This is a genomic window from Streptomyces sp. OR43 (assembly GCF_008042275.1).
In the GTDB taxonomy this organism is placed as follows: domain Bacteria; phylum Actinomycetota; class Actinomycetes; order Streptomycetales; family Streptomycetaceae; genus Streptomyces.
The window spans coordinates 236717-293413 of record NZ_RDBK01000001.1 but is presented as its reverse complement, the minus strand read 5'-3'; the positions used below and the strand labels follow the sequence as shown (position 1 = coordinate 293413).

The 56697-nt window shown below is 71.9% G+C and carries 50 protein-coding genes and 1 pseudogene (1 of these 51 running past the window's edge); 18 read left to right on the top strand and 33 right to left on the bottom strand.

From position 1 onward, the window contains the following. Both EAO72_RS01375 and EAO72_RS01370 read left to right on the top strand, forming a co-directional pair. On the top strand, window position 1 holds a 1-nt sliver of the coding sequence (locus EAO72_RS01375; protein WP_148015326.1) for a hypothetical protein. 308 nt of this gene lie to the left of the window's left edge; a 1-nt sliver of its 309-nt coding sequence is all that appears in the window; the start codon falls outside the window, past its left edge; its stop codon straddles the left edge of the window (only 1 of its three bases is visible, at window position 1). A gap of 96 nt (window positions 2–97) precedes the next feature. Further along, window positions 98–1153, top strand: a complete 1056-nt coding sequence (locus EAO72_RS01370; RefSeq protein WP_261991264.1) for a hypothetical protein — start codon at window positions 98–100, stop codon at window positions 1151–1153. A gap of 76 nt (window positions 1154–1229) precedes the next feature. On the opposite strand, the gene EAO72_RS01365 is transcribed toward EAO72_RS01370, so the two are convergent. The 3 genes from EAO72_RS01365 to EAO72_RS01355 all read right to left on the bottom strand — a co-directional run bounded on the left by EAO72_RS01365 (window position 1230) and on the right by EAO72_RS01355 (window position 3119). Then, window positions 1230–1772, bottom strand: coding sequence for an MOSC domain-containing protein (locus tag EAO72_RS01365; protein ID WP_148015325.1), 543 nt, complete (start codon window positions 1770–1772; stop codon window positions 1230–1232). A gap of 15 nt (window positions 1773–1787) precedes the next feature. Beyond that, entirely contained in the window at window positions 1788–1970 is a 183-nt protein-coding gene (locus tag EAO72_RS01360; RefSeq protein WP_136325839.1) for a hypothetical protein, read from the bottom strand. Between the two features lie 96 nt (window positions 1971–2066). After that, window positions 2067–3119: a fatty acid desaturase family protein gene (locus tag EAO72_RS01355; RefSeq protein ID WP_148015324.1), complete on the bottom strand. Its 1053-nt coding sequence runs from the start codon at window positions 3117–3119 to the stop codon at window positions 2067–2069. Between the two features lie 255 nt (window positions 3120–3374). Between EAO72_RS01355 and EAO72_RS01350 the strand changes: the two genes are divergently transcribed. The 4 genes from EAO72_RS01350 (at window position 3375) to EAO72_RS01335 (ending at window position 10033) form a co-directional block, all read left to right on the top strand. Beyond that, window positions 3375–6281 (top strand): DEAD/DEAH box helicase, encoded by a 2907-nt coding sequence (locus EAO72_RS01350; protein ID WP_148015323.1) that lies wholly within the window; start codon window positions 3375–3377, stop codon window positions 6279–6281. Beyond that, entirely contained in the window at window positions 6278–7639 is a 1362-nt protein-coding gene (locus EAO72_RS01345; protein ID WP_148015322.1) for an SWIM zinc finger family protein, read from the top strand. The genes EAO72_RS01350 and EAO72_RS01345 overlap by 4 nt, the downstream gene beginning before the upstream one ends. Window positions 7640–7793: 154 nt before the next feature. Continuing rightward, entirely contained in the window at window positions 7794–9146 is a 1353-nt protein-coding gene (locus EAO72_RS01340) for an esterase-like activity of phytase family protein (protein WP_148015321.1), read from the top strand. 296 nt (window positions 9147–9442) lie between these two features. Next, complete coding sequence (locus EAO72_RS01335; RefSeq protein WP_148015320.1) at window positions 9443–10033, top strand: N-acetylmuramoyl-L-alanine amidase; 591 nt, start codon at window positions 9443–9445, stop codon at window positions 10031–10033. Between the two features lie 21 nt (window positions 10034–10054). Here the strand turns inward: EAO72_RS01335 and EAO72_RS01330 are convergent, their stop codons facing one another. Next, the gene (locus EAO72_RS01330; protein ID WP_148015319.1) at window positions 10055–10609 is read right to left on the bottom strand and encodes a helix-turn-helix domain-containing protein; all 555 of its coding nucleotides are present in this window, start codon (window positions 10607–10609) and stop codon (window positions 10055–10057) included. A gap of 113 nt (window positions 10610–10722) precedes the next feature. Between EAO72_RS01330 and EAO72_RS01325 the strand changes: the two genes are divergently transcribed. Together EAO72_RS01325 and EAO72_RS01320 are read left to right on the top strand one after the other, a co-directional pair. Continuing rightward, window positions 10723–11952: a benzoate/H(+) symporter BenE family transporter gene (locus tag EAO72_RS01325; protein WP_148015318.1), complete on the top strand. Its 1230-nt coding sequence runs from the start codon at window positions 10723–10725 to the stop codon at window positions 11950–11952. Between the two features lie 84 nt (window positions 11953–12036). Then, window positions 12037–13830 carry an ABC transporter ATP-binding protein gene (locus tag EAO72_RS01320; protein ID WP_148015317.1) on the top strand — a complete coding sequence of 598 codons (1794 nt, stop codon included), beginning with the start codon at window positions 12037–12039 and terminating at the stop codon, window positions 13828–13830. A gap of 30 nt (window positions 13831–13860) precedes the next feature. Here EAO72_RS01320 and manD read toward each other — a convergent pair whose 3' ends face one another. The 7 genes from manD to EAO72_RS41745 form a co-directional block, all read right to left on the bottom strand. Then, window positions 13861–15075, bottom strand: a complete 1215-nt coding sequence (gene manD, locus EAO72_RS01315) for a D-mannonate dehydratase ManD (RefSeq protein WP_148015316.1) — start codon at window positions 15073–15075, stop codon at window positions 13861–13863. Then, a complete protein-coding gene (locus tag EAO72_RS01310) occupies window positions 15072–15815 on the bottom strand; it encodes a DUF2625 family protein (RefSeq protein ID WP_148015315.1) in 744 nt (247 codons plus the stop codon). Before EAO72_RS01310 ends, manD begins: the two co-directional genes overlap by 4 nt. Window positions 15816–16055: 240 nt before the next feature. Then, a complete protein-coding gene (locus EAO72_RS01305) occupies window positions 16056–18452 on the bottom strand; it encodes a glycoside hydrolase family 9 protein (RefSeq protein WP_261991263.1) in 2397 nt (798 codons plus the stop codon). A gap of 143 nt (window positions 18453–18595) precedes the next feature. Continuing rightward, window positions 18596–18832, bottom strand: coding sequence for a hypothetical protein (locus tag EAO72_RS01300; RefSeq protein WP_148015314.1), 237 nt, complete (start codon window positions 18830–18832; stop codon window positions 18596–18598). A 7-nt stretch (window positions 18833–18839) separates the two neighbouring features. Further along, entirely contained in the window at window positions 18840–19517 is a 678-nt protein-coding gene (locus EAO72_RS01295) for a TNT domain-containing protein (RefSeq protein WP_148015313.1), read from the bottom strand. Between the two features lie 225 nt (window positions 19518–19742). Then, entirely contained in the window at window positions 19743–21605 is a 1863-nt protein-coding gene (locus tag EAO72_RS01290; protein WP_261991262.1) for an ATP-binding SpoIIE family protein phosphatase, read from the bottom strand. A gap of 169 nt (window positions 21606–21774) precedes the next feature. Further along, window positions 21775–21936 (bottom strand): hypothetical protein, encoded by a 162-nt coding sequence (locus EAO72_RS41745; protein ID WP_187284885.1) that lies wholly within the window; start codon window positions 21934–21936, stop codon window positions 21775–21777. Between the two features lie 297 nt (window positions 21937–22233). Between EAO72_RS41745 and EAO72_RS01285 the strand changes: the two genes are divergently transcribed. Continuing rightward, the gene (locus EAO72_RS01285; protein ID WP_148015312.1) at window positions 22234–24141 is read left to right on the top strand and encodes an ABC transporter ATP-binding protein; all 1908 of its coding nucleotides are present in this window, start codon (window positions 22234–22236) and stop codon (window positions 24139–24141) included. Window positions 24142–24240: 99 nt separating this feature from the next. Here EAO72_RS01285 and EAO72_RS01280 read toward each other — a convergent pair whose 3' ends face one another. Together EAO72_RS01280 and EAO72_RS01275 are read right to left on the bottom strand one after the other, a co-directional pair. Next, the gene (locus tag EAO72_RS01280) at window positions 24241–25101 is read right to left on the bottom strand and encodes a PepSY domain-containing protein (protein ID WP_148015311.1); all 861 of its coding nucleotides are present in this window, start codon (window positions 25099–25101) and stop codon (window positions 24241–24243) included. Window positions 25102–25179: 78 nt separating this feature from the next. After that, window positions 25180–26577, bottom strand: coding sequence for an APC family permease (locus EAO72_RS01275; protein ID WP_148015310.1), 1398 nt, complete (start codon window positions 26575–26577; stop codon window positions 25180–25182). Window positions 26578–26946: 369 nt separating this feature from the next. On the opposite strand from EAO72_RS01275, the gene EAO72_RS01270 reads away from it, so the two are divergent. Beyond that, window positions 26947–27264 (top strand): hypothetical protein, encoded by a 318-nt coding sequence (locus EAO72_RS01270; RefSeq protein ID WP_148015309.1) that lies wholly within the window; start codon window positions 26947–26949, stop codon window positions 27262–27264. A gap of 26 nt (window positions 27265–27290) precedes the next feature. Here the strand turns inward: EAO72_RS01270 and EAO72_RS01265 are convergent, their stop codons facing one another. The 8 genes from EAO72_RS01265 to EAO72_RS01230 form a co-directional block, all read right to left on the bottom strand. Further along, a complete protein-coding gene (locus tag EAO72_RS01265) occupies window positions 27291–28880 on the bottom strand; it encodes a hypothetical protein (protein ID WP_148015308.1) in 1590 nt (529 codons plus the stop codon). A gap of 137 nt (window positions 28881–29017) precedes the next feature. Next, the gene (locus tag EAO72_RS01260) at window positions 29018–29569 is read right to left on the bottom strand and encodes a hypothetical protein (protein WP_315986279.1); all 552 of its coding nucleotides are present in this window, start codon (window positions 29567–29569) and stop codon (window positions 29018–29020) included. A gap of 514 nt (window positions 29570–30083) precedes the next feature. Then, entirely contained in the window at window positions 30084–30278 is a 195-nt protein-coding gene (locus EAO72_RS01255; protein WP_148015306.1) for a hypothetical protein, read from the bottom strand. A gap of 130 nt (window positions 30279–30408) precedes the next feature. Further along, entirely contained in the window at window positions 30409–31296 is an 888-nt protein-coding gene (locus EAO72_RS01250) for a phosphatidylinositol-specific phospholipase C/glycerophosphodiester phosphodiesterase family protein (RefSeq protein ID WP_148015305.1), read from the bottom strand. A 394-nt stretch (window positions 31297–31690) separates the two neighbouring features. Then, window positions 31691–32818, bottom strand: a complete 1128-nt coding sequence (locus tag EAO72_RS01245) for an acyl-CoA dehydrogenase family protein (RefSeq protein ID WP_148015304.1) — start codon at window positions 32816–32818, stop codon at window positions 31691–31693. Further along, window positions 32815–34002, bottom strand: a complete 1188-nt coding sequence (locus EAO72_RS01240; protein WP_148015303.1) for an acyl-CoA dehydrogenase family protein — start codon at window positions 34000–34002, stop codon at window positions 32815–32817. Before EAO72_RS01240 ends, EAO72_RS01245 begins: the two co-directional genes overlap by 4 nt. Further along, window positions 33999–34967, bottom strand: a complete 969-nt coding sequence (locus tag EAO72_RS01235) for an NADPH:quinone oxidoreductase family protein (RefSeq protein WP_148015302.1) — start codon at window positions 34965–34967, stop codon at window positions 33999–34001. Before EAO72_RS01235 ends, EAO72_RS01240 begins: the two co-directional genes overlap by 4 nt. A gap of 176 nt (window positions 34968–35143) precedes the next feature. Continuing rightward, the gene (locus EAO72_RS01230) at window positions 35144–37813 is read right to left on the bottom strand and encodes a beta-N-acetylglucosaminidase domain-containing protein (protein ID WP_148015301.1); all 2670 of its coding nucleotides are present in this window, start codon (window positions 37811–37813) and stop codon (window positions 35144–35146) included. 211 nt (window positions 37814–38024) lie between these two features. Between EAO72_RS01230 and EAO72_RS01225 the strand changes: the two genes are divergently transcribed. Next, window positions 38025–38954 carry an SDR family oxidoreductase gene (locus EAO72_RS01225; protein WP_148015300.1) on the top strand — a complete coding sequence of 310 codons (930 nt, stop codon included), beginning with the start codon at window positions 38025–38027 and terminating at the stop codon, window positions 38952–38954. A 13-nt stretch (window positions 38955–38967) separates the two neighbouring features. On the opposite strand, the gene EAO72_RS01220 is transcribed toward EAO72_RS01225, so the two are convergent. Together EAO72_RS01220 and EAO72_RS01215 are read right to left on the bottom strand one after the other, a co-directional pair. Further along, on the bottom strand, window positions 38968–39825 hold the full coding sequence (locus tag EAO72_RS01220) for an enoyl-CoA hydratase/isomerase family protein (protein ID WP_261991261.1): 858 nt from the start codon (window positions 39823–39825) through the stop codon (window positions 38968–38970). Window positions 39826–39892: 67 nt separating this feature from the next. Further along, window positions 39893–40624, bottom strand: coding sequence for a PIG-L deacetylase family protein (locus EAO72_RS01215; protein WP_148015299.1), 732 nt, complete (start codon window positions 40622–40624; stop codon window positions 39893–39895). 148 nt (window positions 40625–40772) lie between these two features. Here EAO72_RS01215 and EAO72_RS01210 point away from each other — a divergent pair. After that, a pseudogene (locus tag EAO72_RS01210) lies at window positions 40773–40940 on the top strand (MBL fold metallo-hydrolase); the annotation flags it as partial. Between the two features lie 306 nt (window positions 40941–41246). Here the strand turns inward: EAO72_RS01210 and EAO72_RS01200 are convergent. Beyond that, a complete protein-coding gene (locus tag EAO72_RS01200; RefSeq protein ID WP_148015298.1) occupies window positions 41247–41525 on the bottom strand; it encodes a metal-sensitive transcriptional regulator in 279 nt (92 codons plus the stop codon). A 100-nt stretch (window positions 41526–41625) separates the two neighbouring features. On the opposite strand from EAO72_RS01200, the gene EAO72_RS01195 reads away from it, so the two are divergent. Continuing rightward, the gene (locus EAO72_RS01195; RefSeq protein ID WP_148015297.1) at window positions 41626–42198 is read left to right on the top strand and encodes a rhodanese-like domain-containing protein; all 573 of its coding nucleotides are present in this window, start codon (window positions 41626–41628) and stop codon (window positions 42196–42198) included. A 70-nt stretch (window positions 42199–42268) separates the two neighbouring features. On the opposite strand, the gene EAO72_RS01190 is transcribed toward EAO72_RS01195, so the two are convergent. Further along, window positions 42269–43564, bottom strand: a complete 1296-nt coding sequence (locus EAO72_RS01190; RefSeq protein ID WP_148015296.1) for an alpha/beta fold hydrolase — start codon at window positions 43562–43564, stop codon at window positions 42269–42271. Between the two features lie 104 nt (window positions 43565–43668). On the opposite strand from EAO72_RS01190, the gene EAO72_RS01185 reads away from it, so the two are divergent. Next, window positions 43669–44832, top strand: coding sequence for an ABC transporter ATP-binding protein (locus tag EAO72_RS01185; protein ID WP_148015295.1), 1164 nt, complete (start codon window positions 43669–43671; stop codon window positions 44830–44832). Between the two features lie 159 nt (window positions 44833–44991). Here the strand turns inward: EAO72_RS01185 and EAO72_RS01180 are convergent, their stop codons facing one another. After that, window positions 44992–46140 (bottom strand): serine hydrolase domain-containing protein, encoded by a 1149-nt coding sequence (locus EAO72_RS01180; RefSeq protein ID WP_148015294.1) that lies wholly within the window; start codon window positions 46138–46140, stop codon window positions 44992–44994. A gap of 244 nt (window positions 46141–46384) precedes the next feature. On the opposite strand from EAO72_RS01180, the gene EAO72_RS01175 reads away from it, so the two are divergent. Together EAO72_RS01175 and EAO72_RS01170 are read left to right on the top strand one after the other, a co-directional pair. Next, entirely contained in the window at window positions 46385–47536 is a 1152-nt protein-coding gene (locus EAO72_RS01175) for a Gfo/Idh/MocA family protein (RefSeq protein ID WP_148015517.1), read from the top strand. Window positions 47537–47586: 50 nt separating this feature from the next. Then, on the top strand, window positions 47587–48462 hold the full coding sequence (locus EAO72_RS01170) for a DUF6807 domain-containing protein (protein ID WP_148015516.1): 876 nt from the start codon (window positions 47587–47589) through the stop codon (window positions 48460–48462). A 24-nt stretch (window positions 48463–48486) separates the two neighbouring features. Here EAO72_RS01170 and EAO72_RS01165 read toward each other — a convergent pair whose 3' ends face one another. Genes EAO72_RS01165 through EAO72_RS01155 form a run of 3 tightly spaced genes read right to left on the bottom strand, consistent with a single transcriptional unit; the run spans window position 48487 to window position 50791 of the window. Continuing rightward, window positions 48487–49443, bottom strand: a complete 957-nt coding sequence (locus tag EAO72_RS01165; protein ID WP_148015293.1) for an ABC transporter substrate-binding protein — start codon at window positions 49441–49443, stop codon at window positions 48487–48489. Continuing rightward, complete coding sequence (locus tag EAO72_RS01160; protein WP_148015292.1) at window positions 49440–50117, bottom strand: ABC transporter permease; 678 nt, start codon at window positions 50115–50117, stop codon at window positions 49440–49442. Before EAO72_RS01160 ends, EAO72_RS01165 begins: the two co-directional genes overlap by 4 nt. Beyond that, the gene (locus EAO72_RS01155; RefSeq protein ID WP_148015291.1) at window positions 50114–50791 is read right to left on the bottom strand and encodes an ABC transporter permease; all 678 of its coding nucleotides are present in this window, start codon (window positions 50789–50791) and stop codon (window positions 50114–50116) included. Before EAO72_RS01155 ends, EAO72_RS01160 begins: the two co-directional genes overlap by 4 nt. Window positions 50792–51038: 247 nt before the next feature. On the opposite strand from EAO72_RS01155, the gene EAO72_RS01150 reads away from it, so the two are divergent. Together EAO72_RS01150 and EAO72_RS01145 are read left to right on the top strand one after the other, a co-directional pair. Continuing rightward, a complete protein-coding gene (locus EAO72_RS01150; protein WP_148015290.1) occupies window positions 51039–51431 on the top strand; it encodes a nuclear transport factor 2 family protein in 393 nt (130 codons plus the stop codon). Window positions 51432–51522: 91 nt separating this feature from the next. Further along, on the top strand, window positions 51523–52197 hold the full coding sequence (locus tag EAO72_RS01145; RefSeq protein ID WP_148015289.1) for a formylglycine-generating enzyme family protein: 675 nt from the start codon (window positions 51523–51525) through the stop codon (window positions 52195–52197). Between the two features lie 24 nt (window positions 52198–52221). On the opposite strand, the gene EAO72_RS01140 is transcribed toward EAO72_RS01145, so the two are convergent. From EAO72_RS01140 to EAO72_RS01125, 4 genes are all read right to left on the bottom strand, one after another. Beyond that, on the bottom strand, window positions 52222–53787 hold the full coding sequence (locus EAO72_RS01140) for an ABC transporter ATP-binding protein (RefSeq protein WP_148015288.1): 1566 nt from the start codon (window positions 53785–53787) through the stop codon (window positions 52222–52224). Continuing rightward, complete coding sequence (locus tag EAO72_RS01135) at window positions 53784–54650, bottom strand: ABC transporter permease (RefSeq protein WP_148015287.1); 867 nt, start codon at window positions 54648–54650, stop codon at window positions 53784–53786. Before EAO72_RS01135 ends, EAO72_RS01140 begins: the two co-directional genes overlap by 4 nt. Beyond that, window positions 54650–55591: an ABC transporter permease gene (locus EAO72_RS01130; RefSeq protein WP_148015515.1), complete on the bottom strand. Its 942-nt coding sequence runs from the start codon at window positions 55589–55591 to the stop codon at window positions 54650–54652. The genes EAO72_RS01135 and EAO72_RS01130 overlap by 1 nt, the downstream gene beginning before the upstream one ends. Before the next feature lie 8 nt (window positions 55592–55599). Then, the coding region (locus EAO72_RS01125; RefSeq protein WP_148015514.1) for an ABC transporter substrate-binding protein at window positions 55600–56697 on the bottom strand (1098 nt) is incomplete at its 5' end.

Here is a 56697-nt window from a genome sequence, read left to right as displayed (position 1 = left end):
AGGGAGACCGTCCGGTTCGTCGTCGGAACCCGCGTCCTGCCTTGTCAGGACCTCGACGAGCGGGTTACCCACTGGTTAAGGTGCGCCGACGACAACCATGACGGAAGAGGAGGGTGCAGTGGCCGGGACGGACAACACAGTCGCCGACGACGATGCTCTGTACGTGCTGACCGCGGTCCTGCTGACCCCTGCGCAGTTCCCGAGCGTTCTCGGCGACGACTACCCGGCAGCCTGCACGGCCCTGCGCCTGGAACCCTGTGCCGAGGGCTACGGACTGGTCCTCGGCCAGGACGGCGACGGGGCGCGGTGGACCGTGGTCGTCGACGACGTGTCCCTGGTGGCCGTGGCCATAGCGTCCTGGGACTGCGGCATGGAGTACGACCTGTCGCCTGACGACCGCTCGGTGGTCTGCGCGCTCCCCGGCTGGCCGCTCGCCGTGGCGGTCGCCGCTCCGGGAGTGAGCGCTCCGCACGATCCGGAACCGGACCCGGAGGCGGACGGGGAGGACTTCGCACCGTTGTGCCCGCCCGACACCGACATGTGGGGGCCCGCCCAGCGTCGGCTGGGCGCGGACGCGATAGCGCTCCAGTGGGCGGTCTGGCGGGAGCAGATAGACGACGAGACGGCCTTCGCACCGGCAGGTGACAAGGGCGGGGCCGACTCGCGCGCAGAGGACTCGGACGGCAAACCGGACCGGCCACGGGCAGACGGCTCGGACGGGGAGCCGGACGGGCCGCAGACGGACGGCCCGGACGGCAAAACGGCCGGCCCGGACGACGACGGGCCACAGGCGGACGGCCGCCCGGAAGTGGACGTCCCTCGGGCCGGAGCAGAGGCCGCTGCCGGGACCGTACCGCCTGCGGACGACGCCGCCCTTTCCGGCACACATCCCGGTGTACGGCGTGCCCTGGCCGAAGCACACGCCTATGTCGACGCGCCGCCGCCGCCCGGCCGCGTGCGCTCCTCCTTCGCCCCGGGCGACGCGCGGATGATCAGGGCCGACGGTCCCGGCTGGTCCATGGTCGCCAGGACCGACGACATCGCCTTCCTGCTGCTCGACGAGCTGCCGGGGGAGATCCTGACCGTGGGGCGCGGGACGGAGCTCCCCGGACTGCTCCGGGCCCTGGACGCCATGGCCGTGCGGCCGTCCTGACTCCACGGCGGCGAGACGGCATACGTGGGCCCCGGGATCCTTCGGTCCCGGGGCCCACGTATGCGCGCGTCGGGTGTCAGACCCGTTCCAGCGGCCGGTGGGGCTCGGCCGGCAACTCGACCCGGACCTGGTCGCCGGGCCTGACGGTGCCGCCCGTGGTGACCACACTCATGACGCCGGCCTTGCGGACGATGTTGCCCGCCTCGTCGCGGCCGACGACCTGCTTGAGCAGTCCGTCCTGGAAGTTGTCGATCTGGAGGCACGGGTTGCGCAGCCCCGTGACCTCGACGACTGCCTCGTCGCCGAGGTGCAGCAGGGTGCCGACGGGAAGCGCCAGCAGATCGATGCCACGGGTGGTGACGTTCTCCCCGAGGTCACCGGGGGCGACCTCGTAACCCGCCTCGCGCAGCTCGTCGAACAGTTCTTCGTGTATGAGGTGGACCTGGCGCAGGTTGGGCTGGGTGGGGTCCTGAGCGACCCGCGAACGGTGTTTGACCGTCACCCCGGCATGTACGTCGCCTTCCACTCCGAGCCCGGCCAGCAGCGTGACGCTTTCCCGGTTCGGCTTGGTGAAGGTGTACGACTCATTGCTGCTCACCACGGTGACTGTCCCGCTCACTGCGCAGATCCCCTCTCAGCGGCCTATTTCCTTACGCGTGATCCTACGGAGCCTGCGCCGCTGGCTCGGGTCCAAGGCCAGATAGGCGATGGCGGGAACCCCGATGAGCACCAGCAGTGACAGCCAGAACCCGATGAACGGCATCAGGACGACTGCGACGACGACTCCCCCGATGGCGATCTTTGCGCTGTTCGACATCGTCCACGCCTCCTTCGCGGCCCGTGGCCGCTCCTGCTGTGAGAACGCCTGTGGGTCCTCATCGGTTCCTGGTGGGGGCGGTCTCCTCCGCGCCGGTCACCGCAGAGGAGCGCCTACCTCGTGCATGTGCTCCAGCGCCTGCCGGTAGGACTCGATGAGGCCGGTCTCGGCGTACGGCATGCCGAGCGCCTCGCAGTGGGCCTTGACCAGGGGCTGGGCGAGCCGCAGATGCGGGCGCGGCATGCTCGGGAAGAGGTGGTGCTCGATCTGGTAGTTGAGACCGCCGAGGAACCAGTCGGTGAGGACGGCGCCCCGGACGTTGCGCGAAGTGAGGACCTGCCGCTGCAGGTGTCCCCAGCGGTCCCCGTCGGGATCGGGCATCTCCATGCCCTTGTGGTTCGGGGCGAAGGCCATCCCGAGGTGGAGTCCGAAGAGCGCGTGATGCACGAGCGCGAAGACGACGGCCTTCCCCGGGGACATGACGGTGAGGAGCAGCGTGGCGTAGAGGCCGAGGTGGGCCACCAGCAGCGCGGCCGACAGGGCGCGCTCCCGGACGGGCTGCTGCCGCAGGTACTGGAAGCCGGAGATCTTCAGGGCGATGCCTTCGAGGAGCAGCATCGGGAAGAACAGCCGGGCCTGGTTGCGGGTGAGCCAGCGGGCGAAGCCCTCGCGCTGGGCTGCCTGCTTCTGGGTCCAGACGAGGGCGCCTACGCCGACGTCCGGGTCCTTGTCGACGTGGTTCGGGTTGGCGTGGTGACGTACGTGCTTGTCGTTCCACCACGCTTCGTTCATCCCGAGCAGGAGGTTGGCGTGGAAGAGGCCGATGGTCCGGCTCACCCGCCGGTCGCCGGTTATCTGGGCATGGCCGGCGTCGTGTCCGACGAAGGCGGTGCGGGACCAGATGACGGCCAGGGGAAGGGCGAGGAGCAGGGTCCACCAGCTGTCGCCGAGGAGGACCACCGCGGTCAGCAGCGCGCCCAGTGCGACGAGATTGGCGGCGATGCCTGCCGTGTACCAGCCGGTACGCCGTTCGAGGAGCCCTTGCCCCTTGACGGCCCGCAGCAGTGGCGCGAAGTCACTTCCTGTACTTCCGGCACTTCTGTCACTGTCGCGAGTCGGTTCCGCGACAGCGGTTGCGGCCTGAGGCATGATGTCTCCGGTCTTATAGGTGCGCTGACCTGATGAAACGTACGGGTCGCAGATGTATAGCAGCCATGGAGCCACCACCCGGAGTTTCCTGGTGCCAACCCCCTCATTCCGACGGGGGGCTGGCAACACCTGCCGGATATGACGGTTTTACGCACGTGACTTGGATCTCGCGCCGCGGACTCCCGCCAGCCGCCGCGATGGAGTACCCTCGGCGACCTCGGCCCACTAGTCAAATTTGAGGACTCTGACATCGCTGTGCACCGCCTCCCCGCAGCAACGCTCTCCGAGATCTCCGCACTCGCCGGCTGTTGCGTGGTCTTCCTGCCCGCGGATCCTGCCCGGACCGGCCGGGTCGCCTTCTGGTACCCGGACGGCAACAGCCCGCCCGACGCCCCCGGAACCGTCGAGGAGATCACCGTCGCCGGTGCCGATGTCCAGCCGTCCGCGGTGCCCGCGCGCATCCTCCCGGTACGGGAAGCGCTGCCCGTACTCACCCGCGCCCGGACCGCGGCACACGCCTCCGCGGCAGCCTCGTTCTGGGGGGCGGCGGGGCTGCTGGCCCTGCAGTTCGCCGCCCGGGGGCTGTTGCTGCCGGGACTGAGCGCCACGGATCACGACGCCTGGCGGGCCGGGCCGCTCACCGCGGACGACCGGACGCGCATCCGTACCCTGGCCGCATCCATGCCTGCGACCGCCCACGCGGTGCCTGTCGACGCGCTGGCCCAGCCGCTGCTGCTGCCCGAACCGGAGTGGCTGGTGCGGGAGTTCCTCGACGCGGTCGCGGACGGCCTGCCGCGCACACCGGGTGCCACGTTCGCCGCGGGCGGTCCCGCGTTCGCCGCGGACGCGCCGCAGCACCTGCCCGGCCGGCGGGCCTGGGTCACCGACGTCGCGGCGGGGCACGACGCGGGTGTCCGGCTCTCGCTGCGGGTGGAGGTCCAGGGGCTCGACCGGAGCGGCGAGGAAGCTCAGGAGCCGCTCTCCGGCCCTTCGTTCCGCGTCGTTCCGCAGATCCACGGCGTGAGCGATCCGATGCTCGTCGCCGACGCCGCCGAGATCTGGGCCGGCTCGGGGCCCGCAGCCGCGCCGTTCGGGCCGCGGGCCCGGATGGACACCCTGCTGATGCTGCGCCGGGCCGCCCGCGCCTGGCCGCCCCTGACGCCCCTGCTGTCGGCTGCCGTGCCGGACGCGGTGGAGCCGGCCGACGACGAGATCGCCGATCTCCTGGGTCCCGCCTCACGGGCCCTCGCCGCCACCGGAGTTCAGGTCCACTGGCCCCGGGAACTGGCCCGCACGCTGACGGCGCGCGCGGTGATCGGTCCCCCGGACGATGCGGGCGGCGAGGCGGGGCCGGACGGGAGCCGGGGAACGGCGGGCCATGCGTCGGACATGCCCGCCCTCCTGGCCACCGACTCCCTGCTGACGTTCAACTGGTGGTTCGCCCTGGGTGACCAGAAGCTCAGCCGTGCCGAGCTCGACCGGCTCGCCGAGGCAGGGCGGCCCCTGGTGCGGCTGCGCGACCAGTGGGTGCTGATCGACCCGGAGCAGGCGCGCCGCGCCCGGGAGACGCAGGACCGCAAGGTCACCCCCATCGACGCGCTCGGCGCCGTACTGACGGGTTCCACCGAGGTCGACGGTCACCGGGTCGACGTGCGGGCGACGGGCTGGCTGGAGCGGCTGCGGCAGCGGGTCGCCGACCCGGAGTCCCGGCGGTCCGACGAGCCGGCGGTCGGTCAGCCGGCCGCGCTCACCGCGACGTTGCGGGACTACCAGCTCCGCGGCCTGAACTGGCTGCACACGATGACGTCCCTCGGGCTCGGTGGCTGTCTCGCCGACGACATGGGGCTCGGCAAGACCATCACACTGATCGCCCTCCATCTGCACCGCCAGACCCTCGACGGGGCCGCCGGACCCACGCTGGTGGTCTGCCCGACCTCGCTCATGGGCAACTGGCAGCGGGAGGTCGAGAAGTTCGCCCCGGGCACCCCGGTCCGCCGCTTCCACGGGCCGTCACGCGACCTGGAGGGCCTGGCGGACGGCGAGTTCGTCCTGACCACGTACGGCACGATGCGGCTGGACGCCTCCCGGCTCGCGGCCGTGCGATGGGGCATGGCCGTCGCCGACGAGGCGCAGCACGTGAAGAACCCGTACTCGGCGACGGCCCGGCAGCTGCGCACGATCGGCGCGCAGGCGCGGGTCGCGCTCACCGGCACTCCCGTGGAGAACAACCTCTCCGAGCTGTGGGCCATCCTCGACTGGACCACACCGGGCCTGCTCGGCAGGCTCGGTACCTTCCGCACCCGGTACGCGCGCGCCGTTGAGGGCGGGAGCGACCCTGCGGCGGCCGAGCGCCTCGGCGCTCTGGTCAGGCCGTTCCTGCTGCGCCGGCGCAAGTCTGATCCGGGCATCGCCCCTGAGCTCCCGCCGAAGACGGAGACGGACCGTGCGGTGTCGCTGACGGCCGAACAGGCGGGTCTGTACGAGGCGGTGGTGCGGGAGACGCTGGCCGCGATCTCCGAAGCCGACGGGATGGCCCGGCGCGGCCTGGTGGTGAAACTGCTCACCGCGCTCAAGCAGATCTGCAACCATCCCGCGCAGTACCTCAAGGAGGAGGAGCCACAGGTCGCGGACCGGTCGGGCAAGGTGGAGCTGCTCGACGAACTGCTGGACACCATCCTCGCGGAGGGCGCGGGTGTCCTCGTCTTCACGCAGTACGTGCAGATGGCCCGGCTCCTGGAGCGTCATCTGGCGGCGCGCGGGATCGCCACCCAGTTCCTGCACGGCGGGACGCCGGTGGCCCAGCGCGAGGCGATGGTCAGCCGCTTCCAGTCGGGCGGGGCGCCGGTGTTCCTGCTGTCGCTCAAGGCGGCGGGGACCGGGCTCAATCTCACCCGCGCGGGCCATGTGGTCCACTTCGACCGCTGGTGGAACCCGGCGGTGGAGGCGCAGGCCACGGACCGCGCCTACCGCATCGGGCAGACCCAGCCGGTGCAGGTCCACCGGCTGATCGCCGAGGGCACGATCGAGGACCGGATCGCCGAGATGCTGGCCCGCAAACAAGGGCTCGCGGACGCGGTGCTCGGTTCGGGCGAGAGTGCCCTGACGGAGCTCAGCGACGCGGAACTGGCTGATCTGGTGGAGCTGCGAGGGGGCGCACGATGAGCGAAGGTTACGAGGCGGACGCGTTCGGCGACCGGGACGACGGGGACGGGCCGGACGAGGCGGCGCCCGGACAGGAGCGCACGTTCGCCGCGCTGCCTCCCGCACAGGGCCGCGGCTTCGCCGAGTCGTGGTGGGGCCGGGCGTGGCTGAAGGCCCTGGAGGACACCGCGCTGGACGGCCAACAGCTGAAGAAGGGCCGCCGGTTCGCGCGTGAGGGCCGGGTCGGCGCGGTGTCCGTGCGGCCGGGCCGGATCACCGCCATGGTCCGTGACCGGGACGAGAGCGGCTACCGGAGCGACGTACTGCTCCAGGAACTGACGGAAGGGCAGTGGGACCGTTTTCTGGACATGGCCGTCGACCGGGCCGGGCACATCGCCGCCCTGCTCGACCGGGAGATGCCGCCGCATCTGGTCGAGGACGCCGCGGCGGCCGGTGTGGACCTCCTGCCGGGAATCGGCGACCTGGACCCGGAGTGCACCTGCGAGGCCTGGGACCACTGCCCGCACACGGCCGCGCTCTGCTACCAGGTCGCACGGCTGCTGGACCAGGATCCGTTCGTCCTGCTGCTGATGCGGGGCCGCGGTGAACGGCGGCTGCTGGACGAGCTCCAGGTCCGGATCGCCGCCAGAGCGGCGGGTCACACGCCGTCGGCCACCGCTGACGAGCCCGCCGGGGAGACCGAGGACCGGGCCGTGCGCGGGGTCCCGGCGGCGGAGGCGTACGCGGCGGCGGGCATCCTTCCGCCGCTGCCCCCGGCCCCCGCGCTTCCCGCTGAGCCGGGGCAGGCTCCCTCGCTGGACACGGAGACCGACCCCGAACCGGGTGTGGACCCGACGGCGCTGGAGATGCTGGCCACGGACGCCGCGGCGCGGGCGCACCGGATGCTGACGGAGGCGCTGACGCCCGGTCATGGGCAGCAGCCGGTCCCGGCGGGGCTGACGCCCCAGCAGGACGCGGTGAGACTCGCCGCGGAGGCGCGGCCGGAGCCGTGGATCGTGAACCGGCTGGCGGCCGGCTCGGGCCGGCAGCGCGCCGGACTGCCGGCCGCGGTGCGTGCCTGGGAGTACGGTGGCGCGGCCGCGCTCGCCGTGCTCGACGAGGAATGGGCTCCGGACGCCACCGCGCTCGCCCGGGCCAGGGCGCGGCTCGCCGGAGCCTGGGAGGAGGACGAGGCTCCCCGGCTGCGGTCCGAGCGCAACCGCTGGACCTCGGCGGACGGCACGGTCCAGCTGCGTTACGGGCGGGACGGGCGCTGGTATCCGTACCGCAAGGAGAGCGGCCGCTGGACTCCGGCGGGGCCCTGCGACGAGGATCCCGCAGCGGCCTGGGCGGACGCGACGGCCCCCGCCGACGGCTGACAACGGCTCACCGGACGGCGGGCGGGGGCGGTTCGGTGAGGCCGCCCCTGCCCGCCGCCCGGTTCCGCCCGGGAGTTCAACTCGATGTCACCGTTCGTTGAGGCGCACGGCGGAACGTGACGGCCGTCAGATCCTTTGCTCCTCAGGAGGCCCCATGTCCGCGCGTGTCGTCCGTCGATCCCTTGCGGCCGGGCTGCCGCTCGCCCTGCTCGGCACGGTGGGTGTCGCAGGCACCGCAACCGGCGCGCAGGACCGGAACCACCACCGCCCCGAGGCCACCGCGCGGGTCACCGCGAGCGCGGTGCTCGGGGACGTTCCGCTGGCCGGTTTCAGCAACGGCCTGCTGCCCGGGTCCGTAGGGGACGATCGCGGCGTGATGCTCGGCGGCATCGGCAGCGACATCTACCCGGCCGGCCGCGAGGGCGAGTTCTGGACCGTCACGGACCGCGGCCCGAACGGGCAGATCAAGGTCGACGGCACCAAGCGGCGGACCTTCCCCGTCCCCGGGTTCGACCCGGCGATCGTCAAGGTGCGGGTGAGCGGCAAGCGGGTCGAGGTGCTGCGCTCCCTCCCGCTGACCACGCGTTCCGGCGCCCCCGTCACCGGTCTGGCGAACCGGGCGGACCGGGACGAGGCCCCGTACTCCTATGACGCGAAGACGCGTCTTCCGTACAACCCGAACGGTCTGGACACGGAAGGCATCGTCCGCGGCGCGGACGGCTCGTTCTGGCTGGCCGACGAGTACGGTCCGTCGCTGGTGCACGTCTCCGGGAGCGGCCGGGTGCTCGCCCGTTACGTCCCCGAGGGTCTGGACCTCGAGGGCGCGGACTACCCCGTCGTGGAGGCGCTGCCCGGCGTCCTGCTGCACCGGAAGATCAACCGGGGATTCGAGGGCCTGGCACTGCTGCCGAACGGGGATCTGGTGCTCGCCGTCCAGAGCCCGCTCTCACTGCCCGACGCGGACGCGGGCGAGGCCTCGCGCAATGTGCGGCTGCTGCGCTTCTCCACGAGGAAGCGCGCGGTGACGGCCGAGTACGCGTACCGCTTCGACGCGGTGGGTGTCGTGGACCCGGGTGAGGACGACACGTCCGAACTGAAGGTCTCCTCGGTCGTCGCGATCGGGGGCAACGACCTCCTGGTCGAGGAGCGCACCGACCGGGCGGCGCGTCTGCACCGCGTCACGCTCCCCCGCGGCGCCGGCATCCTGGGCTCGCGCTGGGACGAGCCGTCCGCGTCGCCCTCGTACGAGGAACTGGCGGACCCGGCGGCCTCGGGTGTCCCGGTCCTGCGCAAGAGCCTCGTCGTCGACCTGGGGAAGGTGGCCGGAGTGCCCGGGAAGATCGAAGGCGTGGCGGTGACGGGGCGTGACACGCTCGCCCTCATCAACGACAACGACTTCGGCATGACCGACGGGGCGGGGGCCTTCGACGCGGACGGCCGGCTGGTCGACTCCGGGATCGAGACGTCCGTGACCCTGCTGAAGCTGCCTCGGCCGCTCACCCGCTGACCCGCCACGGCTCTCCCGGGCCGCCCGGCCCTCTCCTGCCGGGCGGCCCAACTCCGTTCCTCCGGCACGGATTTGGGTCCCTGCCGTCTTCCGCCACCCGCGCCGCGCCCGTACGGTGGGGCGCGCACGTTACTCGGCCGTACATCGGACAGCGGCTACCGGGCAGCGGACAGGAGGGAGTCACGGGATGTCGGGGGAATCGGGTACCGGACTCCTCACGCGGCGCCGTCGGCCACGTCCGTCCGACCGGCCTCTCCCCCTGCGTGCGTCATCCCGCCCCCACACCAGGAGTGCACATGGACCGCAGAAGGATCCTTCAGGGCGCGGCGGCGACGGCCGCGGCGGCGCTGCTTCCCGCTTCCGCCCGCGCCACCGCGGCGACGGCCGGTGACACGGACTACCCGGCCGCCCACTGGGTTCCGGCCTCGGCGTCCAACTACACGGTGTCGACGCGGCCTTCGGCGTACCCGGTGCAGTACGTGATCATCCATGTCACCCAGGAGACGTTCTCGGACGCCGTGGCGATCTTCCGGAATCCGGCGAAACAGGTGTCCGCGCACTATGTGGTGCGCTCGGCGGACGGCTACATCGACCAGTGCGTGCGGGAGAAGGACATCGCCTGGCACGCGGGGAACTGGGACTACAACACCCGCAGCATCGGCATCGAGCACGAGGGGTACGTGGACCAGCCCGCCTACTTCACCGACGCCCTGTACGAGAAGTCGGCACTGCTGACCGCCTCGGTGTGCGACCGCTACGGCATCCCCAAGGACCGCGCGCACATCCTCGGCCATGTGCAGGTTCCGGGCACGGACCATACGGACCCGGGCCCCCACTGGGACTGGGTCCGCTACATCCGCCTGGTCAACCTCCTGGGCGCGTCGTGACCCGCTGACCGCGCGGCGGTCCTACGGCCCCTCCGCCACCGGACTACGGACGAAGAGGACCCCCTCCACGTCGCCGTCGGGTGCGCCGTAGACATGGGGCGCGTCGGCCCGCCAGTGCGCGGAGGCGCCGGGGCCGGCCGTCCTGGTGTCGTCCGGCGGGCCGACGACGGCGGTTCCGGTGAGGACCATCAGGCTCTCGTGCGTGCCTGGGACGTGCGCCTCGGACTCCTGGACGGCGCCCGCGCGGATGCTGACGCGGAACACGTCGGTGACGGCGTCCTCGTCCTCGTACCGTTCCAGCAGGACGGCGGTGACGGCGCTTCCGGAGACGCGCGCGGGCGTCTGCGGGGCCGGGCCGTCCGCCGGGAGCGGGTCGCTCAGTACGGCGCTGAGCGGCAGCCCCAGAGCGGTGGCGAGTGCGTACAGCGTCTCCAGGGTGGGATTGCGTGTCCCGCTCTCCAGCTCCGAGAGCGTGCCCTTGCCGACGCGGGAACGCCGGGAGAGTTCCGACAGGGAGAGGTCCCGTGCACGTCGCAGCGCGCGCAGCCTGCGACCCACGTCCTCGTTCAGCCCCATCGCCGTGCACCCGCTCCGCTGTCCTGGTTGACGGGTGTCGGCCCGCCTCTCTAGTGTTCCACATACAGAACGTTCCGTATACAGAACGCACCGGCGCAGGAAGTGGCTCCCTCATGTTCGCGATCACCCGCATACGCTCGATCGCGCCGCCGTCGGCCGTGGTCGCCGGACTGATCGCCGTGATGGTCGGCGTGACCAGTTCGGCGGCGCTCGTCTTCACGGCCGCCCGGGCGGCGGGGGCGGACGCGCGCGAGATCTCCTCCTGGATGCTCGCGCTCGGCGTCGGCCTGGCCTGCACCTGCGTCGGGCTGTCACTGCGCTACCGGGCCCCCGTCGTGACCGCGTGGTCGACGCCGGGAGCCGCGCTGCTCACGACCGGTCTGAGTGGAGTGTCGATGGCCCAGGCGGTCGGCGCGTTCGTCTTCTCGGGACTCCTCATCCTCGTGAGCGGGATGACGGGCTGGTTCAGCCGGCTCATGGGCCGGATCCCGGTTCCCCTGGCGGCCGCACTGCTCGCCGGGGTGCTGCTGCGGTTCGGTACGGGGCTGTTCAGCACGATGCACGGCGGCTTCGCGGTCGCGTTCCCGATGTTCGTGCTCTATCTGCTCGGCCGGCGGCTGCTGCCCCGGTACGCGGTACTGCTGGCGCTCGCCGCGGGCGTGGTGGCCACCGTGTTCACCGGAGGCTGGCAGCTGGGCCACGTCCGCCTCGCCCTGGCCTCGCCGGTGTTCACCGCGCCGGAGTTCGACTGGAAGGTCCTGGTCAGCGTCGGCGCACCGCTGTTCGTCGTCACGATGGCCTCGCAGAACCTGCCCGGCGTCGCCGTGATCCGCGGCGCCGGCTACGACGTGCCGGTCTCGCCCCTGATGACGTGGACCGGCGCGGCCAACGCGGTCCTGGCACCCTTCGGTGCCTTCGGCCTCAACCTGGCCGCGATCACGGCGGCCATCTGCACGGGCGAGGAGGCGCATCCCGACCGGGACAAGCGCTACCTGGCCGCCGTGTGGGCGGGCGTCTTCTACCTCTGCGTCGGGCTGCTCGGCGCGACCGTCGCCTCGCTCCTCACCGCGATGCCGCAGGAACTCGTCCTGGCGATCGCCGGGATCGGCCTGCTCGCCACCATCGAGGCCTCGCTGTCGGCGGCACTGGCCGACAAGGCGTCCAGGGAAGCGGCCGTGGTGACCTTCCTCGCCACCGCTTCCGGCGTGTCCCTGCTGGGCATCGGCTCCGCGTTCTGGGGCCTGCTGGCCGGGCTGGTCACCGGCGCGATCGCCTCGGTGGGCCGCCCGCGCCGCAAGGCACCCGAGCCCGAACCGCTGCCCGACGAAGTCCGCGTCCACTGAGGCCTGTCGGAACCGGCACCCGCCCCTGTCCTGTCCGTGGAACGGAGTTGCCCCGGACGGCGGGAGCGGGGTGGGATGGACACCATGCAGAAAGCGGTTTCCCAACCTTCCGCCGAACCCCTGGCGCCTCTTGACCACCTCGACCACCGCTACCGCGGCGAGCACCCGTTCCGCACGCTCAGCTACCTCTTCCGGCCCGACCGCGGGCGGCTCGCGCTCGCGGTCGTCATCTTCGTCGTGAAGCACAGCCCCATCTGGCTGCTCCCCCTGATCACCGCCACGGTCCTGGACGTCGTCGTCCAGCACGGCCCGGAATCCCGGCTCTGGAGGGCCACGGGCATCCTGTTGTTCATCCTCGTGATCAACTACCCGCTCCACCAGTGGTACGTACGCTGCCTCGGCGGCAGCATCCGGCGGATGGGCACGACCCTGCGCTCGGCGCTGTGCCGTCGTATGCAGCAGCTGTCCATCGGCTATCACTCACGGGTCAGTTCGAGCGTCCTGCAGGCCAAGGTGGTCCGCGACGTGGAGTCGGTGGAGCAGATGATGCAGCAGAGCGCCGACATGGGGCTCGGCGCCGTCGTGACGCTCGTCGGCGGTCTGGTCGTCATCGGCGTGCGGGTGCCCGCGTTCCTGCCGGTCTTCCTGATCGTGGTGCCCGCGGCCGGATTCCTCGTGATGAAACTGCGCGCCCGGCTGCGCAGCCACAACGAGTCCTTCCGGCGCGAGGTCGAACAGCTCTCCTCCCGCGTCGGCGAGATGACGACCCTGATCCCCATCACCCGCGCCCACGGACTGGAGCGCACGGCGCTCGGCCGGGTCGACGGCTCGCTGCGCCAGGTCTTCGCGGCCGGTCTGCGCCTGGACGTGATCAACGGCCGCTTCGGTTCCCTGGCCTGGGTCATCCTCAACACGCTGGGCGTGCTGTGTCTGACCGGGTCCGCGCTGGTCGCTTACCACGGCTGGATGCCCATCACCCCCGGCGACGTCGTGATGCTGAGCGCGTTCTTCACCGTCCTGACCGGCTCGGTGACCACGCTCCTGGGGCTGGCCCCCATCCTCACCAAGGGGCTGGAATCGGTGCGTTCGGCCGGAGAGGTGCTCCAGGCGCCCGACCTCGAACACAACGCGGGCAAGGCGCAGGTGGACCGCGTCACCGGCCGGATCGACTTCGAGGACGTCGGCTTCGCCTACGAGGACGCGGCACCCGCCGTCAACGGTTTCACCCTCTCCGCACGGCCGGGCGAGACCATCGCGCTGGTCGGTGCTTCGGGCGCGGGCAAATCGACCGTCCTGAACCTGCTCATCGGCTTCATCCGGCCCACGTCCGGCCGCATCATGCTCGACGGCACCGACATGGCGGGACTCGATCTGCGCAGCTACCGGCGCTTCCTGTCCGTGGTCCCGCAGGAGTCGATCCTCTTCGAGGGCAGCATCCGCGAGAACGTCACGTACGGCATGGGTGACACGGACGAGGCCACCCTCATACGCGCGCTGACGGACGCCAACGCGCTGGAGTTCGTCAACGAGTTGCCGCTCGGCCTCGACACGGTCGTCGGGGAGCGCGGGGCACGGCTGTCGGGCGGTCAGAAGCAGCGCCTCGCCATCGCCCGGGCGCTGATCCGCGACCCGCGGGTGCTGGTGCTCGACGAGGCCACGTCCGCACTGGACAACCGCTCCGAGGCCCTCGTGCAGGAAGCCCTCTCGCGGCTCGTGCACGGCCGTACGGTCTTCGTCGTCGCCCACCGGCTCTCCACGATCCAAGGCGCCGACCGCATCGTGGCGATGGAGGGCGGCAGGATCGCGGAGGTGGGCACGCACGACGAACTCATCGCCCGGGAAGGGGTGTACGCGGGCCTTCAGCCCGCCTACCCGTAGCGGCCCAGGCGGCCGGCGGCGCTCCGCGGCTCACCAGTCGTGGACGCTGCCGTCCCGGAGCCGGTTGACCGGAAGATAGGCCCGCTCGTACGGATGAGCGGCCGCCGCCTCCTCGTCCAGTTCCACACCGATGCCCGGCGCCTCGCCCGGGTGCAGGTACCCGTCGGTGAAGGTGTACGCGTGCCGGAACACCTCCTGGGTCAGCGGGTTGTGGCCCGCGTACTCCTGGATGCCGAAGTTGTGGACGGCGAGGTCGAGGTGGACGGCCGCGGCCATCCCGACCGGCGAGATGTCCTCCGGTCCGTGGACGGCGCTCTTCACCTGGTACTGGGCGGCGAAGTCGAAGAGCTTGCGCAGCGGTGTGACGCCGCCGAAGTGGGTGACGGCGGACCGGGCGTAGTCGATCAGCTGCTCGGTGATCAGGGACTGGTAGTCGTACACGGTGTTGAACACCTCGCCGATGGCGAGGGGTGTGGTGGTGTGGCGGCGGACCAGACGCAGCGCCTCCTGGTTCTCGGCGGGGGTGCAGTCCTCCAGCCAGAACGGCCGGTACGGCTCCAGGTCCTTGCCGAGCCGCGCCGCCTGGACCGGGGTGAGGCGGTGATGGGCATCGTGGAGCAACGGCAGCGCGGCCCCGAACTCCGCGCGGACCGCCTCGAAGACGGCCGGCGTGTGGCGCAGGTACGCGTCCGTGTCCCAGTCCTCCACCAGGGGGCGGGCCTGCTGATGGGCGACCGTCTCGCCGTCGTCGTCCCGGTGGTACACGCCGTACACGGCCTTGAGCCCGGGAATGCCCGTCTGGATGCGGACGGCGGGGTAGCCCTCGGCGAGCCTGGCCCGTACCGAGTCGAGGAGCTCCGGGATGTCGCGCCCGTTGGCATGTCCGTAGGTGCCGATGCGGTCCCTGCTCGCGCCGCCCAGCAACTGGTAGAGCGGCAGACCGGCGGCCTTCGCCTTGATGTCCCACAGCGCCACGTCCACGGCGGCGATCGCGGCCATGGTCACCGGCCCGCGCCGCCAGTACGCGCCGCGGTACAGGTACTGCCAGGTGTCCTCGATCCTGTGCGGGTCGAGGCCGGTGAGCAGGGGCGCCACATGGTCGCGGAGGTAGCCGACGACGGCCAGCTCACGCCCGTTGAGCGTGGCGTCGCCGAGGCCGGTGAGGCCCTCGTCGGTCGTCAGCTTCAGGGTGACGAAGTTGCGTCCCGGACCGGTGACGACGACGTTCGCGTCGACGATCTTCATGCGTGCCCCTCCGAGGGAAGCGAACCGAGAAATCCGGGGTCGCCCAGCCCCAGCCGCCCGCAGAACTCACCGCTCAGGCCGAGCAATTCGGTCAGGGGAACGGGCGTCCTCGTGGTCGCGGCCGGATCGTCCTGCGCTTCCTTCGACCACAGGAAGGGGTAGACGGCGATTCCCTGGGACAACTCGAGCGATTGTGCCTCGCTCTGCCAGCCGGGCCACCGGAGCCCGTCGTAGAACTGCTCCAGCCGCCCCGACAGCAGCCAGGTCAGCCACGTTCCGTAGCCCATCTCCATCGCCTCCCATTCCAGGGAGTCCGGCGCGAAGTAGAGCATCTGCCCGGGCGCACCCGGACGGCCGCAGGCTGCGGGATCATGGCCGTTGAGAGCGAACACCCCGCCCAGGACATCGTGGCCGACGACCAGGGCGTCGCTCGGGCGCCACGCGGCGTCGAACGCGGCCGGGAAGCGATTGACGCGGGCCAGACCGGGGAGACCCGCAGCGCCGCCCGGTGCGCCTCCGAGGACACGCACCCATCCATGGTCCACGAGGAGGCCGCCGGAGTGCAGTACGAGGGCTCCGAGCGCGGATCGCGCGCCGACCTGCAACTGAAGCAGACAGGCGCGGCCCTGCCCGGAATCGCCGGGCAGCACCTCCACCGGCACCGGACTTCCGGCGAACGCGTCCTGGAGGACCGGCCACGCAGGATCGTCCACGTCAGTCAATTCGCTCAGCTGTCGCATGCACGCATCGTTCCATCACCCCGTGCCGGGGCCACCAGCAGGGGGATCACGGGTGAGGCGCGCGCCGTCTCCGCGACCGGTCATGGAGCCGGTGTGCGCGAGACCGGCCGGTCCGAGGGCCGCGTTCCCCAGGGGGACGCGGACGAGGAGAAGAGGCGGGCGTGGGTTCCCAGGTGTGCCGGCCTGCGGGGTGCGGTGCTGTCCCGGCCGCGCCGGGACAGCACCGCACCGCCTCGTGGCTCAGCCGCACTCCGTCCCGTTGAGGGTGAAGGAGGACGGCGCCTGTGCCGGAGCACCGGTGGCCTGGAATCCGAAGGAGGCGGTGCCGCCCGCCGGAATCCGGGCGTTGTGGGTCGCGTTCTTCACCGTGACGCGGGAGCCGGTCTGGGTGGCGGTCGCGTTCCAGGCGTTCGTGACCGTCTCAGCCCCGCCGAAGGCGAAGCCCAGCTGCCAGCCGTCGACCGGGCCCGTCCCGGTGTTCCGGACGGAGACGTCGGCCGTGAATCCGCTGCCCCAGGACTGGCTGACCCGGTAGGTGACCGCGCAGGAGCCTGCCGGGCCGGGCGTATCCGTCGGGTCGGGCGTCGGGGTCGGAGTCGGATCCGGGGTSGTGGTGGGGTCCGGGGTCGGTTCCGGATCTGTCCCGTCCGGCGCGCTCCCCCACTGCGGCGCCGCGCCTTCCAGCAGCACGATGTGCGGCGCGTCCACCGGAGTGGTGCCGGGGGTCGTGGCCGATGAGGGGTAGGACCAGTCGTTCGCCGGATCCCAGGCCCCGGCCGAGGTGACCCGGAACTGCACCTCCTTGCGGTACGCGGACTGACCGGCTGGGGCGATGTCCGTACCGGAGCAGTCCACGGTCACGTAGTAGACGTCGCCCGCCTCGTGCGTGGGACCGGTCACCTCACCGCACTGGTTGTAGTTGGTGGTGAAGCTGATCTGTCCCGGCGTGACTCCGGGCTCCAGAGTGAAGTAGTAACGCATGGACGCGTCGGTGAGGGCGCGCGCCGGCCAGGCGGACCGGTTGACCAGATACGCCTTGATCTCGGTGAAGTTGCTCCCCGCCGCGTTGACCGAGGCCTGGACGGACATCTCCGGCCCGTCCGGTGTCTCCTGCCGCGGAAATCCGCTGAGCGGGGCGCCGCCGTACTCGCCGTAGAGCCGGGCCAGCGCCCCGGTGAAGGCCGCGTTGTAGTCGGTGGCCACCTCGTTGTTCACGTAGTTGGAGCGGTCGTCGGTGTAGGTGTCATCCGCCGCGCTGGGGCCGCCGACCAGTGCTCCGTACAGCGTGTGCCGGCTCTCCACGGGGTTGTTCATCTGGTCGGTCCACGAACCGTGGGCGGTGCGGTGGTGCGGTTTGGTCGGCGGGTTGGTGCCGAACCCGACCACGTAGCTCGACTTGCGCGGGTTGTCGCCGAGCGCGTAGTCGATCTGGCGGACGGCGAAGTCGTGGTAGCGGGCCTTGCGCGTGGTGTCGGTCAGCCAGTCGGAGTAACTCAGCGCGACGAAGGCGGTGTTCGCCGCATACCGCAGCGACCCCCAGCTGTCCAGCACGGCCTGGCCGCCGGGCGAGTAGGCCACCCGCTGCCCGTTGACGCCGACCGTCCACCAGTCGAGCCAGCGGTTCGCGTCGTCGACGTACTTCTGCTTCCCCGTCAGCTGCGCGAGCAGCACGTACGCGCCGTAGGAGCTGTCGTCCCAGGAGAGCGTCCAGCGGTAGGAGCGGGTGCTGCTCTGCGGCTCGGTCGAGAGGTTGTCGTAGTACGACTCGGCCTTGGCCAGGTACGAGGCGTCACCGGTGGCCTTGTACAGCCAGATCGCACCCCAGACCAGCTCGTCGTTGTACCCGCTCCAGGAGTTGTAGTACGCCTGCGCGTCGGTGATGCAGTCGCTGTACTTCCCGCGGTAGGTGTCCGCGAAGGCGTACAGCTGCTTCGCGTGGGTGATCAGCTTCGTGGCGTACGCCGGGTCACTGCCGGCGAACACCATGGACGAGGAGGCCAGGGCAGCGGCTGTCTGACCGGCCAGATCGGTACCGGGGCAGGAGGCGTCGATCTTGTAGGCGGGCCGCTTCATCGGCATCACCTCGGCCGGCCCCCACCATTTGTGGTCGTCCCCGCCGTTGCCCACCTGCCCGTAGAGGACGTTCGGGGACGGATGAGCCTTGAGGAAGTAGTCGTTGACGAAGCGGAGGTTGTTCTTCAGGTACGGAAGCTGGCCCGAGGCCGCGTAGGCGTCCTCCTGCTCCGCGCCGCCCCACGCAAGCATGGTGGTGGAGAAGGCCATCGGCAGGCCGAACTTGACGTGATCGCCTGCGTCGTACCAGCCGCCCGTCAGATCAAGACCGGCGTCCTTGCCGTCGTCGAGAGCGGAGTCACCGCGCCAGCCGACCCGGTTGGTGTCGGGCAGCGTGCCCGACTGCTGCGCCTCGTAGAACAGCACCGACTTCTGCAGCGCCTCGCCGTAGTCGAAGGCCGGTGCGGCCGCCGCGTCGCCCGGCAGGGAGAACGGAAGCAGCAGGCCGGCGCCGAGCGCGAGGGCCAGAGCGATGGCGCCGGGGCGGCCGGGCCGGTGGGCGGACGGGCCGCTGCCGGCCCCTCGGAGTCGTCTTCGCAGGTCGGCGAAAGTGAGCGAGCGCAACGGAACAATCCCTTCCGTACGTCGGTGGGGGCGCCGGCACCGCAATCACATGGGAGCGCTCCCATAGGCGTTGCTCATGAAGCCAGCCGCCGAGGGAACCTGTCAACACTTCTGACAGGAACACCTCAGCGAACTGGGCCGGCCTACGGAAGGAGCAACCTGAGCAGATGCGCGCACGCCTGCGCCTCACCGGGATGACGGGCGATCACCTCGTACGCGCCCCGTTCGTACGCACCGGTCTCCCACCCCCCGTCGGACGCCTGCCTCAGGAACAGGAAGTCGGTGGGGGTGGGGACCGGTTCGTGGACTCCTTCGATGCGGTAGTAGCCGTCGGCCACACCCGCGGCACGCAACGCGTCCCTCAACTCCCGGCGGTCCACGAACGCGTTACGCGCCGGCGGAGGTCAGGAAGCCGTGCTCCAGCAGCCACTTGACGTTCAGCCGCTGCCCCTCGCCCGGGTCGAGGAAGACGGCGTCCAGCTTGATCTGCTGCCCGCCGCCGGGCTGTTCGAACCACGGCGCGATGCTGCCCTGCCACACCCAGAACGGCTTGGCCACCTTGTACACGCGGTAGTCGCAGGCGACGGCCGCGTCCCGGGTGTTGAGGTTCTGCGGAGGCAGCGCGCGCTCCGCGTACGCGTCACCGGCCGGGGCCAGGTAGGCGCCGTACTCGGATCCGAAACGGTCCAGACGCTGGCCGGAGCGGAGCTTCACCGGCTCCTTGTCGATCTCGCCGTTGACCTCACCGAAGCCGTCGTTGGGCGGATACTTCCAGCTGCCCGTGTCGGCGGGCCCTTCCCAGTACTTCTTCAGGAAGGCCTGCGGGGAGAGGTCTCCCGTGCGCTGGTAGCCCTTGAGGAGCGGGCCGACCGGGGCGAGCTTCTTGTTCGGCAGCCACTTCGGGCCGAGGCGCGCGTCGTCACGGAACTCGCCGGTGCAGGGCTCGTGCCGGGCCGCGGCGCCGGCCGTCGGCCCCTCCGGCTTCGCGGCCGCGCCGGCCGCGGGTGCCGTGATCAGTCCGGCAGTGATGCCGAGAGCGGCAAGTACGGTGCGCATGCGGTGCATTCAGGGTCCCCTCGATGCTGACGATCAAAGCAGAGGTGACACAGGGTATCCGCATGATCACCCAGTGGCTTCACGGCGTGCCGTGCCGTTCCCCGGCGGGTGGGCGTTCTCTGCGTGCGACGGGCCGTTCTCTGTGTGCGGGTGGGCGTTCTCTGCGTGCGACGGGGAGCTCCCCGTGTGCGGCGGGGCGTTCTCCGTGTGCGGCGAAAACGCGGCGCCTCGGCGTCAGTCCGTGGTGGTGTCTCCGGCGTCCGCGGGCGGCGCTTCGGTGAGCGCGAACCAGGCGGTCTTTCCCTCGGGTTCGGGGCGCACGCCCCACTGGTCGGCCAGGATGTCGAGCAGCATCAGCCCCCGGCCCGACGAGGCGAGCTCACCGGGGGTGCGCTGATGGGGCAGTTCGTCGCCCCGGTCCATGACCTCGACAAGCAGCCGTCGATGGCCGGTCTCGCCGGTGACGTACGCGTTGAGGGCGCCGTCCTGGTCGGTGTGGACGAGTACGTTGCCGAGGAGCTCGGTGGTCAGGAGCACCGCGGTGTCCACCTGGTCCGGCCGCGCCCAGTCGTGCAGCAGCGCCTTCAGTTGGGCCCTGGCCTCGGAGAGCCCCTCGCCCTGGTCCTGGCCCACGGTCAGCATCAGCCGGCGCCGGCTGACCTCCGCCCGCGACTGCCCGGGGTCCCGGCGCAGGAGCAGCAGGGCGATGTCGTCGCCGTCCCGTACGGTGTCGCCCTCCCGGGCGCGCGGCTCGGCACTGAGGACGGCCGCCATCAGTCGGTCGGCCATGCCTTCGAGGTCCTCGACCGGGCCGGGCGAGAACGCGTCGCGCACCCGGACCCAGCCGGTGTACATGTCGTGGCCGCCGTTCTCGATCAGCCCGTCCGTGCACAGCATGAGGACCTCGTCGTCGTGCAGCCGCACGATGTCGACGGGGTAGTCCTCCTCGCCGGGCATCAGGCCCAGCGGCAGGCCTCCGCTGATGTGCTTGATCAGGCAGGTGCCGTCGGGTGTGCGCAGCACCGGGTGCGGATGGCCGGCCCGGGCGATGTGCAGGTCGCCGGTGGACGGGTCGGCCTCGATGTAGAGGCAGGTGGCGAACCGGTCCTCGTCGAGGGTGGTCAGGAAGCGCGAGGCGCGTGCCAGCACGGCATCCGGGCCGTGCCCCTCCGCGGCGTACGCGTGCACGGCGGTACGCAGCTGGGCCATCAGGCCGGCGGCGTGCACATCGTGTCCCTGGACGTCGCCGATGACGAGGGCCAGCCGGCCGTTGGGCAGGTCGATGCTGTCGTACCAGTCCCCGCCGACCATGAGCCCTCCCCCGGTCGGCACATAGCGCGTGGCCACGCTGAGTCCGGTCATGGCGGGGCCGTCCGTGCGCATGCTGCGGCGCAGGCCGCGGGAGAGTTCCAGTTCGGCCCTGCTGGCCCGGGCGCGTTCCAGTACCTGGGCGAGCATGCGTCCGGTCAGGGTCAGCAGCGCGCGCTCGGCGTCGTCGAACTCCACGGGTGCGCGGAAGGCGGCCAGCCACACTCCGGTGATCCGTCCGGCGGTCACGAGCGGAACGAACGCCCACGCCTCGCGGCTCTTGCGGGCCGACATGTGCCAGGTCGCCGGAAAGCGGCGGCGGTACTCCTCCTGGGAGGCGAGGTACACGGCCCGGCCGGTTCTGGCGACCTCGGCGGCCGGGTAGCCGGTCGTCATCGGCATCCGGAACCCGCGGTCGGCTCCGCCCGGCCGGAAGCCGTACTGCCCCAGCACGTTCAGGGTCCCCTCGCCGAGACCGAACACACTCTGGCCGTCCAGCGGGAATTCGGGGGCGTACAGGGCGGCAACGAGCTTCAGCGCGTCGTCGAGCGAGTCCGCCTCGGCGACGGCGTGTCCTGCGGAGAGCAGCCGGGAGTCGCGCCGCCTGGCCTCCTCCGTCCCGTCGGCGGGCGCCTGCGGGTCCCGCGGAGCGGCCCGGGGCGCTTCCATGCTGTTCAGGGCATCGATCTGGTCCAGCTCGGCCTCGAACCCGTCCGGCGGCGGCTCATGCCGTTCACCACCCATCCGGCATCCCTTCGTCGCGATGTCGTCGCCGACTGTTCGTTCCATGCTCCGACGGGAGAGCCGGGTCCGCAGTACGAGGCGTCGTGACAGCGGCGGGACACGGGGGGTCGTGCCCCGCCGTGACGAGGGAATTCAGGGTGCCCGGGAGGGAGCGTCGCGCGGCGGTCCGGAGGGCGTCCGGAGCCGCGGCTCACCGCCCGGTCGCCGGGACGCCCTAGCGGTAGGCCGCGGCCCTGCGGACGTCACTGAAGTCGATGGCCCGGTCGGCCTCGCGCAGCGTCTCCTCCGCCACCCGGCGCACCTCGGCCGGCACATCCCCGTGTTCTTCCACGAGTCCGGCGTAGATCGGTGCCTCGGAACTGTCGGTGAAACTCACGTCGCACTGCCTCAATCGGTTGTGTTTGCCATCGTTCGGCCGGAAACAGGGGCCGATTCTACGTGGTCTGCCCGCACCGCCGCAGACGGCACCGGGTATTGGGCGCGCACCCCGCCGACCTGCACTCTTACCGGAATCCAGGGGCCCGGGGCCGTCCACCTCCCCGCTCTCGCGCCGCCCCACCGCGGAAATGTGTTGACCTCAAGTCCGCTTGAGCTCATAGCGTTCTCTCTGCGCCCCGGCCCGTGTCCGGCCACCGGGAGCCGCCCACGCTTTTTCGCACCCCGGAGGCACCGCATGAGTATGGAAGTCACCGCCTGGTCGTCGCTGCACAGCGCGATGAACGCGCAACAGGACCGCAGACCGTTCTCCCGGGCCACCGTCCGGAGGATCGCCGCCTTCGCCCGGCCGCGGCGGCGGGAGCTCTACCGCTTCCTGTTGCTGAGCATCGTCATGGCGCTGCTGGCGGTGGCGACTCCGGTGCTGGCCGGCCGGGTGGTCGACGCGATCGTCCAGGGCAAGGAGAGCGGCACCGTCACGCGCCTCGCGCTGCTGATCGCCGTCATCGCGGTGGCGGAGGCGGGACTGGGTCTGCTGACCCGTCTGCTGTCGGCCACGCTCGGCGAGGGCCTGATCCTGGATCTGCGTACGGCCGTCTTCGACCATGTCCAGCGGATGCCGGTCGCCTTCTTCACCCGGACCCGCACCGGCGCGCTGGTCAGCCGCCTGAACAACGACGTGATCGGGGCGCAGCGGGCGTTCAGCAACACCCTGTCCGGCGTGGTGTCCAATGTGGTGACCCTGCTGCTGACGCTCACGGTGATGCTGACCATCTCCTGGCAGATCACCCTGCTCGCCCTCGTCCTGCTTCCGGTGTTCGTCCTGCCCGCCCGCCGGATGGGCTCCCGGATGGCGCGGATGCAGCGCGAGGCGGCCGCGCACAACGCGGCGATGGGCACGCAGATGACCGAGCGGTTCTCGGCCCCCGGTGCCRCTCTCGTCAAGCTCTTCGGGCGGCCCGATGACGAGTCCGCCGAGTTCGCCGCCCGGGCGAGCCGGGTCCGTGACATCGGCATCCGTACGGCCATGGCGCAGTCGACGTTCATCACGGCGCTCACCCTGGTCTCGGCGCTCGCGCTGGCGCTCGTCTACGGGCTCGGCGGCTACTACGCGCTGCGGGGCAGCCTGGAGCCGGGCGCGGTCGTGGCCCTGGCCCTGCTGCTGACCCGGCTCTACGCCCCGCTGACGGCCCTGGCGGGTGCCCGGGTCGAGGTGATGAGCGCGCTGGTGAGCTTCGAGCGCGTCTTCGAGATCCTCGACCTGAAGCCGCTGATCGCCGAGAAGGCGGACGCGCGCGAGGTGCCGGAGGGTCCGGTGTCCGTGGAGTTCGACGGTGTCTCCTTCGGGTATCCGTCGGCGGACAAGGTCTCGCTCGCCTCGCTCGAAGAGGTCGCGACACTCGACTCCCGCGGAGGTACGGAGGTCCTGCACGAGGTCTCCTTCCGTGCCGAGCCCGGCCGGATGGTGGCCCTGGTCGGCTCGTCCGGTGCGGGCAAGTCGACGATCGCGCAGTTGCTGCCCCGGCTGTACGACGTCGATTCCGGTGCCGTACGCCTCGGCGGTGTCGACGTACGTGATCTGACCGCCGCCTCGATCCGCGAGACGCTGGGGATGGTCACCCAGGACGGGCACCTCTTCCACGAGTCGGTCCGGGCGAATCTGACCCTGGCCAGGCCCGGGGCGACCGAGGACGAGATCTGGGACGCGCTGCGGCGCTCCCGGCTCGACGGCCTGGTGGCCTCCCTGCCCGACGGCCTCGACACGGTGGTGGGCGAGCGCGGGTACCGGCTCTCCGGCGGCGAGCGTCAGCGGCTGACGATCGCCCGGCTGCTGCTGGCCCGCCAGCGGGTGGTCATCCTCGACGAGGCGACCGCGCACCTCGACTCCACGTCGGAGGCGGCCGTGCAGGAGGCCCTGGCCGAGGCGCTGGAGGGCCGGACCGCCGTGGTGATCGCGCACCGGCTGTCGACCGTGCGTGCGGCGGACCTGATCCTCGTCGTCGAGGAGGGCCGGGTGGTCGAGCGCGGGACCCACGCCGAGCTGCTGGCCGCCGGCGGCCGGTACGAGGAGCTGTACCGGACACAGTTCGCCGCACCGTCTCCGGAAGCCGGCGAAGCGCGGGAGGCGCACACGGAGTCCGTCTGATTTGGGCAGGGCACCGGTTCGTACAGTGCGCAGGAATGCCCCCGGTCCGTGCGAACCGGGGGCATTTCGTGTGTGCGGTGGTTCCGGGCCGGGCCCGGGTCAGTCGGTGTCGGTCTCCTCGCCGGTGACGGAGCCGGTGGCCGCGTCCACGTCCACCGTGGTCTCGTTCCAGCTCTTGTCCACGACGTCCACCGACCAGACGAGGACGTTCTTGTCGTTCTCGTCGAGTTCCAGGGAGGTGACGGTGCCCTTCTTCTTGTCCGTCGCCGCCTTGGCCGCCTGCTGCGGGGTCTGCTTCGCCTTGGCGACCCAGCCGGCCGTGCGGCTCTTGTCCTCGGCGTCCTGATCGGTGTCCTCGGTGGACTTGACGACCTTGCCGGAGACGGCGTCGATGCGCACGGTGTGCTCGGTGCCGTCCGTGACGCCGACCGTCGCGACCCACTCCGGGCCGGTGGCGGCCGGCGAGGCGGAGGCCTCGCTCGGCGAGGCGCCGGTGGAGGTCGGGGAGGCGCTCGCGCTGCCGGACGGCGAGGCGGTCCCGGACGGGGAGGCGCTGGCGCTGGGCGACGCGCTCTCCCGGTCCGTGTCGTCGTCCGACTTGCCCGGGCCCCGCAGGTCGAGATCGACCACCTTGCCGCCGCTGACGGCGCCCTCGGCCGTCGTGACGGCCTTGTCGTAGGTGATCTTGGCGGAGTCCAGGAGCTTCTTGCGGTCCTTCTGGTCCTGGGTCATCGCGGCGCTCGCCGACGCGCTCTTGCTCGCGCTGTACGAGGGCGTGGTGGTCCGCTCCGGGACGGCACGCGCGGCCTCCGAGGTGGCCGTGCCCGTCGAGGTGTCGCCGCTGTCCTGGCCGCAGCCCGTGAGCAGGGCGGCGGCCAGGAGGACGCCTGCGGCGCCGGTGGCGCGCAGGCGCCGGGTGCGGAGGAATCCGGTCTTCTCAGGTGGGGAGTCACATGTCATGCCCGCATGCCTAACCGCATGGCCGGTCCGGCATGACGTGCCACCGCCCGGTGTCACCCGATCACCGGAGAACCTGTCTCAGACCTGCTCGTCCTCGGGGATGCTCACCAGCCATCGGGTCGCGCGGCGGGGCCTCAGGTACAGGGCCCAGTAGAGCGTGGCGACCGCGGTGATTCCGCCGGTCCAGAGCAGGTACTCGGTCTCCTGCTGGGTCAGGATGTAGGCGAGGACGACGATGAGCAGCACCGGCACCGCGGGCCAGAGCGGCATGCGCCACGCGGGTGCGTCGCGGTGGGTGCCGCGGCGGCAGAGCAGCGCGGCGACGGCCACCAGCAGGTACATGGCGGTGACGGAGACGCCGGTCACCCCGTACAGGGTGTCGAGGCTGACGAAGCAGAGGGCCGCTCCCGGGATGCCCACGAGGAGCGTCGCCACCCACGGCGAGCCGAAGCGGCCGAGCCGGGACAGGGCCTGGTTGACGGGGGCGGGCCACGCCTTGTCCCGGGCGGAGGCGAACAGCACCCGGGAGTTCTGGATGACCATGACGATGCCGGCGTTGATGATGGCGAGGGCGACACACAGGCTGACGAACGTGCCGACGGCCGAGTTGGACCACGCCTCGACCATGCCGCTGAGGTCGCCGGAGGTCAGGGCCGCGAGGTCGGGGGCGCCCAGGGTGATGGCGATGACGGGAACGAGGATGACGGCGGTCGAGATCGCGAGCGTGGCGAGGACCGTACGGGCCACGTTGCGCCGCGGGTCCTCCAGCTCCTCGGAGAGGTAGACGGCCGTGGAGAAGCCCTGCGTGATGAAGAGGGCGATGGCCAGCCCGGAGACCACCATCATGGCGGTGACGGTCGAGCTCGTGCCGCCCGCAGAGGCGACGGAACCGTGCACGAGCGCGTCGGCGCCCCGCTCGGAGTGGGCGAACCCGAGGACCGCCACGACACCGGCGGCGATCACCTCCAGCACCAGGAAGATGCCGGTGATCCAGGCGTTGGCGCGCAGGTCGAGGAGGCCCGCGAGGGTGGCGAGCAGCATGACGCCCGCCCCGGCGAGGGAGGCGGGGATGTGCACGAGGGGTGCGAGGTAGTCGGCGGTCCCCATGGCGATGACCGGGGGCACGATCATGACGACGAGCAGGGAGAGCACGAAGACGAGCCAGCCGGCGAGCCGGCCCGCCATCGTCGACACCATGGCGTACTCGCCGCCGGCGCTGGGGATGAGGGTGCCCAGCTCCGAGTAGCAGAAGGCCACCGCGATACAGAGCAGCGAACCGATGGCGATGGTGAGCGCCGTGTAGGTGCCGAGGCCGGCGAACAGGTCCGGAACCACCACGAAGAGGGTGGAGGCAGGAGTCACGCAGGAGAGCGTGAGCAGGGTCCCCCCGACGACGCCGATGGAACGCTTGAGCTTCTGCGGGGTGGGTCCGGTCGCGGGGGCGAGTGCCTGTGGAGCGCTGAGCGTGTCGGTCATCGAGTCGGGTTCCGATCAACAGGTGCGGTGTCAGAGCGCGGGAGCGGTATCGCCTCCGGACGAGGGGTGAGGAATGGTTCCGGTGCTCCCAGCGCGTCATGCAATACCGACGCGTTCCGCAGGTCAATAGCAGTTTTCCTTCGGAATTCGTCGCCTGGAGATCATCCACCAACGGTTTTACGTCAAGATCGTGTCAGGGCAACGGGATAGGCCACTGCGGGAACCGCAGTGTGGCCGCTCGAAAAATTTCGTTCAAGTCCACCGGAGGTTCGCCCGCCGGACCTGTGGCCGGAGCCCTACGGCGCGTGCGTTTCGGGGACTTGTCACCCATGGGTCGCGATACCCCGGCTTTGGTGCGAGCCTGGAGGCATGACCTGGGCGTCCTGGACGACACGCGGAGTTTACTCGGGGCACGGCGGCGTGCTCACCGAGGAGGTCGGGCCGCTGTCCGGCGACCTGACCGTCCACACCACTTGGGCCGAGGGCACGGCGCAGATCACTGTGCAGTACACGGATGCGGCCGACTGGTTCACGATGTCGGGAAGTCCTGTGCCCTGTCCGACGGAGGAGGCCAGTCGTTCGCTGCACGAGGCGGCGGTCGAAGCCGTCCGGCGAGGCGAGGCCGCCACGGTTCCGACGGCCCTGCCCGGACCGGACCACGCGGCGGGGGAACCCGCCGCGGAGTAGCCGGCCCGGGCCGCCTCGGCCCCGCGTCACTCGGTGTCGCGGACCGCCACGATGCCGTTGAAGACCCCGACGTAGGCCGTGCCGTCCGGACCGATGGTGACCGGCGCCCAGTTGTTGTCGTACGAGAGTCCTGTACCGGTGAGCTTCGACCAACGGCGCGCCCCCGTGCGGTAGTCGACGGCTGTGAGATACCAGGCGTCGATGCCGAGCGCGTTGGGCTGCTTCTCGTAGAAGTAGAGCAGGCCGTTGGCGGTGGACAGTTTGGGCACGGTGGAGGGTGAGCGGACCGCGCTCTCCCAGACCGTGTCGCAGCCGCTTCCGTCGGGCCGCACGTCGATGCGGGCGACTCCGCCGACGACACTGCGGCCGAGGAGGAGCGTGCCGACGTTCTCGTAGCCGTAATTGTTCTCGACGACGAGGCTGTTGCCCCAGCTGATCATGGAGTTGTCGGTGGTGGACGCTCCGGAGCCGAAGACCGGAACCTTGCAGACGAGCCGGCGGTCGTCGGGGACGCCCGGGGCGCGGCGGTAGACGAGGACGTTCATCCGGTCGTCGGCGTTGTCCGTGATGGCGACGTAGTCGTCCCCGTCGCCGAAGAGGTCGGGGGTGGTGCCCGAACCCTGGTTGACCGAGCCGGGCTTGGTGCCGGTCCCCCGGTCGTAGGTCTGCCGCCACTGGACGCGCGGTGTGCCGTCCGGCGCGGCCGCGAAGCTGTAGAGCGCGTGATCGGTGACGATCGAGACGCCGTCCTCGGCGACGGAGAACGAGTTCTGGATCTCCTCGCCGGTGAGCTGCACGGAACGGATCACGGAGGTCCGCGGGTCGACGGTGCCGACGCGGCCGAGCCGGGTCACCCACCAGACGCGGCCCTGCCAGTCGGGCATGACGGAGGTGACGGGGTCGCAGGTCCCGCTCGGGTAGAGGTTCGTCCAGCTGACGCAGTCGTGCGGCACCTGGCCGGTGAGGTCCCAGTCGTCGACGACGGTGAATCGCCAGCTGCCGTCGGCCGCCTGTTCGTGCGCGATCCGCTGGATGTGCTGGCGGGAGTCGGCGAGGACCACCCGGTCCTGGTTGTCGAGGTAGAAGTAGGCGCCGCCCGAGGTGTCCTTGAAGATCTTCGAGAAGTCGAGCCGGGTGATGGCCTCGACGGTCGAGGAGCGCTGCGGGAGCGCGTACTCGGCGAGGGTGTCGAGGGTGCGTGGGTCCAGGAGCTTGAGCAGGAATCCAGTGAACGTGCCACACACCGTGATCAGCCGGCCCGCCGCGTCGAAGGTGGCGGTGGCGCACTCACCGCCCAGCGGCGCGATCTGTTCGCTGCTGACCTCGGGGTCGCGGCCGAGCGGACCCGAGTAGGGGTGGGTGCCGCTGCCCGCCGCGTCGGCGTGCATGCCGCTGCGGCCGTTCGGCGCGAGGAACGGGTGCTGGGGCGGGGCCTGCCCGGGAACGGGCGCAGCGGTGGCCGGGCCACCCGTGTAGTCACTGACCAGCCGGTGCCCGGGGGCGCGGGGTATCTCGGCCGCGGCGGCAGGCGCACCGGCGACCATGAGCGCCGAGGCGCAGAGGGCAAGTACCACGGCAAGCGCTCGGGAGGGTCTGCTTCTGGGGTGCGGGGACATCGGACTCCTCGGTCGGGGGCGGGGGCGCGCCGCCGACCGACGCTAGGGCGAGGTCCTTGAGGTGTCCATGGAAACGCTGGGTGTTTCATGGACGCTTCACGCGGGCGCAATGCCACCGCGCGGTGCGCGGCCGGGGCTCATCGCCGCCCGCCGGTACGCCGGTTGAGCATTTCGCGCCTAATGGCCGCCGCCGTGGTCCTGGCCCGGTCCGAGGCGGCCCTGCGGTCGGCCTGGGCCGGCACGAAACGGTGCAGTGGATTAGCGCAGAGCGGGCACGGGGAGTCGTTGGTGATCAGCCGGCCGTCCTCGCAACCCGCCTCGGCGCAGAGTCCCGGCCTGAGCAGTTGTTCGGCGATCTCCCAGGGCTGTCGGCGGCGTCCTTCCTCGTCCTTCTCCTGCAGCGTGTGGGACCAGCGGGCGTTCCACCGGCGCTCGACCCGGTCCAGGAGCTGGTCGGGGGTACGCCTGCCGAGCTCCCGCCGGATCAGCGCCACGAGTTCGCCCGGATAGCGGCCGCCGAACTCACGTATGAGCGGCGGCGGCAGCGCATGGAGGAGATAGCCGACCGGATCGCCTCCCGGCCGCTGCCATCGCGGACACTGGCAGTCGCCGTCGGCCGCGAGCGGCGTACCGCAGCGGCCGCACAGTCCGCGGCAGTCGCCGCAGAGCCCGTGGTCGAGACCGTCCACGTGCGGGGCGGGCGCCCGGCCGCATTCCCGGCAGCAGGAGGCGCAGAGTCCGCAGAGGCGTTCGCTTCCGGCGACGGTCGTCCAGGGCCGCTGCTGACACCGGCAGCAGCGGCTGCTTCGGCAGTGCTCGTGATGGGCGGCTCCCGGATCACGTCCGAACGCAGGGAATGACATGGCTGGCGCTCTCCGGGTCCCGGCTCGGTGCGAAGCCCGGCGGACGTTCCCGGTCCGGGCGGGGCAACGGTCCGACCCGGCCCATGCCCCACCGGACCGTTTCACACCTGGATGTCCCTAGTCACCCCATGGCGGCACGATGCAAGCCCTTGCCCGTAATGATCATGTTCCGGCGCCTGCCCGGACCGTTCGTGCCCGCTTGCGGGCCACTGCGTGACCTCGCCCCCGGCGGCAGGGTCGAGCGATCACGCCGTGAACAGCGGCACCGCGGCACCCGTCCGCCGCGTCGCCGCCGACACCGGAGCCGGAACCGGCAGTGGCCGCGCCGCCGCCCACGAGGTCAGGGCTTGATGCTGCTGACGACGTCCGCGGTAGCCGTGATGCCTTCCTGGATGGTGGGGGCCATGCTCGTGCCCGCGAGGAAGAACCCGAGGAGGGCGCAGACCAGGGCGTGCGAGACCTTCAGTCCGCCGCTACGGAGAAAGATCACCGCGAGAATCAGCAGAAGCAGCACCAGTGAGATCGAAATGGCCATGGCCAACCTCCTCCGCCGCGCCGGAATTGCGGCATTCGGCGTCAGTTTGGCGTAGCGGAGGAGCCATCCGGCGCACTGGCGTGTCCGCCAAACGGGTACGCCTGCGGCGGGCCGGTCCCGGTGCGGCGGTCTACCGCGTGGGCCGGTCGTGGGCGCGGAGGAAGCGGGCCAGTCCCGCGAGGTCGTCGGTGTTGAGGTGGTCCACGCCGGCGGCCAGCAACTCCGCCCAGACCGCATCGCGTTCGGGTCCGGGGACGTCCGGTGTGGCCCAGAAGCGCACACGCTGCCCCGCACCGTGCGCGGCGGCGGTGATCGCACGCAGGGTGTCCCGTTCGGCGGGCGGGACGGGGCCGGCGCCGAGCCAGCCGAAGGTCCCCGTCCAGCTGCTGCTGACGAGCGGGATGAACGAGGCCGTGGCCGCGGTGCCGAGGTCGTCGAGCCGGCCGTCGTAGAAGGCGTACCGGGTGCGCTGGACCTCCATCGGGGCGCGGGCTGCCCGGTCGCCCGAGATCACGGCGGTGACGGCTCCGGGCCGCACCCGGCCGTGCTGGTAGGAGGTCAGCATCCGGCGGTGACGGCGGAGTTGGCGGTCGAGTTCCGCGTAGGCGGCCGCGCCGTCCGTCTTGATGTCGATCAGCAGTTGGACCGGTGTGCGGTCGCCGCGGAACACGGTCCCGTGGTTGGCCCGGACCCGGGCGAGCAGCGGATCGAGATAGAGCGCGGAGAGGGTGCGGGCGGGGTCGATGCCGGTGGCCTCGTGGGCGACGAGCAACTCACCGTCCACGAGGAAGATGTCGGCCTCGACACTGGTGAATCCCTGGGCCAGCGCGTCGTGGAGCGGGCGGGGGTGCAGATAGTCGTTGTGCGCGTGCGCCCGGAGCAGCGGCCGGGGGCCCGGGACGCCGGTGCGGGCGCGCGGGGCTTCACTCGCGGTGGCCGGCTGATGGGGTACGAGGGCGGCCGCGGCCGCGGTGGCCAGGGCGGTGGTGACGACGCGGCGGCGGGTGGGGAACGCCATGGAATCTCCCGGTTGCGAGGCGTGCCGGACGGGCGGACGCGACCGAGTATGGAAGCGCCGCGCCGCAACCGGGGTGCGGACGGGCAGAGTTGGCTCGATCGCCGCCGGCCCGTCAGCCCTCGTTCCGCCCGCCGTGACCGGATCCACACGAAAACGGGCCCGCCGCTGTCCGGACCTGAGCGGAGGTACGTCACACGTACCTCCGCTCAGGTTTCCGGCCGCGAGGTACGTGAGCACGTGCCTCCGGCCTGTGTATCCGGATGACGGGTACCTCAGCACGTACTTCCGCCCGGGGTAACCGGACGACGGGTACCCGAACACGCACCTCCGCCCGGGGTACCCGGACGACGGGTACCCGAACACGCACCCGGCTCTGGGCGTCCGGAGGGTGCCGCTACGGTGCCGGCAGCTCCATCAGGGCGGCGACGCTCTCGCGGTGACGGCCCGCCGTTCCGAAGGCGTTCGCGTCGGCCTTGGCGCGCTTCAGGTACAGGTGCGCGGGGTGCTCCCAGGTCATCCCGATGCCGCCGTGCAGCTGGACACACTCCTCCGCCGCGTGGACGGCGACCTTGGAGCAGTACGCCTGCGCCACGGCCACCGCCAACGGCGCGTCGGGACTGCCCGTCGCCAGCGCGTCGGCGGCGTTCCGTGCCGCGGCCCGGGCCGAGACGACCTCCAGCCAGAGCTGCGCCATGCGGTGTTTCAGCGACTGGAAGGACCCGACCGGGCGGTTGAACTGGTGGCGCTCCCGGGTGTGCCGGACGGTCTCGGTCAGGCACCATTCGGCGAGTCCGAGCTGTTCGGAGGCGAGCAGCCCCGCACCGGCCAGCAGCCCCCGGTCCACCGCGGACCGCGCCGCGCCGGCGTCCGCGAGGCGGGTGCCGGCGGCACCGGTGAGGGTGACGGTGGCGAGCGGGCGGGTGAGGTCGAGCGGGACGAGCGGCCGGACGGTGACACCGGGTGCGTCCGCGGCGACGGCGTAGAGGCCGTCGGTGGTGGGGACCAGGAACACGTCGGCGGCGGCCGCGTCGGCGACCGGTCCGAGTGTTCCGTCGAGCGAGCCGGTCACCACCGGCGTGTCGGACGCCGCTGCGGAGAAGGGCACGGCGAGCACAGCGACCTTGCGGCCCGCGGCCAGTTCGGCCAGCAGCCCGCCCACCGCCCCGTCCTGCGCACCGAGCGCCAGCAGCGTCTCGGTGGCGACGACGGAGCTGGTCAGGTAGGGCGCGGGGGCGACGCTGCGCCCGAGCTCCTCGACGACGACGGCGGCCTCGCGAGGGGTCGCGCCCTGTCCTCCGAGCTTCTCGGGCACCAGCAGGCCGGCGGCTCCGATGTCGGTCGCCAGGGACTTCCAGAGCTGCGCGTCGTACGGCGTGTCGGACTCGGTGCCGGCGATCACCGTCGGCGCGTCGGCCCGGTCCGCGAGCAGGGAGCGGACCGCGGCCCGCAGGTCCTCCTCGGCCTCCGAGTACAGGAGGTCCGGCGCCTTGGCCGGTTCGGTCGGTGCGGCCTGTGCGGTCATCGGGAGAGGTCCTTCCACGCGACGTCCTTGTCGTTGCGCGGCTCGGCGGGCAGACCGAGCACGCGTTCGGCGACGATGTTGAGGAGTACCTCGCTCGTACCGCCCTCGATCGAGTTGCCCTTGGAGCGGAGGTAGCGGTAGCCGGCGTCGCGTCCGGTGAAGTCGACGTGGTCCGGGCGCCGCATGGTCCAGTCGCTGTACAGCAGCCCGTCGTCGCCGAGCAGTTCGACCTCGAGGCCGCTGATCTCCTGGTTGAGCCGGGCGAACGCGAGTTTCATGCCGGAGCCCTCGGGTCCCGGCTGTCCGGCGACGAGCTGCTGACGCAGGCGTTCGCCGGCGAGGCGGGCGACCTCGGCCTCGACCCACAGGGTCAGCAGGCGCTGGTGCAGGTCATGGGTGCGCAGTTCGGGACGTTCGCGCCAGGTCTGCGCGATGGGGCCGATCATGCCGCCTTCGCGCGGGATACGGGACCCGCCGATGGAGACGCGCTCGTTCATCAGGGTCGTCTGCGCGACCTTCCAGCCCTCACCGACCGCCCCGAGGCGGCGGCTGTCGGGGATGCGTACCCCGGTGAGGAAGACCTCGTTGAACTCGGCCTCGCCGGTGATCTGGCGCAGTGGCCGCACCTCGACGCCGGGGTCGGTCATGTCGCAGATGAAGTAGCTGATGCCGCGGTGCTTGGGCACGTCCGGGTCGGTGCGGGCGATGAGGATCGCCCAGCGTGCCACATGGGCGCTGGACGTCCAGACCTTCTGCCCGTCGACCACCCAGTCCTCGCCGTCCCGTACGGCGCGGGTGCCGAGTGCGGCCAGGTCGGAGCCGGCGCCCGGCTCGCTGAAGAGCTGGCACCACACCTCCTCGCCGACCCACAGGGGGCGCAGGAAGCGCTGCTTCTGCTCGTCGGTGCCGAAGCCGAGGATGGTCGGGGCAGCCATGCCGAGGCCGATGCCGATGCGGCGCGGGTCGTTGTCCGGGGCGTTCGCCGCGGCGAGTTCCGCGTCGACGACGGGCTGGAGGGAACGCGGCGCGTCGAGGCCGCCGAGTCCGGCCGGGTAGTGCACCCAGGCGAGTCCGGCGTCGAAGCGCGCCTTGAGGAAGTCGGTGGGGTCCGTGGTGGCCGGGGGGTGCGCGGCAAGCAGTTCCCGGGTGAGGCGGCGCAGTTCCGCGGCGTCGGGGGCGGTCATCGGGCGGCTCCTGACGGGAGGACCACGATGCGGCCGGTGCTGGTGCCATCGGCGACGCGCTGGACGGCGGCCGCCGCCCCGTCCATCGGGACCCTCTCGCTGATGAGCGGCTTGATGACGCCCTGCGCGGCGAGCCGGGTGAGCTCCTCGTGGCAGTCACGGACGGCCTGCGGGTCCTTGGTGTTGTACAGGCCCCAGTGGAGACCGACGACGGAGTAGTTCTTCACCAGGGCGTGGTTGAGGCCGGGGGTGGGGATGACGCCGCTGGCGAAGCCGACGACGACGACCCGGCCCTCGAAGGCGATGCACTTCACGGACTTGGCGTACGCGTCGCCGCCGACCGGGTCGTAGACCACGTCGGCGCCACGGCCGCCGGTGAACTCCTTGACCGCGGCGACGATGTCCTCGGTGCGCCGGTCGATGACCAGGTCGCAGCCGAGTTCGGCGGCGATCTTGGCCTTCTCGGGGCCGCCGACCACACCGATGACGGTGGCACCGGCGGCCTTGCCGAGCTGGACGGCCGCACTGCCGACGCCGCCTGCCGCGGCATGGACGAGGAGGGTCTCGCCCGCCTGGAGACGGGCCCGGCGGTGCAGTCCGAACCAGCCGGTCTGGTAGCCGATGTGCAGGGCCGCCGCCTCGGCGTCGTCGAGACCGTCCGGAGCCGGCCGCAGCGTCGTCTCGTCCGCGACGACGTACTGGGCGAAGCCGCCGTCCGGCAGGGCGGGGGTGGCGAGCACCCGGCGCCCGTCCTCGGTCCGGCCGCAGATCTCCACCCCGGGCGTGAACGGCAGCGGGGGCCGTACCTGGTACTGGCCGCGGCAGAGCAGCGCGTCGGGGAAGTTGATGTTCGCCGCGAGCACCTCGATGAGCACCTGCCCGTCGCCGGGCGTCGGCCGGTCCGTCTCTTCGAGCCGCATCACCTCGCTCGGCTCGCCGTTCCGGTGCACTCGCCATGCCTGCATGAGGGGCCTCCACAACACTGTCGGCATTACCACTGCTCCGCCGCATACTAAGCGGTCGCTTGCCCCTGTGGGAACAACCTGCGGGCGACCGATTCGGCCGGGCGCCGGCATGGGTGTGCGCCCGGCCCCGCCCTGGAGGTGCGGCGGCGCCGGGCGCACGGAGTCCGTGCTGCGGGCTACTTCCCGATCACGACCTCCGCGATCGCGGGCGCCGCGGAGCCCTTGTGCCAGGCGAGGCGTACCGCGTCGGCGGTCCGGCCCGCCGCGTCCACGCTCGTGTACGGCCCGTCGAGCGTGCCGATGGTCTGCCAGCTACCGTCCGCGTCGCGCAGCTGGATGTCGGCCACGGCCCGTGAACCGGCCGGCTGGAGGACGGTGACCGAGCCGACCGCACGCGCGGCGACGAGACCCACCTCCAGCGTTTCGCCCGCCTCGGGTGCGCGCGCCGCCCGGTACACGCTGGCCGGGTCGCCGTCGGCCGCCGAGCGCAGCGCCGATCCGCCGGCGGCGGGCGGGTTGCCCGTGATCTCCCCGTCCGTGGTCGCCACGTGGAACTCACGGACGACGACCCAGTTGTTCTGTCCGGCGGTCGCGCGGGCCCGGACATAGCGGGCCTCGGTGCCGGCGGGCACCGTCGCGGTGACCTCCGGCTTCTGGGAGAACCCGGTGAGCGTGGTCCAGTTCCGCCCGTCCACCGAGTACTCCAGCACGCCCGCGTGGAGGTAGTCCTCGGTGCTGCCGGGCTTGCCCATGGCGAGGGTGACGTCGCCGATGTCCCGGGCCTGTCCGAGGTCGATGGTGAGCTGGTCGCCCGCCGCGGGCGCCCCGTCGCTCCAGAAGTAGGTGGAGTCGTCCCCGTCGAGCATCCGGGCGAGGGTGTTGCTCTGGTACGTGCCGAGGCTCGTCGACGCCGTGGGCCGGCCGCTCACACCGAGGATCCGGTCGTGCTCGGCGGTGGCCGCCTCGATGAACCCGTCCAGCTTCCCGTCACCCACGAGGACCGGCACCTTGCCGCCGCCGAGCCCGGTGTACGTGAACGACTTCGCGCGCTCGACCTGCGCGGGCAGTTGCTGACGGAGCGCCCAGGCCCGGCCGCCGTCTCCGGCGCGCGCCGCCTCGACCATGCTCAGGGCGGTGCGGGCCGCGGTCGCCCAGGACTCGGTGGCGTCCAGCCACGGGCCCGCGTCCTCGATGAAGCCGCGGTCCGGAAGGTCCGCGCGCAGCCGCGCCGGGGCGGCGCCGAGGCCGACGAGCACCGAGGTGAGCCGCTTCGCGTCACCGGACTCCCAGTAGCGGGCGAACGCGGCCGACAGCTCCGGCGCCTTTTCGGTGTTGAGCGCCGAGCTGTAGTTGACGTCGGCGAAGGCGCGCAGGGCCTGTTCGGTGCGGGCGTCGCCGCCGGCGTACTCCTTGAGTCCCCTGCCCCACGAGGTGCGCGCGTCGTACGCCGCGTCGTTCCAGGCATAGTCCGCGACGGTGTAGAGCGAGAGCTTCGAGGCGTACGGCTGGATCATCGGGTTGGCGGTGATCCCGGCCAGCCGGCCCGGCAGCCCCTTCTCCCGGCCGTTGAACGGGCCGAGCAGCAGCCGGTTCGTCGCGTAGTCGTTCACCGGGTAGTTGTCCCAGGTGAGGATCGGGTGGCCGAACACCTTGCGTGCCGCGTCGGCCTGAGCCACCGTCATGGTCGGCGCCACCACGCCGACACCGGTCCACTCGACCAGCACGTCGGGGTCGAGCTGTTCGGAAAGAGCCGTCTTGTACGCGGACGGAGTGACGTTGTAGTACTCGGTGGGGACCATCTGGAGCGGCTCGGCACCGGGGTGGGTGGCGATGAACTCCTGGTTGACCTTGTTCAGGAGGTAGGCCTGCGCGGCGCCCGCCGCACCGCCTCCCGTCCCCCACTTCGCCTTGTCGGCTTCGCAGTTCCAGTCGGTGTAGCTGATGTCGTCGAGCGGCACCGCGAAGGTGCGTACGCCGATGTCCCAGATCGTCCGGAACTTGTCGACGAGCGCCTTTGCGTCCGCGTCGGAGCTGTAGCAGACCGACAGGCCGGGTGAGAGCGCGTAGGTGAACTCGACGTGCCGCTGAACCGCCCGGTCGGTGAGGTCCTTGATCTGCGCCAGCTGGTCGGCGGGGTAGGCGTCGCGCCACTTCTCGCGCAGGTAGGCGTCGTCCTTGGGCGAGTACACGTAGATGTTCATCTTGTGCTCGGCGTAGTAGTCGAGCTGGTCCAGGCGGGCCTCGTGGGACCACGGGGTGCCGTAGAAGCCCTCGATGACGCCGCGCAGCGCGGTGCCTGGCCAGTCGCGCACCGCGATTCCTGCGACGCGGGCTCCCGGGTGCGCCCGCTGCGGCAGGATCTGGCGCAGGGTCTGCGCGGCGTAGTAGGTCCCGGTGGCGTCCTTGCCGGCGAGGACGATGCGGCCCGCCCCGATACCGAGGACGTACCCGTCGGCGGGCAGCTCGGAAGGCCCTTCGAGCTTGAGGTCCGCCAGTGCGCCGGCGTCGCCGATGTGGACGTTGAGCCCGTTACGGGCCGGCTGCGTGGCACGCACGATCCGCTGCGCGCCGGCCTCGCGCAGGGCCGCCGTCACCACGCCGAGCGTCGGCTCGTCGCTTGTCCCCCCGGTGACCAGGGTGACGGTGGGGGTGATCGTGATCCGGTCGGACCGGTTCCTGACGGACTGCGGGGTGGGCGTGATGGCCGGGGCGTCCTGGGCCCGGACCGGGGCGCCGTCCGGTCTGCCGCCGGCCGCCTGGGCGACGGGTCCGGCGGTCAGCAGACCACCGGCGAACAGGGCCGCCACCGCGGCCATTGCGGTGAGACGGGGTGGGCGAGGCGTCACAGATCCTCCATCGGTCACTCAAGTCACCAGAGTCGCGCAACACAACATCACCGAATTCAACATCCTGTCGCTTGCATGTCAATGGTCTGGACAACATCACCGCGTGGACCTGGACTTTCGTCTCGGATACCTGGATTTTCGTCGCACAGAACCCCGGCACCTGTGCCTCTCAGTCTGGCCCCCTGTCGGCGGAAGCGGTACTCATGCATCCATGACGGAGAGCATGCACACGCCCGGGATCCCCGCTCCTCCCCCGCTCGGCGCGAGCGCCCTGCCGGCCGGCACGTACGACGGGAGCGTGGTGCTGGTGACCGGCGGCGGCTCCGGCCTCGGCAAAGCCGTCGCGGCCGAGTTCGCCCGGCTCGGAGCGCATCTGGTACTCGTCGGCCGGAACGCCGGGCGGCTGGCAGCCGCCCGGGAGGAACTGGCACCCCTGACCGGGGGCCGGATCCTGGCCGTTCCGGGCGACATCCGCGACCCCGAGAGGATCGCAGAGGTCTTCGACGCGGCCGAGGCCGGACCGGGGCGGCCCGACGTCCTCGTCAACAACGCGGCGGCCAACTTCCCGTCGCCGGCCGAGGATCTGTCGCCGAACGCCTGGCGGGCGGTGCTCGACATCACCCTGACGGGGACCTGGTTCATGACCCGCGAGTTCGGGCGGCGCCACCTCGCCGCCGCGACCGGCGGCTCCATCGTGTGCGTCGGCGCCTCGTACGCCTGGACGGGCGGCCCCGGTTACGCACATTCCGCGGCAGCCAAGGCCGGGGTGAAGAACCTCGTCGAGACCCTTGCCGTGGAGTGGGGGCCGTACGGGATCCGCGTCAACGGACTGGTTCCGGGCCTGATGCCGCACGAGGACATGCCCGGCGACATCCGCGCCCAGCTGGACCGGGACGGCGACGCGGCAGGCAGCGTGAGTGGGGACCTCGACGCGCGGCAGCCCGCGCTGCGGGTGGGCCTGCCCCGCGAACTGGGCTGGGCGGCCACGTTCCTGGCCTCGCCGTACGCCGCGTTCGTCTCCGGCCACTCACTGGTGGTCGACGGGGCGAACTGGCAACGGCGCTCACTCGTCGCGCCGCCCGTGGTGCCGGTGCGCGAACAGTTGGGACGCGGCCCTTTCACGCTGCCCGGCGCCACGTGAGCGATCCCCGGGGTCAGATCCCCTCGAAGTGCGGCGGGCGGCGGGCCGCCTTCGCGGCATAGCCCTCGGCCGCGTCCTGCGAGGTGAGGGTGAGCGCCGCCGCCAGGGCCGTACGGTCCAGCGCCTCGCCGAGGCCGGCGTCTGCGTACGCGTCGACGGAGCGCTTGATGTGCCGTACGGCCAGGGGCGCGTTCGCCGCGACCGCCTCGGCGGCCGACCGGGCGGTGCGCTCCAGTCCGGCAAGAGGCGTGACGGCCTGGAGCAGCCCGATCCGCTCCGCGGTGGCCGCGTCGATCCGGCGGCCGGTGAGCGCGAGGTACTTCGCCCAGCCCGCACCCGCCTCGCGGGCGATCCGCATGTCGCCACCGGCGTCGACCGCGACCCCGATCCCGGCCTCGGGCAGCGCGAACACGGCGTCGTCGGCGGCGATCCGGATGTCGGCCATGAGCGCGAGCTCGAAGCCGAAGCCGAGACAGTAGCCCTGCACGGCGGCGATCACCGGCTGCGGAAGCCCGGCGAAGGCGGCGAAACGCTCGTGCACCCAGCGGATGCCCTCGTAGTAGCGCTGGGTGCGCTCGGCGGAGGTACGGCCCGTGATGTCGCCGCCGGGCGCGCTGACATCGATCCCTGCGCAGAAGGCCCGACCCTCGCCCCGCAGCAGGACCGCACGGACCGAGTCGTCGAAGCGGATCCGGTCGGCCATGATGCCCAGCTGCCTGCTGGACTCCCAGCTCCAGCCGTTGAGCTGTTGCGGCCGGCACAGCGTCAGCAGACCGACGCCGTTCTCGATCCGGAGCGTCATCCGCTCGTCGCCACGCGGGATGTCGTGGTCCAGGATGTCGAACACGGCCGCTCCCCCTTGAACTGACACATCGTCAGATTCCTTGCGCGGCACAGCGTACGGCGACCCGCCACCGGCCGCCAGGGTGCGACCGCGCTCAGCGCGCGAAGAGCTCGAACGTGACGGCCGGGCGGCCACCGAAGCGCTCCGCGGACGCCTGCGCGTTGCCGGTGAGGAAGGTACGGCAGTATGCCTCGGGGTCCTCGTCCGTGAGAGCTTCGATGTACGTACGGTGCGCCAGGAGCGACCGCACGGACCGTTCGAGGCCCGGCGTCGCATCGACGGCGTGGGTGGGCGTGGACGATCCGGCGACGGCCACCCAGCGCACGCCGTCCCACGGCGCGAGGCCCTGCTCGGTGAGCTCCGGGAAGATCCAGCGGTTGCCGGCATCGGCCGCCGCGTCCAGTACGGCCCGGCCGACCGCACGGTGGTCGGGGGTGTTCCAGGCGACACCGCCCCAGGTGTCGCGGTGGTTCAGCGTGATCACCAGCTCCGGCCGGTGGCGGCGGACCGCTGCCGCGATGTCCCGGCGCAGGCCGATGCCGTACTCGATCACCCCGTCGCGGTGATCGAGGAACTCGACGCGGGAGACCCCGACGGCCGCCGCACTCGCGCGCTGCTCCTGCTCACGCAGCGGCGCGCACTCATCCGGTTCGAGCGTGTCGATTCCGGCCTCACCGCGGGTGGCGAGGAGGTAGGTGATGTCACGGCCGCCGTCGGTCCAGCCCGCGATGGCGGCCGCGCAGCCGTACTCCAGGTCGTCGGGGTGCGCGACGACAGCGAGGGCGCGCCGCCAGTCCGAGGGCATGGGTTCGAGCTGCTCCGTCATGTGGGCAGGCTAACCGGCCCGGCCGCGCGGAGCCCGGTGACCCGAACACCTCACCGCTCCAAATTGATACCCCCAGGGGTATCGGCGTCAACCTCTCAGAGAAACTACCCCCGGGGGGTACATCGCCAGCGTAGAGAAGGAGCGTGTCGTGTTCTTCGTCGACACCATCGAGATACCGGGCCTCGGCAACCGCAGCCATCTGGCGGGAGGGACACGATCGGCCGTGGTGGTGGACCCGCCGCGCGACATCGACCGGGCCATCGCCGCGGCCGCGGTGCGCGGGGTCCGCGTTCTCGCCGTGGCCGAAACGCATGTGCAGTGCTCGCCGGCCGCCCGGCTCGCCACGCCGACGGCACTGGGCTGGGCGCTGATCGCCCCGTTCACGGCGACGGCGGTACTCGGTGCCTGGGACGGGAAGCGGCTGGCCGGCAAGGTCTCCACGGAGTCGCTGCAACGTATCTTCGGCGCGGTACTGCCGGCGGTCGCCGCCTTCATGCTCGTCGACCCGGTCGCCTGAAACGGTGCCGGTCTGCCGTTCCGAAGGCCTGCCGGCCTTCCGGTCCCGCCGGTCCGAAACGGTGCCGGTCCGTCGTACGAAACGGTGCCGGGAACCCGGCCCTCTTCAGGCCAGCGAGAGGAAGAGCTTCTCCAGCCGGGCGCGCATCTGGTCCCGGTCCGCGGGTTCGCTGCCGCCGTCGGCCATGCAGTGCTGAAGTCCCGTCGCGATGATCGCGAAGCCCGCACGGTCGAGGGCTCGCGAAACCGCGGCCATCTGGGTGATGACGTCCTCGCAGTCGCGCCCTTCCTCGATCATCCTGATGATTCCGGTGAGCTGGCCCTGTGCGCGGCGCAGGCGATTGAGCACCGACTTGAGTTCGTCGGCCGCCATGTCGAGTTCCACACATCCTCCTTTTGATACCCCAAGGGGTATTCTAGCCCGTCCGGGGCAGGAGAGACGAAGTCTCTGCCTCACACCCGGTGAACGAAAGGAAACACTGCTCGTGACCAGCCCCGTATCCCTCTCCCCCGCCCAGGCCGCCGCCCGTCTCGCGGAGTTCACCGTGATCGACGTGCGCGCCCCCGGCGAATACGCCTCGGGCCACGTCCCCGGCGCCCTCAACATCCCGCTCGACCGTCTCTCCGAGGCGGTGCCCGCCCTCAAGTCGGCCTCTGCCCGGGGCGCCCTGCTCGTGGTGTGCGCCTCCGGCGTCCGCTCCACGCGGGCCTGCGACATCCTCTCGGCGGCCGACATCGACGCGGCGACGCTGTCCGGCGGCACCTCCGCCTGGGAGGGCGAGGGCCACGGCCTCGACCGCCCGGAGGGCGGCCGGACCACGTGGCCGATGGAGCGCCAGGTGCGGCTCGCCGCCGGCTCGCTCGTGGTGGCCGGTCTGCTCGCGGGTGTGCGCCGTCCGGCCGCGCGCTGGCTGTCCGCCGGTGTCGGAGCGGGTCTCGTCTTCTCCGCCGTGACCAACACCTGCGGCATGGCGGCGGTGCTGTCGAAGCTCCCGCACAACCGCGCTCCGCGCTCGGCCGCGAACCTGAACGCGACGCTGGACGCGCTCCAGGGCTGAACCGCCCTGACCCGCCGGTGGGGGCCGGTCGCACAGGTGCTGCGCCCGGCCCCCACCCGTGACCGAGGGCTCAGACCTCGTCGCGGACCAGGGCCAGCAGCCGGTCGAGCACGCGGGGTCCGCCCGCGCGCAGTCCGTCGTGCTCGAACTCGTCGGTCACCCAGGTACGCAGCCCGCGGATCGCGGCGGCGGTGCGCAGCGCGTGCCCGGTGTCCACGTACATGTCGTCGTGGTAGACGGCGGCGGCCACCGGCACCTCGTTGGCGGCCAGGCGCTCGGTGTCGTACAGCGGCTCCCAGTCACCGCGGGTGGCGAGCAGCTCCGCGGTCTCGCGCAGCGGGCGCAGCGCCGGGTCGACGTCGAAGTGCCAGGGGTGGATGCTCTCGCCCGTGAACAGGACCGGGCCGTCGCCCTTGAGGGCGGCCTCCGCGTCGAACTGCGGGAACTCCGCCCGGACCCGCTCGGCCGACCAGCCGGTGGGGCGCTCGTCCTGGCCGTAGATGGCCTCGTGGAGCACGGCGTACAGCGGGTGCCCGGCGAACGAGTTGGCGGTGCGCATGGCCTCCTGGAACGTGTCGGAGAGCTCGGTGCCGTGCGCGGTGGTAACGAACGCGTTCTCCATCAGGTAGTGCAGCTGGTGGCTGCCGTTGCTCCCGCCGAGCATGATGCCCAGGGACTGGAATCCCTCGGGCGTGAGCCGGTGTCCGGCGCTCTCGGGCCGGTGCTCCGCGAGGTGAGCGGTGATCTCCCGGGCGCGCTCGACGTCCTGCGGGTAGCGGCGGTAGTGCGCGGCGACCTTGCGCTCGATCCGCGGGTACGCGGCGCGGTAGACGTCGTCCGCGTGGCCGTCGAGGGACGGCAGACCGCCCGTGATCAGGACGGCGCTGAGGCCCTCCGGAGCGGCCGACAGATAACGGACCGCGCAGAAACCGCCGAAGGACTGGCCGAGAACGGTCCAGGGCGCGCCGCCCGTCAGCTGCGGGCGGATCAGCTCGCAGTCGCGCACGATGCTGTCGGACCGGAAATGCGTGAGGTAGTCGGCCTGCTCACGCGGGCCGCCGCGCAGCGGCAGGGTCTGCCGGTTGGCGGGGGTGGACAGTCCGGTGCCCCGCTGGTCCAGGAGCAGCACGCGGAACTCCTCGACCGCCCGGCCCAGCCACGCCTCCGCGCCGGTGAAACGCCGCGCGCCGAAGCCGGGGCCGCCCTCCAGATACACCAGCCACGGCAGTTCCTCGCCGGCCCGGGAGCCCGCCACCACCTCGCGGCCGAAGACCTCGATCTGCTCACCGCCCGGATCGGTGTGATCGAGCGGAACCGTGAAGTGACGGTCGGTGAGGACGAGGCCGGGCAGACGGTAGCTGTTCAAGGGGGCTCCTGTATCGATGGTTCACGGACAGTTCAGCACATAGCCGTTCCCCGGACGGCCCCGGCCCGTGTGCAGCGGCCCCGTGCGGCTCCTACCGTTCAGTCATGATCCGGTTCGAGCAGGTCGGCAAGGTCTATCCGGACGGGACGACCGCGGTCGACGAGCTGTCCTTCGAGGTCGGCGAGGGCGAATTGGTCACCCTGGTCGGGCCCTCGGGCTGCGGCAAGACCACCACGATGATGATGGTGAACCGGCTGATCGAACCGACCTCGGGCCGGATCCTGGTCGACGGCGAGGACATCGCGAAGGTCGACCCGGTGAAGCTGCGCCGCCGGATCGGCTACGTCATCCAGCAGGTGGGGCTCTTCCCGCACCGGACCGTCCTCGACAACACCGCGACGGTCCCGGCGCTGGTCGGCTGGAAGCGGTCCCGGGCGCGGGCGCGGGCTGCCGAGCTCCTCGATCTGGTGGGCCTGGACCCCGGAACGTACGGTTCGCGCTATCCCGCGCAGCTCTCCGGCGGCCAGCGCCAGCGGGTCGGGGTGGCGCGCGCCCTGGCGGCGGATCCGCCCGTGCTGCTGATGGACGAACCGTTCGGCGCGGTGGACCCGGTGGTGCGGGAACGGCTGCAGAACGAGTTCCTGAGCCTGCAGGCCACCGTCCGGAAGACGGTCCTGATGGTCACTCATGACATCGAGGAGGCGGTGCGGATGGGAGACCGGATCGCGGTGTACGGGGAAGGGCGCATCGAGCAGTTCGACACTCCGGGTGCGGTGCTCGGCTCGCCGGCGACCCCGTACGTGGCGCGGTTCGTCGGCGCGGACCGCGGTTTGAAGCGGCTGTCCGTCACCACGATCGAACCGGAGGACCTTGAGGAGCCGCCGGTCGCCCGGCTGGACGAGCGGTCCTCGGTGGCGGCGGCCCGGCTCGGCGCCGCCGGTGCGCGGTGGGCAGTGGTACTGAACGGCGACGGTGAGCTGCACGGCTGGGTGTCGGCGGACCAGCTGCGGATCGCCGGTGAGCACGGGACGGTGGCGGAGCTGGCCCGCCGGATGGACGCCTGGGTGCCGGTGGGAGCCCCGCTCAAGCAGGCGTTCAGCGAGATGCTCCAGCACGACGCCGGATGGGTGGCGGTCCTGGACGGGGCGCGCTTCCTGGGTGTGCTGACCCCGGCGAAGCTCCACGAGGCCCTGCGCCGCTCGGTGGACGCGGACGCGCAGGGCGTGGCACGCGACGAGGTGCGGTTCGACTCGGTGGCGGACGCCTGACGGGCACTACCGCGCCCCGGGGTCCGCTCGGTCACGGACGCCTGCCCGGCACCACCGCGCCCCGGGGTCCGCTCGGTCACGGACGCCTGCCCGGCACCACCGCGCCCCGGGGTTCACTCGGTCACGGATGGCTGACGGGTGCGTCCGGGCGCCGAGGGTCTACTCGCCGGCCACGTGACGCCAGAAGTCCCGCATCACGCGTGGCGGTTTGGGACCGGCCAGCTCCACCTGGGTGAGCATGATCGCGACGGTGCCGGTGGCCGGGATGATGTGGGCCGCGGTGCCGGTGCCACCGACCCAGCCGTAGCGGCCCGGTACGTTCCAGGGAGCGGTCCGCTCGACATCCACCGAGCCGCCGAATCCCCAGCCCTGTCCCTCGGTGAACAGTCCGCTCGCCTCGCGCTGCCCGGGTGTCAGATGGTCGGTCGTCATCTGCCGCACAGATTCGGGCGTCAGCAGAGCGCGGTCGCCCACGGTCCCGCCGGCGAGCAGCATCCGGCCGAAGGCGCACCAGTCGGCGGCGGTCGAGACCAGGCCGCCGGCCGCGGACGGGAATTGCGGCATGCTGCTCCACTGTCCGTCGGGAGCATCGACGCGTTCGAGGTCACCCGCCTCGCCGGCGCGGTAGTAACTGGTGAAGCGGTGGAGCTTCTGCGCGGGTACGTGGAAGCCGGTGTCGGTCATGCCGAGCGGTTCGCACAGCCGCTCGGCCAGGAACTCCGGCAGCGGCTGCCCGGAGGCCCGGGCGATCAGGACGCCCAGGATGTCGGAGCAGGCGTTGTACAGCCACGACTCCCCCGGCTGGTCCAGCATGGGGATGCGCGACAGCGTCGCCATCCAGGCGTCCGGGGCGGCGACGGCCTGTGGCTGCGGCGGGCCCTGCTTCAGCTCGTCGAACAGGGGCGCGACGGCGGGAAGCGAGAAGTCGGACGGGAATCCGTAGCCGGCGCGGAAGGTCATCAGGTCGAACACGGTGATGGGCCGTGCGGCCGGGACCACGTCGTCGACCGGGCTCCCGGGCGTGCGCACGACCATGGGCGACGCCAGTTCGGGGAGCCAGGTCGACACCGGGTCGTCCAGGGCGAACCGGCCGTCCTCGACCAGCATCATGGCCGCAGCCGCGGTGATCGGTTTGGTGAGCGAGGCGATCCGGAAGATCGACTCCGGGGTCATCGGCGTGCCGCCACCGGCGTCCGCGCCGCCGACCGCCTCAAGGTCCACCCGGCCGCCCCGGGCCACGAGGCCCACGGCTCCCGGCACGGATCCGTCGCGTACGTGCGTCTCCAGTACTTCGCGCAGGGTACTCATCGCTCCGCCTTCTCGCGTCGAGGGTCAACACAATGACTCCCGCGACGGCGCGAACTCATCGGGCCGCGCCGGGCGGCCCCACGCGCTCACCCCCCGGCGGGATCCGAGCGGCAGGCCGCCGGTCGGGCCGGGAGGTCGCCTGCTGCGGCGCGGAGGCGGGTCTCTTGACCTGAACCCTGCGCAAAGCCTAGGTTTCCGCAGGGAGAAAGCGCTTACTACCGGGTGGGCGCCCCTCACCGTGGAGGTGTTTGTCACGCCCAGCCAGGCTTCCCCCAGCCGGCCGATCCGGGTCGCGATCGTCGGAACCGGCGCGATCGCACGCGTGAGCCATCTGCCTGCCCTGCGTGCGCTGGCCGCCGAACAGCCCCTGGAGATCGTCGCGGCGGTCGATGTCGACGCCGCGTCCGCCGAGGCGTTCTGCGCCGAGGCGGGCACCGGCCGGCCGTACACGGATCTCGACCGGATGCTGGCCGAGGAGCGGCCCGATCTCGTCACGCTCGGCACCCCGCCCCGCTTCCACCGCGACCAGACCATCGCCGCGCTGCGGGCCGGAGCCTGGGTGTGGTGCGAGAAGCCTCCCTGTCCCTCGCTGGAGGACTTCGACGCCATCGAGGCGGCGGAGGCCCCCGACAAGGGCGGCCCGTTCGCCGCGATCGTGTTCCAGCACCGGTTCGGATCCGGCTCGGACCACGTCCGGGCGCTGCTGGCCGAGCGGGCGATGGGGCGGCCCCTGGTCGCCCACTGCCAGACCACCTGGTACCGGGACGAGGCGTACTACTCGGCGCCCTGGCGGGGCCGTTGGAGTACGGAAGGCGGCGGCCCCGCGATGGGCCACGGCATCCACCAGATGGATCTGCTGCTGGATCTGCTGGGTCCCTGGGCGGAGATCCGGGCGATGGCGGGACGGCTGGTGCACGACGTCGAGACGGAGGACGTCTCCACGGCGCTGGTCCGCTTCGAGAACGGCACCATGGCCACGATCGTCAACAGTGTCCTCAGCCCGGACGAGGTGAGCCGGATCCGGATCGACTGCGAGCGGGCCACCGTCGAGCTCACCCATCTGTACGGCCATCGCAACGCCGACTGGCGGATCACCCCGGCCCCCGGAGTCGCCGCTGAACAGGTCGCCGTCTGGCGGGACTTCGGAGCCGATGTGCCCAGCTCCCACGAGGCCCAGCTGCGCGGCCTGCTGCGCGATCTGCGGGCCGGCCGCCGGCCGCGCAGCAGCGGCGCCGACGGCCGCACCAGCCTGGAACTGGTCTCCGCCCTCTACAAGGCCGCCTTCACCGGAGGCACCGTCCGGGCCGGCGAGATCGGCCCCGGTGACCCGTACTACAGCGCTTTGCACGGCAACGCACCCGGCTGGGCGCCCGAGCCGGCGGAGCAGTCCGCGTGACCGGCCGGATCACGCTGGCGCACCGGCACGGCGACCACATCGCCGTCGCGATGGCGGACAGCGGGGTGGAGCTCCTGCGGTACGTGTACCGGCCCGAGGCGGCCTGGGAGGCGCCGAAGCCGTACATCCATCCGCTGCGCACCCTGCTGGGCCGGGTGGTGACCGACTACCGGCCCAACGACCACCGCTGGCACAAAGGACTGCAGCTGACCGCCTCCCATCTGTCGGGGCAGAACCTGTGGGGCGGCAACACCTATGTACGGGGCGAGGGCTACCAGCCGCTGCCCGAGCGGGTGGGTTCCATGGCGCACCGCGGTTTCGACGAGGTGTCGGTACGCGAGGACGGGGCCACGGTCGCCGAGCGGCTCGGCTGGCATCCGCACAGCGGGGAGCTGTGGGCCGACGAGGCGCGCCGGGTCGAGGTGCACGACATCGATCCGGCGTCCGGCAGCTGGGTGCTGACGTGGTCGTCGGCCGTCACCAACCGGCGGGACGAACCTCTGCGGTTCGGCAGCCCTGCCACCCACGGACGCGACGGCGCCGGCTACACGGGGCTGTTCTGGCGGGGCCCGCGCGCGTTCCGTGACGGCCGCGTCCTCACCCCGGACGGGGAGGGCCCCGAGGTGATGGGACGGCAGGCGCCCTGGCTGGCGTACAGCGGCGAGCACGACGGGGCGGACGGCCACGCGACGCTCGTCTTCGCGCACACGCCCGAGAACGACCACACGGGCGAGGGCGGTCAGCATCCCGCGCACTGGTTCGTCCGCAACGACCCCTTCGCCGCGGTCGCCCCGTCCTGGGCCTTCCACGACGAACTCGTCCTGGCACCCGGCGCCACACTGACCCGGCGCTACCGGGTGGTCGTCGCGGACGGGGTGTGGGACCGCGAGCGGATCGAGGCCCGGCTCGCGGGGCTGGCCCGGTGAACCCGTGCGCCGTCAGCGGTCCGGTCAGTCGCCGGGAATGAGGCCGTGCGAGCGGAGGTAGGTGCGGGCGACGTCCTCGGGGAGCCGGCGCCAGCTGTCCACCTGTTCGTTCAGCCGGGCCAGGTCCTCGGTCGTCAGTACGGTGTTCAGCTTGCCCAGTGCCGTACGGACGCCTTCGCTGCCCGCCCGCGACCGGTTGACGACGGGTACCAGGTAGTCGGCGTTCTGCAGGTGCTTGTCGTCGGCCAGCAGGACGAGGCCGAAGTCGTCCAGGGTGGCGTCCGTGGTGGTGGTCAGCACCATCTGGTCACGGCCGCTCTGGACGGCCTGCTTGGCCTGGGTCGTGCCGACACCCTTGGGGTCGACAGCGGTGATGTCGATGCCGTACGTCTTCTTCAGCCCGGGGGCGCAGTAGGGGCGCTGGACACATTCGTCGCCCGCGGCCAGGCGGACCGGGAGTCCCGACCTCCCGAGGTCGCTGAGCGACTTCAGGTGGTGCTTCGCCGCGTAGGCGGAGGTGACGGCGAAGGCGTTCTGGTCGACGGCACGGCCGGGGTCCAGGACGGTCAGGCCGCGGGGCGCGGCCAGGGCGCGCAGCGCCTTCATGGTGGTGGCGAGGTCGGGTGAACCGACGGGGGTGGCGTCGGCGCCGTTCTTCTTGGCGTTCAGCCAGTCGGCGAAGGTGGCGGCGTACTCGGGGACGACGTCGATCTGTCCGTTCTCCAGGGCCGGTTCGTAGATCTCCCGGTTGGTGACGGAGATGATCTCCGTGGAGTATCCGGCCCGGCCGAGAAGGAGCGCGTACATCTGGGCGAGCAGGTCGCTCTCGGTGAATCCCGCCGAGCCGATGGTGAGGTCTTTGCTGTCGCCGGGCGGGGCGGTGACCTCTCCCTGGTTCTCCAGCGTGGGCCCGGTGGTGCAGGCGGAGACCGGTGCCAGCATCAGGAGCAGGGTCACGGCGACGGTGTACCGGGCCCTCATCCGGTGTTCCCGCCCCGGGCCCGGTCGGGGGCGATTCGCTGCGCCAGCTCGAAGAGTCCTTCCACGAGCAGGGCGAACACGGCGACCAGCACGGCTCCGGCGACGACCTGGGCGGTGGAGGCGAGGTTGAAGCCCGCGGTGATGATGCGGCCCAGTCCCCCGCCGCCTGCCAGCGCGGCGATGGTGGCGGTGGCGACGAGCTGGACCGCCGCGATCCGTACGCCGGTCATGATCAGCGGCAGCGCGAGCGGCACCTCGACCTGGAAGAGCATCTGCCGGCCCGTCATGCCCATGCCCCGGGCGGCCCGTACGACGTCCTGGTCGACCTCCCGCATGCCGACGTAGGCGTTGGTGAGCAGCGGTGGTACGGCGAACAGGACGAGCGCGACGACGGTCGGCCCCTCGCCGAACCTCCCGATCGGGGTCAGCAGCAGCAGGACGAGGACGGCGAAGGTGGGGACGGCACGGCCGATGTTGGAGATGTTGACGGCCAGGGCGCCCCCCTTGCCGAGGTGGCCGAGGACCAGGGCGATGGGCAGGGCGACGAGGCAGCTGATCAGCAGACAGACAACGGTGAGGACGAGGTGCTGGGCCAGCCTGGTCCAGATGCCGTCCTCGCCGTACCAGTGCGCCGAGGTGGTGAGCCAGGTCCATGCCTCGGAGAGGGTGTTCACGACTGCCTCCGTGTCCAGGGGGTCAGCAGGCGCTGCGCGAGCAGGAGCAGCAGGTCGGCGGCGACGGCGATGACGACGCACAGGACGGAGGCGGTCAGCACCTGGGCCTTGAAGTAGGTGTTCATCCCGGAGTAGATGAGGTTGCCGAGCCCGCCGTAGCCGACGATCGCGCCGATGGTGACGAGACTGACGGCGGAGACGGTGGCGATGCGCAGGCCCGCCATCGCGGCGGGCAGGGCGAGCGGGAGTTCCACGGCGACGAGCAGCCGCACGGGGCCGTACCCCATGCCGCGTGCCGCCTGCCGGGTCTCCTCGGGTACGGCGCGCAGCCCGGCCAGGATGTTCCGCACCAGCAGGGTGAGCGAGTACAGGACGAGGCCCGCCACGACGAGCGAGGCGGAGAGTCCGTACACGGGGAGCAGCAGCGAGAACATGGCCAACGACGGGACGGTGTAGAGGATCGTCGTCACCCCGAGCACCGGGCCGGTCGCCCAGCGCCAGCGGCGGGCGGCGAGGGCGAGCGGCACCGCGATGACGAGTCCGATGAGCACGGAGACCGCGGTCAGCTGGAGATGTTGGAGCACGGCGTCCCAGAGGATCTCCCGACGACTGCTCAGGTAGGCGCCGCAGATCCACTCGTTGCGCGCGAGGCAGTCGTCCGGGGGCGCGGTCACCTGTCCATTGCAGCCCGGAGCGGTGCGCGGGCGCCCGTCCGGCTCACCCGTCCGGGGGGAGGTGCCCTCGGACGGGTGACCGGACCCGGGGGCCGGTCATGTCGCGGCTTTTGGGTCCGGCCCTCGGGGACCACCTCACGGGCGGCTCGGACATGCCGTTCGCCGGAGCGGGAGATCTCTGGACACACAGACACCGAGGCGATTAATCTCATCCACACCTATTCAAATAATTGACTATGGAGCCGGAATGCATCCTTTCCGCAAGGCCGTCGAGGCGCACGACCTCGACGCGGTCGAGGCACTGCTGGCCGAGGACGTCGTCTTCACCAGCCCGGTCGCGTTCAAGCCCTACGCCGGCAAGGCGCTCACCGCCGCGATCCTGCGCGCTGTCGACCAGGTCTTCACGGACTTCCGCTACGTCCGGGAGATGGCAAGCGAGGACGGGCGCAATCACGCGCTCGTCTTCGAGGCGAAGGTGGGCGACCGGAAGATCAGCGGCTGCGACTTCCTCCACACGAACGAGGCGGGCGGGATCGACGACCTGATGGTCATGGTCCGGCCCCTTTCGGCCGCACAGGCGCTGGCCGAGGCCATGGGCGCCAGGTTCGAGCAGATCGGCCGTGAAGCCTCCGCGGGCTGAGCCCCGATTCGCCAAGCTCCCGCGAAGAAGCGACGGTTGACTCGGTTCACATGGACTCCGCAGGCTGTGCGGTTGATAGGGTCACCGCCCTATGGACACCAGCACCGAGTTCACCATGGTCGACGTTCCACCGGGACGGGTGACCCTGTCGGACCGTCGTACGCAGCGCAGCTGGACGGTCGATCTCGCGCCGTACCGGCTCGCGGCGTACCCGGTCACGCAGACCCAGTACGCGCAGGTCACCGGCGAGCGGCCGAGTACGGCACAGGGCGACCTGCTGCCCGTCGAGGGCGTTTCCTGGCTTGACGCCGTCCGCTTCTGCAACGCCCTCTCCCTGCACGAGGGACTGGTGCCCGCCTACTGCCTCCACGACGATGCCGCCGCCGTCGAATGGCACCCGGCCGCCGGCGGGTACCGGCTGCCGGCCGAGGCCGAGTGGGAGTACGCGTGCCGGGCCGGCACGACGGAGGCGCGGTACGGGCCCCTCGACGACATCGCCTGGCATCGCGGCAACGCGCAGGACCGGCCGCACGAGGTGGGCGGCAGGCAGCCCAACGCATGGGGCCTGTACGACACGTTGGGGAACGTGTGGGAATGGTGCTGGGACGTGTACGACGCCGAGGTGTACGGCACCTACCGGGTGCTGCGCGGCGGCGGCTGGTTCGACGAGCACTGGAGCTGCCGGGCCTCGGTGCGGCGCCGCAGCCATCCGACGTTCCGGATCGACGACACGGGATTCCGTGTCGCACGCTCGGGTCCGCGGTGAGCCGCCCCCAGGAGGTTCGGTCCGTCATTCGGCGCTCTCCCGCAACGACCGTGCCGCGGCGGTCAGTTCCGCGGTGAAGGCGTGGCGCGGCGCGTTCAGCACGTCGCTCGCCGCCCCGGCCTCGACGATCTCACCGTCCTCCAGCACGGCGATACGGTCCGCGAGGGCCGCCGTGTCCAGATCGTGGGTGATCAGGACGAGGGCGGGGACGGCGCCGGACCGGAGCAGCCGCGCCAGCAGTCCGAGGAGCGAGCGCCGGGCGAACGTGTCGAGGCCCGACGTGATCTCGTCGCAGACCAGGACCCGTGGGCGCGCCAGCAGGGCGCGGGCCAGGGCGGCACGCTGGAGTTCGCCTCCGGACAGTTTCCCGGGGACGCGCAGCGCCCGCTGAGTCGGGACATCCAGCGCCTCCAGTACGTCCACCGCCTCCGCCCGCGCCGCGACCCGGCCGAGGCCGCGCAGCCGTACGGCCGTCCGTGCGATCTGGTCGAGTACGGGCCGGTGGGCGTCGAAGGCCGCCTGTGCGTCCTGGAAGACGTACTGGACCGCGGCCAGTTGCTCGCGATCGCGGTCCCGCAGACTGCGTGGCAGTGGGCGCCCGTCCAGGAGCAGTTCGCCGTCGTGGTCCCGGTGGAGGCCGCTCAGACAGCGGGCCAGGGTCGTCTTGCCGCTGCCCGAGCGGCCCACCACGGCGAGGCTCTGACCGGTGCGCAGGGTGAGAGCCGCGCGGTGGAGCACCGGGAGCGGGCCGTGGCGCGCCGTGAGTGCCCGGACGTCGAGGACGGGTGCGGCGCCGGTGTCCGCGCGCTCCGCGCGCATGCGGATGTCGGGCGGCGGCGTCAGGAGTTCCCGGGTCCACGGATGGTCCGGTGCGCGCAGGACCTGGTCCGCTGGCCCCGCTTCGACGGCCTTTCCGTCGCGCAGGACGACGACCTCGTCGGCGAGGGCGCGCACGACGTCCAGGTCGTGACTGAGCAGGACCACGGCGACGCCCTGCCGGGCCAGGGCGTCCAGCAGTTCCACGACGCGCCGTTTCGTCAGGGGATCCTGCCCGGTGGTGGGCTCGTCCGCGACCACGGCACGGGCGCCGAGCAGCAGGGCCTGGGCCAGGACCACGCGCTGCTGCTGGCCGCCGGAGAGCTGGTGGGGGTAGCGGCGGAGCAGGGCCCCGTCCGAGGGCAGCTGGGCGCGGGCGAGGGCGTCGAGCACGCGCTCACGTGCCGCCGCCCGGCGCCGGGAGCGTGGCAGGTGCGTCACCCGGCGCCGGGCGATGTCGCCCAGCAGGGCGCCGGTCCGGCGGGCGGGATTCAGCACGGCGGCCGGGTGCTGCGGGACGTACCCGATCAGCCCGCCCGTCACGCGCACGTCCCCCGTCACGCGCGCGCCGGGCGGGTACTCGCCCAGCAGTGCGCGCCCCGTGGTCGTCTTGCCGCTGCCCGACGCTCCGAGCAGCGCGACGATCCGCCCGGGCAGCACCCGCAGGCCGAGGCCGTCGACGATCGCCCGTCCGCCGGTCTCCACGCGAAGTCCCTCGATCACGGCGACGGGTTCCGTCCCGCCGGCCGTCCGGGGCCGTGCGGCCGTGTTCATGCGTGCTTCTCCTTGGTGCCGTGGCGTGCGAGCGCGGCGTCGACGAGCAGGTTGCCGCCCATGGTGAGCGCGACGATCAGCAGGGCCGGGACCACCACCGCCCACGGCTGGACGAACAGCCCGGCACGGTTGCGATCCACCATCACGGCCCAGTCGGCGGCGTCCGGAGCCACTCCGACACCGAGGAACGCCGCCGTGGCCACGAGGTACAGGGCCCCGGTCAGACGGACGCCCGCGTCGGCGGCCAGAGTCCGGGCGACCGACCTGCCGACATGGCCGAAGGCTATGCGCGCCCAGCTCTCGCCCTGCATGCGGAGCGCCTCGACCGCCGGACGCGAGGCGGCGTGCGCCCCCGCGGCACGGACGATCCTGGCCGCGTCCGGGACGTTGACGAGTGCCACCAGAAGGGCGAGGCCGGCCGGTCCCGGTGCGACGGCGGCGGCCACCAGCAGAATCATCAGGAGTGACGGGACGGAGAGCAGCACGTCCAGCGGACGCATCAGCAGCTCCTCCACCCATCTGCGACGGGTGAGAGCGCAGACGAATCCGGCGGGCAGCGCCACCGCGTGGGCGAGGGCCGTCGAGGCGAGCGCGACGAGGACCACCGACCGGCCGCCCAGCAACACCTGCCTGCCGACGTCCCGGCCGATGAAGTCCGTGCCGAGACGGTTCCCCTCCCCGGTGGTGAGCGAGGTACCGCGCGGCCCGGGCTCGCCGGCGAACAGCGGTCCCGCCAGGGCGAGTACGAGCGGAACGCCCACGATGAGCAGACCGGGGACGAAGCCGCGGGCCCGGGTGCGGGCGGGCCGGCCGACGACGAGCGCCTTCAGTCCGCGGCGGGAGCGGGCGAGCGCGAGGGCCATCACGCCGCCACTCCCGCGCGCGGCGCGAGGCGGTGGGTGACCAGGTCCGCCCCGAGATTGAGCAGTACGGTGGCCAGTCCGAAGACGACCGCGAGGCCCTGCACCACGGGGACGTCCCGCTCCGCGACGGCGTTCATCAGGACCGTGCCGAGCCCGGGGATCACGAACAGCGCCTCCACGACGACCACTCCGCACAGCAGCCAGTCCACCGTGCGGGCCAGTTGCTGCGTGGCCGGGGCGATCGCGTTGGGCAGGGCGTGGGCGTAGCGGACCCGCGCGCCGCCCACGCCGCAGCGGAACGCCTGAGCGACGTACGGCGAGGCGAGGGCGTCGGTCATGCCGGCCCGGACCAGCCGGGCGAGCGAGCACACCGGGCGCGCCAGCAGGACCAGGACGGGGAGCACCAGGGCGGCCGGGTGGGCGAGCAGGTCGGTGCCGTATCCGACGGCGGTCGGCGGCAGCCAGCCGAGCCGGAGCGCGAAGACCGTGACCAGCAGCACGCCCAGGGCGAACTCCGGTACGGCGTACAGGCCCAGGGTCACCGCGCTGACGATCCGGTCGGCGGCGCGCCCTTCGTGCCGGGCCGCGAGCACACCGAGGCCGACCGCGGCGGGTACCAGCAGCACCACCGTCGGAACGGCGAGCAGGAGGGTCGGGCCGAAGCCGTCCGCGAGGTAGGTGCTGACGGGCCGCCCCGAGGTCAGTGAGACCCCGAGGTCGCCGTGGAGCAGTCCGGCCGCCCAGTCGAGCAGACGTTCGACTGGTGGACGGTCCAGGTGCAGGGCGGCCCGGACCGCCTCGATGCGTTCCGGGTCCGGCTGGTCGCCGGCGAGGGCCACGGCGGCGTCGCCGGGCAGCGCCTCGGTGAGGGCGAAGACGAGCAGCACCACGGCCGCGGTCTGCGCACCTGCGAGCAGCAGCCGCCGTGCCGCCCAGGGCATGGATGCGCTCACGCGAGCCACACCCGGTCGAAGCGTGCCCAGTCGAGGGTGTTGGCGGGTGCCTGCTGCTCGATGCCCCTGACGCCGCGGGCGGTGCCGAGTATCCAGTCGGCGAAGCCCCAGATCAGGAAGGGACCCTCGGCGTGGAGGCGACGCTGCATGCGGGCGTAGACGGCGGAGCGCTCCTTGGGGTCCCGGGTCGACTGGGCCTGCTGGTAGAGGGCGTCGAAGTCCGCGTGGCGCCACTTGGTCGCGTTGGTGGTCGAGCCCGTGAGCAGCCGCTGGGAGACGTGCGACTCGATGGGCATGGCGCCCGAGCGGTAGCAGGACAGGGTGCCGGCGTCGAGGATGTCCTTCCAGTAGGTGTCCTTGCTCCCGGTCCTCACGTCGACCGTGATGCCCGCCTCGGCCGCCTGGTCGCGGAAGACGGCGGCGGACTCGGTGAAGCCGGCGGCGACGGGTGAGGTGTCGAGGGTGATCCGCAGGTCCTCGGCGCCCGCCTGCTTCAACAGACTGCGCGCCCGGCCGAGGTCCTGTGCACGCTGGGGCAGGCTGTCGGCGTAGTACTCGTATCCCTTGCCGAACAGGTCGTTGCCGATCTCCCCGGCACCGGAGAGGGCCCCCTGGACGAGTTCCTCCCGGTCGGCGACGAGCATCAGGGCCTGCCGGACGCGCGGGTCGTCGAAGGGCGGCCGGTCGGTCTTCATCGCGAAGGACTGCATCGCACTGTTGCGGAGCCGTACGATCCGGATCCGGCCGCCGTTCTCGTGGGCGCGGGCGGTCGCCGGGTCCAGCTCGTGGGCGTACTCGACCTGGCCGCCGAGCAGGGCGTTGACGCGCGCGGCCTCCTCGTTGGCGACGACGAACTCCAGCTCGTCCAGGTGCGGGGCACCGTCCCAGTAGTCGTCGTTGCGGCGCAGGACGGTGGAGCGGCCGGGGGCGAAGGACACGAGGCGGAAGGGACCGCTGCCGACGGGCCGGCGGTCGAAGTCACCGTCGCGGGCCGAGGCGGGGACGATGTACGCGCCGAACGCCGCCATCACATGGGGGAATTCGGCTGTCGGCCGCTTGAGGACGAACTCGACTGTCCGCTCGTCCAGGGCCCG

What these genes read in the sequence shown, in the direction of transcription:
- EAO72_RS01325 (WP_148015318.1), top strand. Translation starts at nt 10,723, where the DNA reads ATGTTCGCGATCACCCGCATACGCTCGATCGCGCCGCCGTCGGCCGTG.
- EAO72_RS01245 (WP_148015304.1), bottom strand. Translation starts at nt 32,818, where the DNA reads ATGACCGCACAGGCCGCACCGACCGAACCGGCCAAGGCGCCGGACCTC.
- EAO72_RS01310 (WP_148015315.1), bottom strand. Translation starts at nt 15,815, where the DNA reads ATGCGACAGCTGAGCGAATTGACTGACGTGGACGATCCTGCGTGGCCG.
- EAO72_RS01320 (WP_148015317.1), top strand. Translation starts at nt 12,037, where the DNA reads ATGCAGAAAGCGGTTTCCCAACCTTCCGCCGAACCCCTGGCGCCTCTT.
- EAO72_RS01135 (WP_148015287.1), bottom strand. Translation starts at nt 54,650, where the DNA reads ATGGCCCTCGCGCTCGCCCGCTCCCGCCGCGGACTGAAGGCGCTCGTC.
- EAO72_RS01255 (WP_148015306.1), bottom strand. Translation starts at nt 30,278, where the DNA reads ATGGCCATTTCGATCTCACTGGTGCTGCTTCTGCTGATTCTCGCGGTG.
- EAO72_RS01150 (WP_148015290.1), top strand. Translation starts at nt 51,039, where the DNA reads ATGCATCCTTTCCGCAAGGCCGTCGAGGCGCACGACCTCGACGCGGTC.
- EAO72_RS01250 (WP_148015305.1), bottom strand. Translation starts at nt 31,296, where the DNA reads ATGGCGTTCCCCACCCGCCGCCGCGTCGTCACCACCGCCCTGGCCACC.
- EAO72_RS01355 (WP_148015324.1), bottom strand. Translation starts at nt 3,119, where the DNA reads ATGCCTCAGGCCGCAACCGCTGTCGCGGAACCGACTCGCGACAGTGAC.
- EAO72_RS01235 (WP_148015302.1), bottom strand. Translation starts at nt 34,967, where the DNA reads ATGCAGGCATGGCGAGTGCACCGGAACGGCGAGCCGAGCGAGGTGATG.
- EAO72_RS01180 (WP_148015294.1), bottom strand. Translation starts at nt 46,140, where the DNA reads ATGAGTACCCTGCGCGAAGTACTGGAGACGCACGTACGCGACGGATCC.
- EAO72_RS01340 (WP_148015321.1), top strand. Translation starts at nt 7,794, where the DNA reads ATGTCCGCGCGTGTCGTCCGTCGATCCCTTGCGGCCGGGCTGCCGCTC.
- EAO72_RS01335 (WP_148015320.1), top strand. Translation starts at nt 9,443, where the DNA reads ATGGACCGCAGAAGGATCCTTCAGGGCGCGGCGGCGACGGCCGCGGCG.
- EAO72_RS01275 (WP_148015310.1), bottom strand. Translation starts at nt 26,577, where the DNA reads ATGACCGACACGCTCAGCGCTCCACAGGCACTCGCCCCCGCGACCGGA.
- EAO72_RS01295 (WP_148015313.1), bottom strand. Translation starts at nt 19,517, where the DNA reads ATGCACCGCATGCGCACCGTACTTGCCGCTCTCGGCATCACTGCCGGA.
- EAO72_RS01240 (WP_148015303.1), bottom strand. Translation starts at nt 34,002, where the DNA reads ATGACCGCCCCCGACGCCGCGGAACTGCGCCGCCTCACCCGGGAACTG.
- EAO72_RS01140 (WP_148015288.1), bottom strand. Translation starts at nt 53,787, where the DNA reads ATGAACACGGCCGCACGGCCCCGGACGGCCGGCGGGACGGAACCCGTC.
- EAO72_RS01280 (WP_148015311.1), bottom strand. Translation starts at nt 25,101, where the DNA reads ATGACATGTGACTCCCCACCTGAGAAGACCGGATTCCTCCGCACCCGG.
- EAO72_RS01330 (WP_148015319.1), bottom strand. Translation starts at nt 10,609, where the DNA reads ATGGGGCTGAACGAGGACGTGGGTCGCAGGCTGCGCGCGCTGCGACGT.
- EAO72_RS01215 (WP_148015299.1), bottom strand. Translation starts at nt 40,624, where the DNA reads ATGACGGAGCAGCTCGAACCCATGCCCTCGGACTGGCGGCGCGCCCTC.
- EAO72_RS01165 (WP_148015293.1), bottom strand. Translation starts at nt 49,443, where the DNA reads ATGAGGGCCCGGTACACCGTCGCCGTGACCCTGCTCCTGATGCTGGCA.
- EAO72_RS01170 (WP_148015516.1), top strand. Translation starts at nt 47,587, where the DNA reads ATGGCGGACAGCGGGGTGGAGCTCCTGCGGTACGTGTACCGGCCCGAG.
- EAO72_RS01130 (WP_148015515.1), bottom strand. Translation starts at nt 55,591, where the DNA reads ATGCCCTGGGCGGCACGGCGGCTGCTGCTCGCAGGTGCGCAGACCGCG.
- EAO72_RS01290 (WP_261991262.1), bottom strand. Translation starts at nt 21,605, where the DNA reads ATGGAACGAACAGTCGGCGACGACATCGCGACGAAGGGATGCCGGATG.
- EAO72_RS01370 (WP_261991264.1), top strand. Translation starts at nt 98, where the DNA reads ATGACGGAAGAGGAGGGTGCAGTGGCCGGGACGGACAACACAGTCGCC.
- EAO72_RS01270 (WP_148015309.1), top strand. Translation starts at nt 26,947, where the DNA reads ATGACCTGGGCGTCCTGGACGACACGCGGAGTTTACTCGGGGCACGGC.
- EAO72_RS01345 (WP_148015322.1), top strand. Translation starts at nt 6,278, where the DNA reads ATGAGCGAAGGTTACGAGGCGGACGCGTTCGGCGACCGGGACGACGGG.
- EAO72_RS01360 (WP_136325839.1), bottom strand. Translation starts at nt 1,970, where the DNA reads ATGTCGAACAGCGCAAAGATCGCCATCGGGGGAGTCGTCGTCGCAGTC.
- EAO72_RS01185 (WP_148015295.1), top strand. Translation starts at nt 43,669, where the DNA reads ATGATCCGGTTCGAGCAGGTCGGCAAGGTCTATCCGGACGGGACGACC.
- EAO72_RS01265 (WP_148015308.1), bottom strand. Translation starts at nt 28,880, where the DNA reads ATGTCCCCGCACCCCAGAAGCAGACCCTCCCGAGCGCTTGCCGTGGTA.
- EAO72_RS01145 (WP_148015289.1), top strand. Translation starts at nt 51,523, where the DNA reads ATGGACACCAGCACCGAGTTCACCATGGTCGACGTTCCACCGGGACGG.
- manD (WP_148015316.1), bottom strand. Translation starts at nt 15,075, where the DNA reads ATGAAGATCGTCGACGCGAACGTCGTCGTCACCGGTCCGGGACGCAAC.
- EAO72_RS01225 (WP_148015300.1), top strand. Translation starts at nt 38,025, where the DNA reads ATGACGGAGAGCATGCACACGCCCGGGATCCCCGCTCCTCCCCCGCTC.